At 62.3% G+C, this 56,002-nt stretch carries 54 protein-coding genes and 3 pseudogenes (1 of these 57 cut by a window edge); 36 read left to right on the top strand and 21 right to left on the bottom strand.

The features are described 5' to 3' along the window. Positions 1-119 precede the first annotated feature (119 nt). Positions 120-287 (top strand): annotated as a pseudogene (locus HU770_RS27170) (lysis protein); the annotation flags it as partial. Between the two features lie 51 nt (positions 288-338). Here HU770_RS27170 and HU770_RS23240 read toward each other — a convergent pair. From HU770_RS23240 to HU770_RS23250, 3 genes are all read right to left on the bottom strand, one after another. Continuing rightward, on the bottom strand, positions 339-1,169 hold the full coding sequence (locus tag HU770_RS23240; RefSeq protein WP_186665719.1) for a hypothetical protein: 831 nt from the start codon (positions 1,167-1,169) through the stop codon (positions 339-341). A 470-nt stretch (positions 1,170-1,639) separates the two neighbouring features. After that, complete coding sequence (locus HU770_RS23245) at positions 1,640-2,194, bottom strand: DUF4145 domain-containing protein (protein ID WP_346014126.1); 555 nt, start codon at positions 2,192-2,194, stop codon at positions 1,640-1,642. A gap of 574 nt (positions 2,195-2,768) precedes the next feature. Further along, a complete protein-coding gene (locus HU770_RS23250) occupies positions 2,769-3,245 on the bottom strand; it encodes a hypothetical protein (protein WP_186665723.1) in 477 nt (158 codons plus the stop codon). An 896-nt stretch (positions 3,246-4,141) separates the two neighbouring features. Between HU770_RS23250 and HU770_RS23255 the strand changes: the two genes are divergently transcribed. Both HU770_RS23255 and HU770_RS23260 read left to right on the top strand, forming a co-directional pair. Further along, positions 4,142-4,987 carry a hypothetical protein gene (locus tag HU770_RS23255; protein ID WP_186665725.1) on the top strand — a complete coding sequence of 282 codons (846 nt, stop codon included), beginning with the start codon at positions 4,142-4,144 and terminating at the stop codon, positions 4,985-4,987. Between the two features lie 279 nt (positions 4,988-5,266). Beyond that, on the top strand, positions 5,267-5,500 hold the full coding sequence (locus HU770_RS23260; RefSeq protein WP_238338560.1) for a hypothetical protein: 234 nt from the start codon (positions 5,267-5,269) through the stop codon (positions 5,498-5,500). A gap of 62 nt (positions 5,501-5,562) precedes the next feature. On the opposite strand, the gene HU770_RS23265 is transcribed toward HU770_RS23260, so the two are convergent. The 3 genes and pseudogenes from HU770_RS23265 to HU770_RS23275 form a co-directional block, all read right to left on the bottom strand. Then, on the bottom strand, positions 5,563-7,470 hold the full coding sequence (locus HU770_RS23265) for an acyltransferase family protein (RefSeq protein ID WP_186665727.1): 1,908 nt from the start codon (positions 7,468-7,470) through the stop codon (positions 5,563-5,565). Positions 7,471-7,643: 173 nt separating this feature from the next. Next, entirely contained in the window at positions 7,644-8,081 is a 438-nt protein-coding gene (locus tag HU770_RS23270; RefSeq protein WP_186665729.1) for an acetyltransferase, read from the bottom strand. A gap of 200 nt (positions 8,082-8,281) precedes the next feature. Next, positions 8,282-8,486, bottom strand: a pseudogene (locus tag HU770_RS23275) (arsenical resistance protein ArsH); the annotation flags it as partial. Between the two features lie 345 nt (positions 8,487-8,831). On the opposite strand from HU770_RS23275, the gene HU770_RS23280 reads away from it, so the two are divergent. From HU770_RS23280 to HU770_RS23325, 10 genes are all read left to right on the top strand, one after another. Next, positions 8,832-9,089, top strand: a complete 258-nt coding sequence (locus HU770_RS23280; RefSeq protein ID WP_033700369.1) for a hypothetical protein — start codon at positions 8,832-8,834, stop codon at positions 9,087-9,089. Further along, complete coding sequence (locus HU770_RS23285) at positions 9,086-9,490, top strand: DUF3077 domain-containing protein (protein WP_238347543.1); 405 nt, start codon at positions 9,086-9,088, stop codon at positions 9,488-9,490. Before HU770_RS23280 ends, HU770_RS23285 begins: the two co-directional genes overlap by 4 nt. A gap of 129 nt (positions 9,491-9,619) precedes the next feature. Beyond that, a complete protein-coding gene (locus HU770_RS23290) occupies positions 9,620-10,219 on the top strand; it encodes a DUF2491 family protein (protein WP_095065265.1) in 600 nt (199 codons plus the stop codon). Positions 10,220-10,231: 12 nt separating this feature from the next. Continuing rightward, positions 10,232-10,657, top strand: a complete 426-nt coding sequence (locus HU770_RS23295) for a DUF350 domain-containing protein (RefSeq protein ID WP_033700365.1) — start codon at positions 10,232-10,234, stop codon at positions 10,655-10,657. A 28-nt stretch (positions 10,658-10,685) separates the two neighbouring features. Beyond that, positions 10,686-11,405 carry a DUF1190 domain-containing protein gene (locus HU770_RS23300; protein WP_186665731.1) on the top strand — a complete coding sequence of 240 codons (720 nt, stop codon included), beginning with the start codon at positions 10,686-10,688 and terminating at the stop codon, positions 11,403-11,405. A gap of 2 nt (positions 11,406-11,407) precedes the next feature. Then, positions 11,408-12,565, top strand: coding sequence for a glutathionylspermidine synthase family protein (locus HU770_RS23305; RefSeq protein ID WP_186665734.1), 1,158 nt, complete (start codon positions 11,408-11,410; stop codon positions 12,563-12,565). A 262-nt stretch (positions 12,566-12,827) separates the two neighbouring features. Then, the gene (locus HU770_RS23310; RefSeq protein WP_033700360.1) at positions 12,828-13,310 is read left to right on the top strand and encodes a formate dehydrogenase subunit gamma; all 483 of its coding nucleotides are present in this window, start codon (positions 12,828-12,830) and stop codon (positions 13,308-13,310) included. After that, on the top strand, positions 13,304-14,863 hold the full coding sequence (locus HU770_RS23315) for a formate dehydrogenase beta subunit (protein WP_033700359.1): 1,560 nt from the start codon (positions 13,304-13,306) through the stop codon (positions 14,861-14,863). Before HU770_RS23310 ends, HU770_RS23315 begins: the two co-directional genes overlap by 7 nt. Next, positions 14,860-17,739, top strand: coding sequence for a formate dehydrogenase subunit alpha (fdhF, locus tag HU770_RS23320; RefSeq protein WP_033700357.1), 2,880 nt, complete (start codon positions 14,860-14,862; stop codon positions 17,737-17,739). Before HU770_RS23315 ends, fdhF begins: the two co-directional genes overlap by 4 nt. Further along, positions 17,736-17,939: a formate dehydrogenase subunit delta gene (locus tag HU770_RS23325; protein WP_033700355.1), complete on the top strand. Its 204-nt coding sequence runs from the start codon at positions 17,736-17,738 to the stop codon at positions 17,937-17,939. Before fdhF ends, HU770_RS23325 begins: the two co-directional genes overlap by 4 nt. 167 nt (positions 17,940-18,106) lie before the next feature. Here HU770_RS23325 and HU770_RS23330 read toward each other — a convergent pair whose 3' ends face one another. After that, positions 18,107-18,970 carry a universal stress protein gene (locus tag HU770_RS23330; RefSeq protein ID WP_033700353.1) on the bottom strand — a complete coding sequence of 288 codons (864 nt, stop codon included), beginning with the start codon at positions 18,968-18,970 and terminating at the stop codon, positions 18,107-18,109. Positions 18,971-19,124: 154 nt separating this feature from the next. On the opposite strand from HU770_RS23330, the gene miaE reads away from it, so the two are divergent. Beyond that, complete coding sequence (gene miaE, locus HU770_RS23335) at positions 19,125-19,742, top strand: tRNA isopentenyl-2-thiomethyl-A-37 hydroxylase MiaE (protein ID WP_047583899.1); 618 nt, start codon at positions 19,125-19,127, stop codon at positions 19,740-19,742. Positions 19,743-19,777: 35 nt separating this feature from the next. Here the strand turns inward: miaE and HU770_RS23340 are convergent, their stop codons facing one another. After that, positions 19,778-20,098: a DUF883 family protein gene (locus HU770_RS23340; RefSeq protein ID WP_033700349.1), complete on the bottom strand. Its 321-nt coding sequence runs from the start codon at positions 20,096-20,098 to the stop codon at positions 19,778-19,780. Positions 20,099-20,224: 126 nt separating this feature from the next. Between HU770_RS23340 and HU770_RS23345 the strand changes: the two genes are divergently transcribed. Then, positions 20,225-20,488 carry a hypothetical protein gene (locus tag HU770_RS23345; protein ID WP_186661176.1) on the top strand — a complete coding sequence of 88 codons (264 nt, stop codon included), beginning with the start codon at positions 20,225-20,227 and terminating at the stop codon, positions 20,486-20,488. Positions 20,489-20,494: 6 nt separating this feature from the next. Here HU770_RS23345 and HU770_RS23350 read toward each other — a convergent pair whose 3' ends face one another. Further along, positions 20,495-20,983: an LEA type 2 family protein gene (locus tag HU770_RS23350; protein WP_186661177.1), complete on the bottom strand. Its 489-nt coding sequence runs from the start codon at positions 20,981-20,983 to the stop codon at positions 20,495-20,497. Between the two features lie 136 nt (positions 20,984-21,119). Here HU770_RS23350 and HU770_RS23355 point away from each other — a divergent pair. From HU770_RS23355 to zapE, 7 genes and pseudogenes are all read left to right on the top strand, one after another. Beyond that, positions 21,120-21,623, top strand: a pseudogene (locus HU770_RS23355) (RNA polymerase sigma factor); the annotation flags it as partial. Between the two features lie 7 nt (positions 21,624-21,630). After that, complete coding sequence (locus HU770_RS23360; RefSeq protein WP_238347544.1) at positions 21,631-22,503, top strand: FecR domain-containing protein; 873 nt, start codon at positions 21,631-21,633, stop codon at positions 22,501-22,503. Positions 22,504-22,623: 120 nt separating this feature from the next. Then, positions 22,624-25,059: a TonB-dependent receptor gene (locus HU770_RS23365; RefSeq protein ID WP_186665738.1), complete on the top strand. Its 2,436-nt coding sequence runs from the start codon at positions 22,624-22,626 to the stop codon at positions 25,057-25,059. Between the two features lie 64 nt (positions 25,060-25,123). Next, positions 25,124-26,203 (top strand): extracellular solute-binding protein, encoded by a 1,080-nt coding sequence (locus tag HU770_RS23370; RefSeq protein ID WP_186665740.1) that lies wholly within the window; start codon positions 25,124-25,126, stop codon positions 26,201-26,203. Positions 26,204-26,334: 131 nt separating this feature from the next. Beyond that, positions 26,335-26,652 carry a hypothetical protein gene (locus HU770_RS23375; RefSeq protein WP_186661182.1) on the top strand — a complete coding sequence of 106 codons (318 nt, stop codon included), beginning with the start codon at positions 26,335-26,337 and terminating at the stop codon, positions 26,650-26,652. 22 nt (positions 26,653-26,674) lie between these two features. Further along, positions 26,675-27,823: a PQQ-dependent sugar dehydrogenase gene (locus HU770_RS23380; RefSeq protein ID WP_186665742.1), complete on the top strand. Its 1,149-nt coding sequence runs from the start codon at positions 26,675-26,677 to the stop codon at positions 27,821-27,823. 48 nt (positions 27,824-27,871) lie between these two features. Beyond that, a complete protein-coding gene (zapE, locus tag HU770_RS23385) occupies positions 27,872-28,981 on the top strand; it encodes a cell division protein ZapE (protein ID WP_186665744.1) in 1,110 nt (369 codons plus the stop codon). 2 nt (positions 28,982-28,983) lie between these two features. On the opposite strand, the gene HU770_RS23390 is transcribed toward zapE, so the two are convergent. From HU770_RS23390 to yegQ, 6 genes are all read right to left on the bottom strand, one after another. Then, positions 28,984-29,982, bottom strand: a complete 999-nt coding sequence (locus HU770_RS23390) for an alpha/beta hydrolase (RefSeq protein ID WP_186665746.1) — start codon at positions 29,980-29,982, stop codon at positions 28,984-28,986. A 75-nt stretch (positions 29,983-30,057) separates the two neighbouring features. Continuing rightward, positions 30,058-30,495 (bottom strand): YqaA family protein, encoded by a 438-nt coding sequence (locus HU770_RS23395; RefSeq protein ID WP_186661188.1) that lies wholly within the window; start codon positions 30,493-30,495, stop codon positions 30,058-30,060. Continuing rightward, positions 30,495-30,923, bottom strand: a complete 429-nt coding sequence (locus HU770_RS23400) for a DUF411 domain-containing protein (protein WP_186661190.1) — start codon at positions 30,921-30,923, stop codon at positions 30,495-30,497. The genes HU770_RS23395 and HU770_RS23400 overlap by 1 nt, the downstream gene beginning before the upstream one ends. Positions 30,924-30,937: 14 nt before the next feature. Continuing rightward, positions 30,938-31,807 carry a copper resistance protein B gene (locus HU770_RS23405; protein ID WP_156310689.1) on the bottom strand — a complete coding sequence of 290 codons (870 nt, stop codon included), beginning with the start codon at positions 31,805-31,807 and terminating at the stop codon, positions 30,938-30,940. Next, positions 31,800-33,491 carry a copper resistance system multicopper oxidase gene (locus HU770_RS23410; protein WP_186665755.1) on the bottom strand — a complete coding sequence of 564 codons (1,692 nt, stop codon included), beginning with the start codon at positions 33,489-33,491 and terminating at the stop codon, positions 31,800-31,802. Before HU770_RS23410 ends, HU770_RS23405 begins: the two co-directional genes overlap by 8 nt. A gap of 78 nt (positions 33,492-33,569) precedes the next feature. Continuing rightward, entirely contained in the window at positions 33,570-34,904 is a 1,335-nt protein-coding gene (yegQ, locus tag HU770_RS23415) for a tRNA 5-hydroxyuridine modification protein YegQ (RefSeq protein WP_033700329.1), read from the bottom strand. 131 nt (positions 34,905-35,035) lie between these two features. Between yegQ and HU770_RS23420 the strand changes: the two genes are divergently transcribed. Together HU770_RS23420 and HU770_RS23425 are read left to right on the top strand one after the other, a co-directional pair. Next, positions 35,036-36,100: an AI-2E family transporter gene (locus tag HU770_RS23420; protein ID WP_186661196.1), complete on the top strand. Its 1,065-nt coding sequence runs from the start codon at positions 35,036-35,038 to the stop codon at positions 36,098-36,100. Positions 36,101-36,179: 79 nt separating this feature from the next. Then, positions 36,180-37,589, top strand: coding sequence for a PLP-dependent aminotransferase family protein (locus HU770_RS23425; RefSeq protein WP_186665757.1), 1,410 nt, complete (start codon positions 36,180-36,182; stop codon positions 37,587-37,589). Here the strand turns inward: HU770_RS23425 and panB are convergent. The 3 genes from panB to HU770_RS23440 form a co-directional block, all read right to left on the bottom strand. Beyond that, positions 37,577-38,392, bottom strand: a complete 816-nt coding sequence (gene panB / locus HU770_RS23430; protein WP_186661200.1) for a 3-methyl-2-oxobutanoate hydroxymethyltransferase — start codon at positions 38,390-38,392, stop codon at positions 37,577-37,579. The genes HU770_RS23425 and panB overlap by 13 nt on opposite strands. Positions 38,393-38,541: 149 nt before the next feature. Further along, entirely contained in the window at positions 38,542-39,369 is an 828-nt protein-coding gene (gene phnX, locus HU770_RS23435; protein ID WP_033700321.1) for a phosphonoacetaldehyde hydrolase, read from the bottom strand. A gap of 34 nt (positions 39,370-39,403) precedes the next feature. Beyond that, positions 39,404-40,510 (bottom strand): 2-aminoethylphosphonate--pyruvate transaminase, encoded by a 1,107-nt coding sequence (locus HU770_RS23440; RefSeq protein ID WP_156310683.1) that lies wholly within the window; start codon positions 40,508-40,510, stop codon positions 39,404-39,406. A gap of 134 nt (positions 40,511-40,644) precedes the next feature. Between HU770_RS23440 and HU770_RS23445 the strand changes: the two genes are divergently transcribed. The 12 genes from HU770_RS23445 (at position 40,645) to HU770_RS23500 (ending at position 54,890) form a co-directional block, all read left to right on the top strand. Beyond that, complete coding sequence (locus HU770_RS23445) at positions 40,645-41,508, top strand: LysR substrate-binding domain-containing protein (RefSeq protein ID WP_033700317.1); 864 nt, start codon at positions 40,645-40,647, stop codon at positions 41,506-41,508. A 57-nt stretch (positions 41,509-41,565) separates the two neighbouring features. After that, positions 41,566-42,588 (top strand): AraC family transcriptional regulator, encoded by a 1,023-nt coding sequence (locus HU770_RS23450; RefSeq protein ID WP_186665759.1) that lies wholly within the window; start codon positions 41,566-41,568, stop codon positions 42,586-42,588. Positions 42,589-42,689: 101 nt separating this feature from the next. After that, positions 42,690-47,123, top strand: coding sequence for an NEL-type E3 ubiquitin ligase domain-containing protein (locus HU770_RS23455; protein WP_186665761.1), 4,434 nt, complete (start codon positions 42,690-42,692; stop codon positions 47,121-47,123). 121 nt (positions 47,124-47,244) lie between these two features. Continuing rightward, positions 47,245-48,891: an acyl-CoA synthetase gene (locus tag HU770_RS23460; RefSeq protein WP_186665763.1), complete on the top strand. Its 1,647-nt coding sequence runs from the start codon at positions 47,245-47,247 to the stop codon at positions 48,889-48,891. 11 nt (positions 48,892-48,902) lie between these two features. Beyond that, the gene (locus HU770_RS23465; protein WP_033700311.1) at positions 48,903-49,670 is read left to right on the top strand and encodes an SDR family NAD(P)-dependent oxidoreductase; all 768 of its coding nucleotides are present in this window, start codon (positions 48,903-48,905) and stop codon (positions 49,668-49,670) included. Positions 49,671-49,682: 12 nt separating this feature from the next. Further along, a complete protein-coding gene (locus HU770_RS23470; protein ID WP_186665765.1) occupies positions 49,683-50,876 on the top strand; it encodes an acetyl-CoA C-acyltransferase in 1,194 nt (397 codons plus the stop codon). A gap of 8 nt (positions 50,877-50,884) precedes the next feature. Continuing rightward, positions 50,885-52,012, top strand: coding sequence for an acyl-CoA dehydrogenase (locus HU770_RS23475; RefSeq protein ID WP_186665767.1), 1,128 nt, complete (start codon positions 50,885-50,887; stop codon positions 52,010-52,012). Between the two features lie 13 nt (positions 52,013-52,025). Continuing rightward, positions 52,026-52,799, top strand: coding sequence for an enoyl-CoA hydratase (locus tag HU770_RS23480; RefSeq protein WP_033700305.1), 774 nt, complete (start codon positions 52,026-52,028; stop codon positions 52,797-52,799). Between the two features lie 267 nt (positions 52,800-53,066). Continuing rightward, a complete protein-coding gene (locus HU770_RS23485; RefSeq protein WP_033700302.1) occupies positions 53,067-53,471 on the top strand; it encodes a TraR/DksA C4-type zinc finger protein in 405 nt (134 codons plus the stop codon). 182 nt (positions 53,472-53,653) lie between these two features. Then, positions 53,654-53,848, top strand: coding sequence for a hypothetical protein (locus tag HU770_RS23490; protein ID WP_033700301.1), 195 nt, complete (start codon positions 53,654-53,656; stop codon positions 53,846-53,848). A 362-nt stretch (positions 53,849-54,210) separates the two neighbouring features. Continuing rightward, positions 54,211-54,681, top strand: a complete 471-nt coding sequence (locus tag HU770_RS23495) for a hypothetical protein (protein ID WP_186661214.1) — start codon at positions 54,211-54,213, stop codon at positions 54,679-54,681. Further along, a complete protein-coding gene (locus tag HU770_RS23500) occupies positions 54,678-54,890 on the top strand; it encodes a hypothetical protein (protein ID WP_033700297.1) in 213 nt (70 codons plus the stop codon). The genes HU770_RS23495 and HU770_RS23500 overlap by 4 nt, the downstream gene beginning before the upstream one ends. A 12-nt stretch (positions 54,891-54,902) precedes the next feature. Here HU770_RS23500 and HU770_RS23505 read toward each other — a convergent pair whose 3' ends face one another. The 3 genes in view from HU770_RS23505 to HU770_RS23515 are tightly spaced (each overlapping or abutting the next) and all read right to left on the bottom strand, a layout consistent with a single transcriptional unit that may run on beyond the window. Further along, positions 54,903-55,268: a Na+/H+ antiporter subunit G gene (locus HU770_RS23505; protein WP_033700295.1), complete on the bottom strand. Its 366-nt coding sequence runs from the start codon at positions 55,266-55,268 to the stop codon at positions 54,903-54,905. After that, on the bottom strand, positions 55,265-55,543 hold the full coding sequence (locus tag HU770_RS23510; RefSeq protein ID WP_003259015.1) for a K+/H+ antiporter subunit F: 279 nt from the start codon (positions 55,541-55,543) through the stop codon (positions 55,265-55,267). The genes HU770_RS23505 and HU770_RS23510 overlap by 4 nt, the downstream gene beginning before the upstream one ends. After that, positions 55,540-56,002: the 3' portion of a Na+/H+ antiporter subunit E gene (locus HU770_RS23515; RefSeq protein ID WP_033700293.1), read on the bottom strand. Its footprint extends 26 nt past the window's final position; the window shows 463 of its 489 coding nt (coding positions 27-489); its start codon lies beyond the right edge, outside the window; the stop codon is at positions 55,540-55,542. The genes HU770_RS23510 and HU770_RS23515 overlap by 4 nt, the downstream gene beginning before the upstream one ends.

Raw genomic sequence — 56,002 nt, forward strand, 5'->3', positions numbered from 1 at the left:
GCCTCGTCGGTAGAGGACTACGAAGCGCTGCTGCCGTGGAACTGCTCACCGGAGATGCAACGGTAAATCGAAGCTCCATCTGGCGGTAGGTGGGGTTCATGGATCGCACTCGTTGTGACAGCGGGGTGCGAGAAGCCGCCGGCACCGGAAGCCTGGTTCATGCAACCGTACGAGCCCAACTTGACCCAGCGCATGCTCAACGAATTATCGCCATCACCGACGAAGGTGACCGGGGGCTGATCGCATTGCAGGCCTGCCAGGCCTACGTACAGGAGGTGATTAGATAGTCAAACCGGCGAACCGGGTAGGTTTGGTCATCTGCCCGGGTCTCTAAGTGGCTATGAACGACTTGGTTTTCCCTTGCTGGGCTTAGGAGTTGTTCTGATATTAACGCCACCTGCGTATCGCTGATTAGTGTGTAACTCGATCCTGCTGTATACCCTCGCAGTTACTGGCTCTATGGAGGTGTCGCCAAAGTCAGGCTGCAAATCGGTATAAATGCGTGCTATGCCGAGGAATGAATTTGAAATCATTCCTTTCCTTATAAGGTTTTTAATTGCTTGGTCTAATGCGTGCATCTGTTTGCGACCAAAGGCTGATGCGCCAATGACAATGATTCCTCCAAGCTTGGAGTTAATTTGTTTTTTTGCTTTTTTTATTAGTTTGTTAAGGAAGTCTTCAAGTTTGTCGGGGTGTGGTGTTTTGTGCGGCCATTGAAGCTCTTTAGGTGTTTTTATCTCGAGCTGAATTCGTTCGGTTGCATTTATATTTATGTATAAATCAGCAGATGCTGAATTTTCTTTCGGAGTATTTGTGAATCCGATGGCATTGCCAGCATCCGTTAAATAGCTAGCTGTGACGAGTAAAGCGATAGTGTGATGGAATTCGACGATACTGGCTTTTGATAGAAGACTGATCAAAGGATGATGTTGCCAGCGGCGTAGTAAATCTCCCAGTAAATGAAGGTATGAAAAACCTGCCATGTCTGTTTGGTGGTCATGATGAAGGGTTTTTTCCATGATTACCCTTCTAATTTGTAAAATTCCCCACGCGGGTGGGTAGTTTAAATACATGGGGTTTTTGCACTCGAAGGCTCTTTGTGTTCTGGAGAGTGCTTTGTTTAGTTCTCCTTGGCTAAAGGTATTAAGTTCATCGGTAAACTGATGCATGACTTCCTCAGAGAATCCGATGCTGGTGCTGAAGGCAATCGTGTTGTTTGAGGGTTCAGACTGGATTGCTTCTTGGTCGCAAGTGAAGGAAACGCTTTCGGGTAATTTGAAGCACCCCCGGAGCGGGAAGTCGCCAGATGTCCCTATGGTAATTATACCATTGCTAGGAAAAGGCTCGTCACTAGGCCAGCTTGGAGTTCTGGTGATTCGCTGGCAAGAAAAGCATTTTATATCTAGACCAATTACCTGTCGCAAGCTTATATTTTTTAGTAACGGCTGTCCGCATTCGCAATTCAGCGTGTGATCGAACGAGCTTTCGAAAAGTGGCTCTTTCGAATCTTGGATTAGGATGGGCCTTATGTTGTCTAATGACATGTTCGAAGTGTCCACTTATTATTCTGCTTAATCAGGCTGCTTATTGGGTGGCAACATCGCTCTGGGCGCGATTCTTTCGTCAAAGACGGTCGGTTTCACTCTTTAGGCTTGTCGCGCTGCTCGATACCTTTGCGTTTTGGTTCAGGTAAGGCGCTATAGATTTCATCAGCTTCACGAGGGTCCGTAATGCAAGACTGGACGATCAAGTTCACTAGGCGAAACAACGCAAGCGCAAGTTCCGGGGTGTCGTTGAGGTCCATCGTGCCAGGATGAACCGCCTCGTTCCCGATCACTCTGATGCTATCAAGTGCTTTCTGGACCTTGGGGGATAGTCCTGTCTTAACGAGAGTGCCAATTTGGTTATTGATGTCACCTTTCTTACCGACTAAATGGTTGCAGAGCTTTTCGACCACGAGCCGGAGCAGTGCTGCAGATCCTCTGGGAGACGTTTCCCAAATTAGACGAGCTTCTTCGTAGTCGCTTCGGATATCTTCAGGCATGTCAGGGTGGTGAGCTGGAGCGCTAGTGGCAGTGGGGAACAGCATCGTTCCTTTAAGCTGCGTGCCCAAGCCGACCTGTACAAAATATCGCCGCCAGATTGAAACCTCATCGCAACTAGAGCAAGCCGCTAAGCTGACGTCATCAGCCACTTTGCTCCAAACCATGTGAGCAAATGCGCCACATGTTGGGTGCGGACAATGAAAGCGCTCACTGTGAAAGGTTGGTGGGGTATGTTCCCTCGACATACACTGTTCTCCTGAAGCTAGCTTCTGTATTTGGATGGAAAGGGTTTATGGTTATGAATGTACGACATGTTCAAATTTGTTCAGGTTAGCTATGTGGATGTCTTTGATAGGCTGGAAAGCCAGGTGCCAATTTGATCTTTGGCTAGGATAAATATTATTATAAGAAGCAATGAGTAAAGTACGTTTCCTACTATGCCTGAAAGAATTGACCAACCGAACGATTTTGTTGCAAGCTCTTTTTTCAAGCTTTTCAGCTCGTTTTCTACATGCTCCGAAATGGTGTCTTCCGCAGCCCGGACGTGTGCGTTAACGCTAGCGTCAGATAGTAGGATGGTATTGATTAGGGCGGGTGTTAATGTTGGATCTTTTGCCAGAGTTTCATACTGCTGGCAATATACGCTAAACGCTAAGTCACGAGTGCACGAGTTTATTTTGTTTTTGGAGCAGTGTTGTTCAATGATCTCGTATGGCGTCGGCATCATGCGATCTCCGACTGCGTAGGCGAGGATCGTTGCCAGTCTCGTGCAAGTCTGTCTAATTGGATGTATAGAGCGGGTGCGGTGCCCTGACTTCGTGATACATAGACTAGCTTGACCACGGTGAAATAAAATTTAGGAAGTGCCTCGCCCAACCGTTCATAGGCTAGCCGCTCATCGTAAACACCTGCTCTAATACCAATGGCCAAGTTTTCAAAATAGTCTAGAGCCCCAAAAATCTTGCCGACGTTTCGCTGCTCCATGTTATCGGTACCACTAAAGTCACTCCATAAGACTTTTGTCAGGATTGGAGATACGTGCTCAGGGATTTGAACCGCCGCCAGGGTTCGCTGAACTCTCAGCGCCCTGTTTTCGAGTTCATAGGAGCGCCATAACCGTCCCAGAACGATTGCAATAACAAAGGTACCTACAGCAGCCATAGCGCTAAGGGCAAAGCTCGCTGCCTCTAAATAGTACATCGGTATTCCTGCTGGGTTGAGAAGGATCATGATGATAGCAAAGCGCCGGCAAGCGAGGAGAAATTCATCGTAACCGCGATTGAGTAGGTGCTATCGAAAGCGTGGCTGGTGGTACAAAATTTGTACTAGAGTCAATTCTGTCGCTCAGATCCCTTGTAGAGTAAGGGGTCTAGGAAGATGGTCCCAATCCATCGTCGGCGCGGATCATGGAGCCCAACGGCCCAGTGATCGCGGGATCGCTCACGACCGCAAGCGTGCTACCCCGGACGAGATAGCCTCAGCGTGGATATTGAGGGTGGCTAAAGCGGCCATGACGCTTTCATGTATGTGAACTGAGCCGCGATGGCTCGCCCATAGCGAGAGCTCCTCCAGGGCTGCTCTGATGGCGACCTGATTCAGGTGCCACAGCTAAAGAGTGCCAGCTTGTAGTCGAGGCTTGGTCATCCATGCGCATGCTACAGGTACGAGAATTCTTAGGGCAAATTTAGGGCAGATTCTAGGGCCTGCTAGGCCTAAGCAGGCCATCCGCTGAAGCAATAATAACCGTGTATGCTGGCCTCCTGAGGCCTATTGAGATCCTCGGGCGGGTTCAAATCCCTATCCCAGGTCAAAGTAGGAACATGGGGGGCGCGGCTCGGCCTTCGTGAACAGGGGCGGGCTCTCCTAGGGACAAAATGCGGCAAATCATGCACCATTCAACTCCAATCTTTGCCCGTGCACACGCTGATACCAGATGCAAGAAGGCGCCGAAGCCCCGATAGTGCGGGCCTCGGCGCCTTTTTCTGTTCCTGCTGCAGCGCAATTGGGATGTGTTTTGGGCTTGGCTAAACTAGCATGATTTGTATAGGTTGAAATTGTGGTTGGCTTGATGGCCTATTTAACGAACGAGGGATGACATGACTTGGGAACTTTCCAATCCAGCAAAGCAACGTGAGCTCGAGGTGAAATTCAAATCCCATGGAATTTCATTTGAGAATGTTGGGTTTTGCGATGATCCAAACTTTATCAAGCAGGAACGAAAAGATTCGCGCTATCTGGAGTTGTACGCACAGTATGTGGAAGTAAAAAGCTACACCCCTGAGTACTTAGAAGAAGCCCGTAGAAGAATCGACATAGCAGCAGAGGTGCTGAGGGCGGAGGTCGAGCGTGATGGACGTATGGGGGCATGTGTCGATACATCTGGCATGCTTGGGCGGATGTTAGATCGCTTGGGTGTCTGGAATTATGTGGCAAAATCATGCCTTACTATTAATTTTCCTAGTGGTTCTGGAGAGACTGCTCGTTATTTCTGGACTTTTGATGTGGGTGAGTTTGCTGCGCCACATGCCATTGTTATCGCGCCCCCATATTGCATTGTTGATTTGACAGTTAAGCAGCAACCATATAATCCCAGGCAAAGCTCCATGCTGCCGTCGATAGTTCTGGAGGATAGTTTTACAAGAGACACCTGGTTGCCAGAAGATTTGGCAAACCATGGACTACTCAGCGAATTGCGTCGCCGGCAAATACCGTTTGATAAATTCCTCAAACAGCAGAACCCTGGGATGGCATCGGTGATTCAACACCTTCCTCCGCGCATTTCAGAATTCAAAGGTGCTCATCTGAAGTACGTCATCGTAGCGGTCGGCGGTTTCATTGAGCCGCTGGAGGGGATCGAGGGTTACAAACCCAATGGACGGTTAGCCCATTCGATTTTTGAAAGTGACGTTCTGCCTCTCATTGGCAAGGAAGGCTTTGCGTGAAGCGAGAACCGTAGAATGAGTAGAATGGTACAAAAATGGTACGCGCTTAGAGGAAGCAGCCTGAAGGGTGCGAAAATACTGGCCTTCAGGAAACGCCTGCCCAATCCATCATCGGCGCGACAGAAAACCTCCTAACGACCAAATCGCCTGAGGTTGCTGGGGTTTCTGCTTGTTTCAGTGGCATTTTGGGGTCTCTGTTTGTCGTCGCTTTTTCCGGTTCTTGCTGGTTTTGCTACAGGCGTTGCTTCTGTTTAGCAAATCAGCCATGGAGCAAATCCGATGGGAGCCATCACGCAGCGCAAGCGCAAGGACGGGTCATCTGGCTTCACAGCCCAGATCCAAATCATGAAGGAAGTGGCGGCAGTTTATCAGGAAACCCAGACCTTCGATCGCAAGCGCAGAGCCCACTTCTGGATCCGGAATCGAGAGGCCAAGCTCTACGAGCCGGGCGCGATAGCGGAGGCGAAACGCCAAGGCATCACTGTTAAGCCGATGATCGAGCGGGCAAGCTGAAATGACCGCGGCGCCGGTCGATCAGAACAGGCGCCGCATGCAATCCAACTGACCTGCTGCCGTTAGCTATTGCTGTTGATGCCGGCCAGGATGTTAGGCATTTTCTGGTACAGCTTCACAGAACCGGTATTGCTCAGGTGGCCTGGATCTCGGTAGATCGGGACGCCATCGATGATGGTTTTGCACGACTTGGCATCACAGAGTGCGTCGGACAGGTAGATCACCTTGGCACCGAGGCTAGTCTCGGCGTACTTCATCAGGTTGAGCACATTTTTGTGGGAGCGCTCGAACAGCTTCCTGTCGAGCAGGCATTTGCTGGATTGATTGGTGAGCGATGGACTGGCCATTTCGGCCTGAATGCAGCTCACGATGGTGGTGTTGATGGGGGGCGGCGGAGAAATGATGACTACCTGCTTACCCAGTGCCTTCAGCTTCTCGACGACCACCTGCATATCCTTCATGGCGCGCTCTGGGGTCGACTTTTCAATCTGCATTACCCCGCTGGTGTCGAAGGAAATCGACTCGAAGGTGTCTTGCATGTACTGGCCATAGGAGCCGGCCAGGATAACGGTCTTGATCGACGGGGTGTCGCTGATGAACTTGAAGGTGCTGTCGTTGAAGCCAACGCACTGACGCGCTTGCGCTTCGAAGTCGCTGCGCTTGGTATTGGGCGCTGTGTTCAGGAAGGGCGCACAGGCACTGCGGGTGGCTTGGCGGATATCAATCTTCTGCGCTTGCGACAGTCCAGGGATGTTGTGCATTGCATAGGAATCGCCCCACACGATGATCTTCGGATCTTGCGAGGTCCGGCACTTCTCGGTGTCTTTATAGATATTGGTGCCGCAGGACCGGTCGAGGCCGTAGTTAGGTGCGAACAGCTTCTCGATCTTCTCCGCCGACTGGACCTTGAGGAAGGAATGCGAAAGGCCGAACAGTGCCAGGGTAAGGGCAGGGAAGACGACCAGCGATGGCTTGAAGCCGTACTGCATAACCCGGAAAGGCTTTTCCACCAGGTTGTACAGTGCGATGGCCGTGACCAACGAAGCGGCTAGCAGGGTCGCTTTCACCGTCATGCTCTCGGTGCCGATTGAGGCGTTCGCGATCGCGATGATTGGCCAGTGGACCAGGTACAGGGAGTAGGAGATGTCGCCCGCTTTCTCGATGGGTGTCCAAACCTTGCTGTTGATCAGTCGGTGATTCGCCAGAAGTACGATGGCAGTGGCGAAGCAAACCACCACTGCGTCAAGGCCAGGGTGCGACAGGCCAGAGTTGACGAAGGGCGATGCCAGCAGCACGGCGAACGCAGGCACAGCCAGCTTCGACGTGACGTTCTTGACGGCGGCACTGTGCACGAGCATGGACGCAATGCTGCCGATCAGCAGTTCCCACGCCCGGGTCGGAAGCAGATAGAACGCTGCCGACTGGTTACTCAAGGACAGGTACAGGCAGCCAACGAAGCTGGCGATGGCCAGCACCACCAGGATCTTCCGCCAGTGCCTGGCCGGGGTGAAGGCCAGCAGCGCTGGGACAAAGAAGTAGAACTGTTCTTCAACCGCGAGCGACCACATGTGCAGTAAAGGCTTGGTCGCAGACTCAAGGTCGAAGTAACCCGCCTGGCTCAACAATACAAAGTTTGTGGAGAAGGTCAGCGCACCGATGATCTGTTGCTTCAGCGATTCAATCTGCATGGGTGGCAGGAAGAGTTTCGCCGCAATGATAGTTGCAAGGATCGTTACGAACGAAGCAGGCAGCAGGCGTTTGGCGCGGCGAAGATAGAATTCTTTGAAGGAGAACTTATCGCGCGCTAGTCCTCTTGAAACAATTGATGTAATCAAGAAGCCAGAGATGACAAAGAATATGTCTACGCCCAGATATCCATAGTGGAATCCCGGGATAGCCAAGTGTTCTAGAACGACGAATAAGACGGCAAGCCCGCGTAAGACTTGTATATCAACCCTGATAGTAGACATCGAGATCCCGGTTTGTTTTTCTGCGACAGCCGGAAATTGTATCCACAAATCCACCCGGAACCAATGACTATCGGAGTTGTCAGCGCACCCTTTCGGTGGCTCGGACCGCGATGCTGTCGCGCTGCATGGAAATCGTCCCTGCGCCCTGGCGCAGGAACGATTTTGCTAGGTGCCTAGCCAGGCAAGCTCATATGCAACAACGGAAACGGCCGCCCCTCGCCATCCAGCGCAGAGCGCCCCGTTTGCACAAACCCGTAATGCAGATAAAACCCCACGGCCTCGGGGTTCTGCTCGTTCACATCAACGCTCAATGCGCTGCGCGAACCGCGGGCGTAATCCAGCAGCGCGCGGCCAATGCCTTGCCCACGCAAATCGGGATCGATAAAGAGCATTTCCACATGGTGCTGATTCAGCCCGATAAAGCCCTGCGGGCAGTCGTCAGCATCGACTGCGACCCACAGCTCGACTGCGGGTAGGTAAACGTCGCGCAGCTGAGGTAGCAGCGCGTCTATGTCGGATGCCTGCAAAAAATGGTGAGTGGCGCGCACGGCGCGCAGCCAGATGTCGAGCAGCAGCGGGTGGTCGGCGGCGTTGGCCTGACGAATGATCATGAAAGCAACCTTTTGCACTTGATGACGGATAGCGGCACGCCATTGAGTGGCGACCGTATAAGTGTCGGCATCATGAATGCCCGCTTCGCGATTTAACGCCTGGGCGGTGCACAGCAGAGGTAGCCGAAAAGGAAGGGGCCGAAAAAATACTGGGCGCCGCAGGGGGCGTCAAGGCCAGAGCCCCTGCAAACACCACGTGCTCAGATCGAACACTGGTTCACCCGCGCGGTAAGCTGTTCGGCGCTATACGGCGATGGCTTCATGCGGCCGCTGTCGTTTGAACGACTGCGAGCCGCCGCATACTTGCCTCACGGCTAGGGTTTTGCCTTGGGTGGGGCGCACGGCGCCAAGGGCCAGGGGTATCCAATCGATCGGTGCCTTGAACACGGCCGATAGGGAACCATGTGCGCATGAACAGGACTTGCACATATGAATAATCAGATTTTGGCTCTTCCTTGTAGGACGCTTCTGAATAACCCTTTGCAGGCCATTGCGTCATTGCGATGGAAAGCTGAGCCCCCTAGTCTCGCTGGGTCGTTGCATATTCAACGACCGGGTCTGCAAGCCCGTAGCTTGGATTGGTCTCAGTGGCTGTTGGCTTTGCTCAATGGTGGCTGCGTGTGGGTGGCCCTCGGGCCAGCCGGGCAATTGACCTCCAAGTCCGGTCTTGCAGGCCCGCACGTAGCCGCCACCCATTCATCTGCAAGTGATTTGGCGACGGTCCGACTTTAATGTTGTCTGGAGGTTGTCATGCTCAAGATCGTCCCTGACCCACCTTGCTCCCCCGATGCCACTCATTACCTCGAAGACACCCTGATCCAGGCCACGGAGTACGTACTCTGCGCCTTGGCAGTCGCCCATCACGCCGTCTCCACGCTGCCCAAGTCGCCCGCCTCGATCATGACCCTGGCAGTCATGCACGAGATGGAGGCCGTGCGCTCATTGCTGGAATCGGCGGTTGCGCAGGTGCAACTGACGCAACGGCCGCAGATGCATACGTTGCATTGACGTTCACCCGTGCCGGGGCTGCCTTGCAGCCCTTCGCGGGTAACCCGCGCCCACTGGGTCGTCAACTCGAATGCAAAGGTTGTTTTCTGCGCGACAGCGCAAGGGGATTTGAAATGGACAAGACAATACCAGAAGGCACCGGCACGCTCGTTTTGACCGTAGGTTCAGCGTCGTGCATGGACGGCGTGATAAAGGGAAAGCGCCTGTTTCGCGTTGAAGCCGGCAACTGCTGCAACCATGCCATCGAGCAGGCCTCGCTGCTGCTGGATTGCTCACGACGGGCATCGTTCATCGGTGTGATGGACGACGAACCTGTGCTGGTCTGGGCTTCGCACTTTCTTTGCGAAATGGCCAAGGCGCTGATGGATGATGCGCACATGGGTATGCGTAAACAACGCTGATGCGTCTCGGGGCTGTTGGCTGTTGCCCCCGCAACAGTGTTTCGCAAACAGTGCTTGAATTGGCTCGGGCGGCCAAACCCGTTAAGGTGTCGCCCCTCGCAAGGACTGCCCCGCTTCAGGACGTTTACGATGCCACTTTCGCCTAGTGCCACGCCGCCATTTGGCTTGCTCAGCGGTCGCCGGTTCACACCCGCTGCGTCACTCAAACCATTGCTTGAGGGGCATTCGCAACTGCTGGTTCCCGGCCCGGAAACGGTCTGGGCCATCGGCGAGGTCGACCTCGGTGCTTCGATGCACCTGCTGCGTTTCTATCTGGACGACGAAGACTATTGGCTGCAAGTGCTGATGAACGGTAGCGAAGTGGGTGATACCGTATTGTTCGGTTATCACAGCGCTGTACCGATCCGCGACGCGTCGCACCTTCAGCGCCTTGTCGGCAGCCAGTCCAAGGTCGGCCTGCCGATCTACGAACACGACGGCTACCTGTATTCCCGCCAGTGGGGCCAGGAGGCAGGCCAGGCCAAACTGGTTCCGTTGCACGAGCGCGTGACCAGCCCTGATGCGCGCTATGGCATCCAGCACCTGTCGATGCTCTACGCCCGCGATACCGGCCTGCCAGAGCGTCGCGAATTCCTGCTGCTGTCAGCGGAGGAGGACGAGCAGGGCAACGCCACTTTCACCACTTCGTTGGGCGTCACCCTACACCCCACGGACTTTCACGTAACCTGACAAGGACTCACCATGCTCGACGCTCTGCGCCTGTCGCTCAATGCCACTGCAGTGACTGGCTTCATCCTTTATATCAGCGTGGCACTGTTGCTGTTCTGGCTGTTCCAGTTCATCTATACCCGCCTTACTCCGCACCGCGAGTTCGCGCTCATTCGTGAGAACAACCCGGCCGCGGCCATTGCCCTGGGCGGCTCGCTGATCGGCTTTTCGCTGCCGGCCAGCAATATCATTGCCTACAGCGTCGGCATCCTGGACGTCGTGGCTTGGGTAGTGATTGCGGCAGTGGTGCAGTTGCTTGCCTTCGGCCTTACCAGCCTGGTGCTGCGCGGCCTGTCCAGGCGTATCGCCGCAGGCGAACTGGCCGCTGCCATCTACGCTGCCAGCGTGGCGATCAGCGTCGGCTTACTCAATTCGGCTTGCATGACCCCGTCGGCCTGACGCACTAGGAGCCCCCATGAAACCCCCAATGAGACGAAGCTCCGTCAAGCTGGTGCTGGCCAGCTCGCTGCCCTTGGCGTTGACCGCGTGCAGCCCGCAAGAGGAAACCTACACCGTCAGCCAGCAGGTGAACTACGGCAGTGTCGAAGCCTGCGTCAACGACAAGGTGCCGGAGAAGGCGTGCAACGATGCCTACAAGCAGGCGCTGGCCGAGTACCGGCGCACCGCCCCGACCTATGTATCGAAGCCCGACTGCGAAGCCGAATTCGCCCCTGACGGTTGCCAGATAGGCGCCGGTGGCCGTTTCATGCCCCGCATGAGCGGGTTCGAGCTGGACACCGCAGGCGAAGTCACCCAGTCCCAGGTCGATGCGGCCCACGCTCAGGGCGGCGGCTATGGCCACGTCGCCACCGCCGTGGTCGCTGGCATGCTGCTGGGGCAGATGACCAACAGCGCCGACCGCCGTTATCGCGCGCAGCCGCTGTATACCTATCGCGACGGCGCCGGGCAGCGCAGTGGCCTGCTTGGGCAGCGTTATGGTGTGGCCGGGGGCATTCAGCGCACCAACAAGGACGAGCAGAGCAGCAGTGGCGGTTCGTCCGGCGGGGGCGGTGCTGGCTATGGCGCGTCAGGCCGCACGGCGTCGCGCTCGGCCGTCTCTGCGTCCATCTCGCGGGGTGGCTTTGGCAGCCAGGCCACGGCCCGCAGTGGCTGGGGCGGCAAGTCCGGCAGCTTCTTCGGGGGGTAGGCATGCGCAAGGTCGAGCTCGCAGAGCGCCCAGGCTGGCGCGCCACTGCCCAACAAGAGGGCTTTGCCTTCCACACCCTCGATGGCGAGCGCTACTGGGACGAGCGGGGCTACTACCAATTCAGCCAGGCCCAGGTCGAGCGCGACTTGCAGGCCCCGACCGAAGCACTGCACGCGATGTGCCTGGACGCCGTTGATCGTATCGTCGACAGCGAGGCGCTGATGACGCGCCTGGCCATTCCTGCGGCATTCTTCGACCTGGTGCGGCACTCGTGGCTAGCGCGGCAGCCGCATCTGTATGGGCGCTTTGACTTCAGCTATGACGGCCATGGCCCGGTGAAACTGATCGAGGCCAACTACGACACGCCTACCTCGCTGTACGAGGCGGCGGCGTTCCAGTTGATCTGGCTTGAAGAGCAGATCCAGCGGGGCGTTCTGCCCGCGCATGCCAGCCAGTTCAATACCCTGGCCGCAGACCTCATTCAGGCGTTTGCCGCGCAGCAGGGGCAGGGCACGTTCTACTTCTCGACCATCTCGGGCTCGGTAGAGGACCGTGGCACAACGGACTTTTTGCGCAAGATGGCCGCGCACGCCGGTATTCCCACCCGGCATATCGACCTGGAGGACATCGGCCTGAATGGCGAGGGGCGTTTCGTTGACCTGGAGGGGCAGCCGATTCAGCGCTTGTTCAAGCTGCACGCCTGGGAGCACATTTTCCACGAAGCCTTCGGCAAGGCCATCCCAGGTTGTGACACGCAGTTCATCGAGCCGCCGTGGAAGGCGCTGATCTCCAACAAGGGCATCTTGCCGTTGCTGTGGGAATGGCACCCAGGCCACCCCAACCTGTTGCCGGCCTTCATCGACGATAACCCTTCGCGGCCTGTGCCCAAGGGCTGGGTACGCAAGCCGTATTTCTCGCGGGAAGGGGCCAATGTGGACATCCGCACCGGCGAGGGGCAGCGGGTGTTCGAAGACGGGCCCTACAACGATGCGCCGTACATCCTGCAAGGGTTTGCGCCGTTGCCCAGGTTTGCTGACAGCTACACGCTGATCGGTTCGTGGGTAGTCGGTGACACAGCGGCGGGTATCGGCATCCGTGAGGATGACTCACTGATTACCAAGGACAGCTCGCGGTTTTTGCCGCATGTCGTGCTGGACTGACGGGCCGCGAAGCGGGGCAGCTGAAACCCCCTGAACCTCACGTCGGTTTCAGGATGCGCCTGGTCGTTCGCATGCAACCCTGCGCCGCCACAAGTGCCATGCTTGCAGGATGCCCTCGGGCCAGTGCGCGCAGACGCACGGCCATGGGCAAGGAGGCTGCCGACACCACGCAACCGTGACGTGGCCGGTACGCCGCAGCAGAACACGCCGGCCCCTGCCTCTACAACGCCAAGGCAGGGTCCGTGATGCCGAGGTCCGCTGTATGCCTGATGAACTGCTCCACCTGCCTTTGATCCACAGCATCCTGGCCCGTGAAAAGGAGACCCCCGGCGCCCTGTTGCCGATCCTTCACGCCATTCAGCAAGGCATCGGCTTCGTCCCCGATGCCGCTGTCGCCGAAATTGCCCATGCCCTGAACCTTAGCCTGGCCGAGGTGCGTGGGGTGATCAGCTTCTACCACGACTTCCGTACCACGCCGCCTGCACGCCATACCTTGCGCCTGTGCCGGGCCGAGTCATGCCAGAGCCGTGGCGCCGAGGCCTTGGCCGCGCAACTGCGCGACCAATTGGCGCTGGACGACCATGGCACCAGCGCCGACGGCGCCATCAGCCTGCGCCCGGTGTACTGCCTGGGCGCCTGCGCCTGCTCGCCAGCACTGGAGCTGGACGGCCAATTGCACGCACGCCTCACGCCTGAGCGCCTGCGTGCCCTGGTAAACGGTTGCCTGGAGGGCGAAACATGTTGAAGGTGTTCATCCCCTGTGATTCGGTAGCCCGCGCCGTGGGTGCCGACCAGGTTGCCGAGGCCGTGCAGCGCGAAGCCGAACGTCGGCAGTTGGCGGTCGATATCCAGCGCACCAGTTCGCGTGGCCTGTACTGGCTGGAGCCGCTGCTTGAATGCGAAACCGCACAAGGGCGCCAGGGTTTCGGCCCGGTCACGGTGCACGATGTGCCGGCGCTACTCGATGGCTTGGCAGGCGAGGCCCACGAGCATGCCCTGGCCTTGGGGCCGGTTGAGCAAATCCCTTATCTGAAAAGCCAGCAACGCCTGCTGTTCGCCCGGGCCGGGGTAACCCGGCCGCTGTCGCTGGACGACTACCGTGCCCACGGCGGCTTTGCCGGCCTGGAACACGCGGTGGCGCTGGACGGCGCCGAGGTGGTTGCCGCAGTGCTTGATTCCGGCCTGCGTGGCCGTGGCGGTGCGGCGTTCCCGGCTGGCATCAAATGGCGCACCGTGCGCGATGCCGGGGCTGGGCAGAAGTACGTGGTCTGCAACGCCGACGAAGGCGACTCCGGTACCTTCGCCGACCGTATGCTGATGGAAGGCGACCCGTTTCTGCTGATCGAAGGCATGATCATCGCCGGCCTGGCCGTGGGGGCCGACAAAGGCTACATCTACGTGCGCTCGGAATACCCCGACGCCATTCGCGTGCTCGACCAGGCCTTTGCCATCGCCCGTGACGCCGGCTACCTCGGTGTGAACGTGGCCGGCAGCGGCAAGGCCTTCGACCTGGAAGTCCGGGTTGGCGCTGGCGCTTATATCTGCGGCGAAGAAACCGCGCTGCTGGAGTCCCTTGAAGGCAAGCGCGGCATCGTCCGCGCCAAGCCGCCCTTGCCGGCCCTGCAGGGCCTGTTCGGCTTGCCGACCCTGGTGCACAACGTACTTACCCTGGCCTCGGTGCCGATCATCCTGGCCAAGGGCGCGGCGTTCTACCGCGACTTCGGCATGGGCCGTTCGCTGGGCACCATGCCGTTTCAGCTGGCCGGCAATATCCGCCACGGCGGCCTGGTGGAGCGGGCGTTCGGCCTGACCCTGCGCGAGCTGGTGGAAGGCTATGGCGGCGGTACCGCCAGCGGCCGGCCACTGAAGGCCGCGCAGGTCGGTGGGCCGCTCGGTGCCTGGGTGCCGCCCAGCCACTTCGACACGCCGCTGGACTATGAAGCCTTCGCCGCCATGGGCGCGATGCTCGGCCACGGCGGTGTGGTGGTGGCCGATGACACCCTCAACATGGCCAGCATGGCGCGCTTCGCCCTGCAGTTCTGCGCCGAGGAATCCTGCGGCAAGTGCACGCCCTGCCGCATCGGCTCGACCCGTGGCATGGAGGTGGTGGATCGGCTGATCGCCAGCACCGATTTCACCGAACGCCACGACCACGCCCTGCTGCTGCGCGACCTCTGCGACACGATGCAGTACGGCTCGCTGTGCGCCATGGGCGGGATGACGGCCTACCCCGTGGCCAGCGCGCTCAAGTACTTCCCCGCCGATTTCGGTCTGACTCAGACGGAGGCCGCACAGTGATCAATTTTTTCGACCCCGAGACCGATCTTGGCACCCCGGCCCGCGACAGCCAGGTGCAGGTCAGCCTGAACATCGACGGCCGCGCCATCAGCGTGCCTGCCGGTACCTCGGTGATGCGCGCCGCCGCCATGCTCGGCACCAGCATTCCCAAACTGTGCGCCACCGACAGCCTTGAAGCGTTCGGCTCGTGCCGCATGTGCATGGTGGAAATCGACGGCATGCGCGGGTATCCCGCCTCCTGTACCACCCCTGTCAGCGAAGGCATGGTGGTGCGCACCGAAACCCCGCGCCTGGCCGGGCTACGGCGCAATGTGATGGAGCTGTACATCTCCGATCACCCGCTGGACTGCCTGACCTGCTCGGCCAACGGTAACTGCGAACTGCAGACCGTCGCCGGCCAGGTGGGGCTGCGTGAGGTCCGCTACGGCTACGACGGCGCCAATCACCTGGCTGAGAAGAAGGACGTCTCCAACCCGTACTTCGACTACGAACCCAGCAAATGCATCGTCTGCAGCCGCTGCGTGCGCGCCTGCGAAGACATCCAGGGCACCTTTGCCCTGACCATCACCGGGCGTGGTTTCGACTCGCGGGTGGCGGCGGCTGGGGGCGATAACTTCCTGGCCTCCGAGTGCGTGTCGTGCGGTGCTTGCGTGCAGGCGTGCCCGACCGCCACCTTGACCGAAAAGAGCCTGGTGCAGCTCGGCCAGCCCGAACGTGCGGTGATCACCACCTGCGCCTACTGCGGTGTCGGCTGCTCGTTCCGTGCCGAGATGAAGGGCGACCAGTTGGTGCGCATGGTCCCGGACAAGAACGGCGGCGCCAACCATGGCCACGCCTGCGTCAAGGGCCGCTTCGCCTGGGGCTATGCCACCCACCCGGACCGCATCACCAAGCCGATGATCCGCAAGCGCCTCGAAGACCCGTGGCAGGAAGTCAGCTGGGAAGAGGCGGTAAACTACGCAGCCAGCGAGTTCCGGCGCATTCAGCTCAAGTACGGGCGTGATTCGATTGGCGGCATCACCTCCAGCCGCTGCACCAACGAAGAGGCTTACCTGGTGCAGAAACTGGTGCGCGTGGCGTTTGGCAACAACAACGTCGACACCTGCGCCCGGGTGTGCCATTCGCCCACCGGCTACGGCCTCAAGCAGACCCTCGGTGAGTCGGCCGGTACCCAGAGCTTCGATTCGGTGATGCAGGCCGACGTGGTGCTGGTGATTGGCGCCAACCCCACCGACGCCCACCCGGTGTTCGGCTCGCAGCTCAAGCGCCGCCTGCGCCAGGGCGCGCGGCTGATCGTCATCGACCCACGGCGCATCGACCTGGTCGACTCGCCCCACGCCCGCGCCGAGCTGCACCTGCAACTGCGCCCTGGCACCAACGTGGCCATGCTCAACGCCCTGGCCCATGTGATCGTCAGTGAAGGCTTGCTGGCCCAGCGCTTTATCGACGCGCGCTGCGAGACCGAGGACTTCGCCCGCTGGCGCGACTTCGTCAGCCTGCCAGAGAACGCGCCGGAAGTACTCGGCCCGGTCTGCGGCGTGCCTGCCGAGCAGATCCGCGCCGCAGCCCGGCTGTACGCCACCGGCGGCAATGCGGCCATCTACTACGGCCTGGGTGTCACCGAGCACAGCCAGGGCAGCACTGCGGTGATGGGCATCGCCAACCTGGCCATGGCCACCGGCAACATTGGCCGCGAAGGGGTAGGGGTGAACCCACTGCGTGGGCAGAACAACGTGCAGGGTTCGTGCGACATGGGCTCGTTCCCGCACGAACTGCCCGGCTACCGGCATATCTCCAACGAAGGGGTACGTGCCGAATTCGAGCGGGCCTGGGGCGTGACCTTGCAACCCGACCCGGGCCTGCGCATTCCCAACATGTTCGAAGCGGCCCTGGATGGCAGCTTCAAGGCGCTGTACTGCCAGGGTGAGGACATTGCCCAGAGCGACCCCAACACCCAGCACGTCACTGCGGCCCTGCATGCCATGGAGTGTGTGGTGGTGCAGGACATCTTCCTCAACGAAACGGCCAAGTTCGCCCACGTGTTCCTGCCGGGCAGTTCGTTCCTTGAAAAGGACGGCACCTTCACCAACGCCGAGCGGCGTATCTCGCGGGTGCGCAAGGTCATGGAGCCGCTGGCCGGCAAGGCCGACTGGGAGGCCACGGTGGCCTTGGCCAACGCCTTGGGCTACCCGATGCAGTACCGCCACCCGTCCCAGATCATGGACGAGATCGCCCGCCTGACGCCGACCTTCCACCGCGTCAGCTACGCCGAACTCGACCGCCATGGCAGCCTGCAGTGGCCGTGCAACGATGCCGCGCCCGATGGCACGCCGACCATGCACATCGACCAGTTCGTGCGCGGCAAGGGGCGCTTCATGCTCACGGGTTACGTGCCCACCGACGAGAAGGTCAACAGCCGCTACCCGCTGTTGCTGACCACCGGGCGTATCCTCAGCCAGTACAACGTTGGCGCCCAGACCCGGCGCACCGGCAACGTTGCCTGGCATGATGCCGACCGCCTGGAGCTGCACCCGACCGATGCCGAGAGCCGTGGCATTCGCGACGGTGACTGGGTGGGTATCGGCAGCCGTGCCGGGCAGACGGTGCTGCGCGCCAAGGTCAGTGCGCGGGTGGCGCCGGGGGTGGTGTACACCACGTTCCACTTCCCTGAGTCTGGCGCCAACGTGATCACCACCGACAACTCCGACTGGGCCACCAACTGCCCTGAATACAAGGTGACGGCGGTGGAGGTGGTGAAGGTGTTCCACCCGTCTGAATGGCAGAAGCGCTACCAGGACTTCAGCGACGAACAGCGCCGCCTGCTCAAGGAGCGCCGCACCGCCGAGCAACCGGAGAACGCCGAGGTGCGCCGATGAGCAGCGACAACCTGGTCAAGATGGCCAACCAGATTGCCCATTATTTTGACAGCGAACCGAACCGGGTGCTGGCGGTGCAGGGGGTGAGGCAGCACTTGCAGAGCTTCTGGACGCCGGCGATGCGCCGGCAGTTGCTGGCGTGGAGCGAGGCCAATGGCGGGGAAGGCCTGGACCCAAAAGTGCGTGAGGCGCTGACCTAGCCCTTCGCGCGAGGCAACGCCTTGCCTGTGTAGGAGCGGCCTTGCGTCGCGAAAGGGCCGCATAGCGGCCCCGGCGATTTTTGCTGCGACACAGAACCTGGGGCCGCTACGCAGCCCTTTCGCGACGCAAGGCCGCTCCTACAAAAGCATGTTGATGCTGTGCTGGGCTACTCGCGGGCCAGTTCTGTCAGGTGGGCAATCGCTTCTTCGCTCTTGAGCACCAGCACATCCCCTTCGAGCGAGTCGAGCACCACCTCCGACGTATTGCCGATCAAGGCACCGGAAATCCCCGTGCGGGCCACCGTGCCGATCACCGTGACCACGGCGCCGAACCTCTTCTCGGTATGGGGTATCAGCACATCGGCCGGGCCTTCGGCGACATGCAGGCGTTCATCGCTGATGTCGAACTCGGCCTGAAACGCGCGGCAGGCTTCGCGGTAGCGCTCTGCAATGGTCTCGCTGAGCTGGTAGACCGGGTCCGCAGCCGACAGCATGGGGGAGGGGTGTGCACTGATGACGTGCAACTGCCCTTTAGCCAGGCCGGCAATGGCATAGCCATGGTCGATGATGCTTGCGTGCAACCGGCGGTGATCCTCATCCTGGTTGCCGACATCCACGGCCGCCAGAATTACCCCGCCCGTCCATGGCCGCTCGGTTTTCACCATCAGCACCGGGCTGGGGCACAGGCGCAGCAGCTTCCAGTCGCTGGGCGTCAGCAGTGCTTTTTTCAGGGGGTTGTCCGGCCGGTGCTCCTTGATGACCAACTCGCAGCCTTCAGCTTGCTGCACCGCGATGATCGACTCGTGAAGGGTGTCGTGCCAGGCCTGCTCAAAGGTCACGTTGTCATACCCGTCATCGTGCAACTGGCTGCACAGCAGGCTGAGCAGTGCGCTGTGGTCCTGCTTCTTGTCACACATCAACAGGTGCAGGCGCGCGCCGGTCACCCCTGCGATTAGCTTGGCGCGGGTCAAGGCCCGGCTATGGGCATGCGCGGGGTCGAGGACGACGAGGATGCTGCGGACGGCTTGCATGGGCTTGAGCTCCGTTCAAAGATGGCGGCCAATGCCTGACTATAGTCGGCGCCCCACCCGCCGCCGCTTGATGTACATCAAGCATAGTCACTGGCGCTGCCGCTTGCCGCCGGTATAATCGCCGGCCCTGCCTGTTCTGTCTGGTTGCACGTTTATGTCCTTGATCCCCGAAATCGACGCCTTTCTTGGCTGCCCGACCCCAGATGCCTGGATCGAAGCGGCGCTTGCCGACCAGGAAACCCTGCTGATCGACCACAAGAACTGCGAGTTCAAGGCCGCCAGCACCGCCTTGAGCCTGATCGCCAAGTACAACACGCACCTGGACCTGATCAACATGATGTCGCGCCTGGCCCGCGAGGAGCTGGTGCACCATGAGCAGGTGTTGCGCCTGATGAAGCGTCGGGGTGTGCCTTTGCGCCCGGTGTCGGCCGGGCGTTATGCCTCGGGCCTGCGCCGCCTGGTGCGTGCCCATGAACCGGTCAAACTGGTGGATACCCTGGTGGTGGGGGCTTTCATCGAAGCACGCAGCTGCGAGCGCTTTGCCGCACTGGTGCCGCACCTGGATGAAGAGCTGGGTACCTTCTACCACGGCTTGCTGAAAAGTGAAGCGCGCCATTACCAGGGCTACCTGAAGCTGGCCCATCAGTATGGTGAGGCAGCGGACATCGCCCGCCGGGTGGAGCTGGTACGTGAGGCCGAGGCCGAACTGATCCAGTCACCGGACCAGGAGCTGCGCTTCCATAGCGGTATCCCGCTGGCGCAGGCCGCCTGAAACCGGTCAGGCGGCGCTGCGGCCGTTAGCGCTGCTTAGTAACGGCGGCCCAGCAACAGGCCGACCACCAGGCCGAAGCCTGCGGAAACGGCAACGGTCTGCCAGGGGTGGCCGCCGATGTAGTCCTGGGTGGCATCCACCACCGGCTGGGCCTTGTCACGCACATTGCTCGCCGCCTGGCGGGCCTGGCGCAGTTTCAGGCTGACTTGGGCGCGCAGGGTTTCTGCCTCCTCGCCAACCAGGGCTGCGCTGTCGTTGAGCAGCTTTTCGGATTCTTCGATCAATGCCTGCAGTTCGCTGAAGACCTGATCCTTGATCTGATCGCTGGCGGCTTGTGCGGCGTTTTTTCGGGCCATGAACTCATCCTCGTCAATGGGGGGGTGAACAATGGATGCCGGCGCGTCGGGAAAGTTGCGCCGGCTTTCCGGTGACGCATCGCTACGGTGTAAGATAGCGGCCATTTTCAACAGGCAGGTACCTTCATGAGTTTCAATCTGGCCAACAAGAGCTTCGAGGAACGGGCGCAGATCGAGGCAGAGAAGGCGCGGTTGTTCGAAATGTGGCAGAGCAACCTGGGCAAGGCCAAGGGCGAAGCGGCCCGGCTGATTTCCGAAAAGCCACGGCGCAAGGGTAAATGGGCCGAGTGGGTGCGTGCCGAGCTTGAAGGCATGTCGCCGCCCGAATACGCCAGCATGGTGCGCAGTGAGGTCAACAAGATGATGGCCGCCGCCAACAACAGCCGCTGAGGCTGTCTACCTGCCAGCGCCCGCAGCCGTCGGCAAATCCAGCGTGCCTTCGTCGGTGAAGCGGACGGTGCCCAGCCACCCGCCTGCCAGTTTGCCGCGCAGTACATAGGGTAGCCCTTGCAGCGAATTGCGCTGGCCCAGGCCATAGGCCTGGCGCAGGAAGGAAAACGCGGTGACGCTGACCGGCACTACGATCACTGCCTCGTCGAAACGGCCTATATGCCCCTGCTGGTCACTCACACCGGCGGCCAGCGGCTGGCCGTTGACCTGCAGGTCGAGCGCGATGCCGTTGTAGTCGATCGGGGTTTCGTTAGGGTTCTGTACGCGTATTTTCACCGCCATGCGCAGTTCCAGCTCCTGGCCGGGCAGCGGCTCGATGCCAATCACGCTGATGTTGAGCGGGTCGCGCGCCTGGAACAACGCACAGGCGCTGAGGCCGAACGCCAACAGCAGTACCAGGCAGCCGCGGGCACAGCGGTGCAAATGGGCAGTCATGGGTTGCAACCTTGCCAGAAGAATTCAAGCGTCAGTGTGGCAAATGCTCTCTGACGTTGAAAGTGGCGTGCACAATGAAAGATACTGTTTCTCATTAACGCCCGACAATTCCTCTTACTGGCCTTTCTCCTACCTCATGCTGACGTCTCCCGTGTCTGGTCTGCTGGCGAGTTTCCAGGAGCACTACGACGACCTCCTGCAGTTCCTGACCCGGCGCATGAGCGATCGCCAGCGCGCCGCCGACGTCGCGCAGGAGACGTACCTGAAGCTGGTGAAGATCGACCAGCAAGCGGTCCCGGTGCTGCATGCGCGCAGTTTCATCTTTCGGGTCGCGGGCAACCTGGCGATCGATGCCTTGCGCCGTGAGCAACGCAACGCTGCCCGTCACGATGACAGCGATGGCACAGGGGAGGTGGCCTGCCCGGCGCCGGCGCCCGAGGCGGCGTTGCTTGCCCGCGAGCGCCTGCAGATACTCGACGAGGCGCTGTTGCAGCTGCCCAGCAACGCCCGCCAGGCGCTGTTGCTCAACCGCATCGAAGGCCTGACCCAGGCACAGATTGCACAACGGCTGGGCGTTTCCGAAAGCATGGTGGCAAAATACATCGGCCAGGCACTGCGCCATTGCCGTGACTGGCTCAAACACAACCATGACTGAGCCTTACGCCATGCCTGCAGCCCAACCGCTCAGCGACCTCAGCGACGATGCTATCGATTGGCAGGTGCTGTTGCACGCGGGCAATGCCACGGCGGCGGACGACGCCCGCTATCAGCGGTGGTGCGCATTGAGCCCGGCGCATGCCGAGGCGGCGCGCGAGGCGCAAGCGCTGTGGCAAGACATTGGCCACACCCCGACCGCCCAGGTTGTCGCGCCACCACCCGTTCGGCGCCGACGGCACTGGGCGGCCGGCTTGGCGGCCTCGGTGGTGGTGTTGGCCGCAGGCTTTACCGGCTGGCAGCAGGCCCCAATCTGGCTGGCGGACTACCACACCGGGCTGGGGCAGCGGCAGGCTATTACCCTGGCCGATGGCTCGCGGGTACTGCTGAACAGCGGCAGTGCCTTGACGGTGGCATTTACCGAGCGTGAGCGCCGAGTGGTACTCAATGCTGGCGAGGCCTTGTTCGAAACGGCCAACGACGCACGGCCCTTTGTGGTCGATACCGCAGGCGAGGCGGTGCGGGGCACGGCGGCGACGTTCAGCGTGCGCCGCGATGGCCGCGTGGTGCTGGCCCAGGGCGAGGCCACGGTGGGTGAGCGCAGGGTGCCGGTGTCGCCCGATGCCAGCGCACAGACCGCCTGGCAGCGCGGCAAGCTGATCTTCAACGGCAAGCCGCTGGGGCAGGTGCTGGCAGAGCTTGAGCGTTACCAGCAGGGGCGCATTTTGCTGTCCGATACCACGCTGGCCGCCCTGGAAGTGAGCGGGGTGTTCGACCTCGATGAGCCCCAGGCACTGCTGCGTACCTTGGAGCAGCGTTATGGCCTGAAGGTCACCTACCTGCCCTGGTTGGCCGTGGTGCACTGAGCCTGCAAAAAATAATCGAAATATTTTTCATCTGCCGCTGCAAGTTCATGCAGGCCAGATCGTCGTAGTGGGACTGATCAGCAACCCATTCTCATTTACGACTTGTCTGGAAGCTCATTCGTGGCCCTTACGCTCAAGCCCTTGCACCGCCGCAGCGGTTCTCTCCATCACGCCTTGCTGTCTTGCAGTGCCCTGGCCATGCTGGCTGGCCCGCTGCAGGCGTTGGCCTCGACCGCTGCGCAAGCGGCCCAGGTCGAAGCCCGCCAGGTGCAGTTGGACGTGCCGGCCCAGCCACTGGACCAGGCCCTGACGGCGTTCGCCGACCAGGCCGGTTTGCACTTGCTGTACACCACCGGTGATGTGTCGGGCCTGAATAGCCAGGCTTTGCAGGGCAGCTACAGCATCGAGCAGGCGTTGCAGCAGTTGCTGGCCGGCAGCGGCATGGGCTGGCAGTTCAGCGATGCCCGCACCGTCACGCTGCGCAAGGCGGACACTGCGCCGCAGGCTGTCAACTTGAAGCCCATCGAAGTCAGCGTCGCCTCGCGCACGAGCACCGCCATCAGTGAAATCCCCGGCACCGTCTGGGTGGTCGATCAGCAGCAACTGCGCGAGCAGATCGACAGCGGTGTGAGCCTGAAGGAAGCCATCGGCAAGCTGGTGCCGGGCCTGGACCTGGCCCCAGAGGGGCGCACCAACTACGGCCAGAACATGCGTGGGCGCAATGTGCTGGTGATGATCGACGGGGTCAGCCAGAACAGCTCGCGCGGCCTGTCGCGCCAGTTCGACAGTATTTCGCCGTTCAACGTCGAGCGTGTCGAAGTGCTGTCGGGTGCCAGTGCCCTCTACGGGGGTGGCGCCACCGGCGGCATCATCAACATCGTGACCAAGAAGGGCGAGCCCGGCCCGGCACGCTTCGAGACCCAATTAGGTGCCAGCAGCGGTTTCAACAACAGTGACGACCTGGCCACCCGCATCGCCCAGTCGATCAGCGGCGGCAACGAGCGGGTCAGCGCCCGCCTGGGCATCTCCGGCGAGCAGAATGAAGCCTTTTACGACGGCGCTGGCGACCAGATATTCATCGACAATACCCAGACCGACCTGCAGTACAACCGCACAATCGACGTGCTCGGCACCTTGGGCCTGACCCTGACCGACGAGCAGAGCCTGGACCTGCTGGCCCAGTACTACGACTCGGGCAACCACGGCAGCACGGGTATCTACTTCCCCAACCTCAACCACAACGCCCCCTCGGACCTGGAAGACGCCGAACTGCGCAGCGGCTATTCCTCCGACCTAGAGCCACGCACCCGGCGCCTGTTGCTCAACGCCAACTACCATCACACCGATGTGCTGGGCCAGGACTTCTACCTGCAGGCCTCGTACCGCAAGGAAGACGACAACTTCTACCCGTTTCCGTACTACAACCGCGCCACCCCCACCGGGGCGCGCGGGGTGTACTTCGCCGCATCACAACAGAACTTCGAAGTCACCAGCCTCAAAGGCCTGTTCGCCAAACAATGGGATGCGCTCAAGCTGACCTACGGCGTCGACCTGGACCGCGAGCGCTTCAACGCCGAACAGACCACCTTCGATGCCCTGACGTCATCCGAAAGCGGTGGCCTGGAAATGGACAAGGCCAGCAAGGCCGCGCGCTACCCCAGTTACCGGGTTGACGGTGTGTCGGTGTACGCCCAGCTCGACTGGCATGCCACCGACAACCTGACCTTGTCCGGTGGCGCGCGGCGCCAGCAGATGGACGTGGATGTCAGCGATTTCAAAGGCGTACCCGGCGGCAGCAACGATTATCAGGTCAGCCTGTACAACGTCGGCGCCATTTACGATTTCAAGAATGGCCATCAGCTGTGGACCAACTACGGTGAAGGTTTCGACCTGCCAGACCCGGCCAAGTACTACGGCAAGCCAGGCCTGAGCGTCGCCGACAACCCGCTGGCCGGTATCAAGAGCCGCCAGGTCGAACTCGGCTGGCGCTTTGCCGACCTGGACTGGGACGCCCAGGCGGCGCTGTACTACATCTGGTCGGACAAGATCATCAACGTCGACTCGCAAACGCTGACCATCAACGTCGAAGAGCAGAAAAGCCGCGACTTTGGTTTCGAAGGTGCGTTGACCCGTCACTTCCAGAGCGGTTGGGAGGCCGGTGGTACCTTGCACCTGACCCGTTCCGAAGAAGAGGCCGCCAACGGTGGCTGGAACAAGCGCGATGCCCGCTATGCGTCGCTGTCCAAGTCCACCGCGTTCGTCGGCTGGAAGGGCGATGGCCGCAGTGCGCGGCTGCAGGCCAACCACGCATTCAGCCTCAAGGACGATGCCGATCACGAAATCGACGGCTACACCACTTTCGACCTGCTGGGCAGCCAGGACACTGGCTTCGGCACCTTCAGTGCAGGCATCCAGAACTTGCTGGACAAACAGTACAGCACGGTCTGGGGGCAGCGTGCGACGTTGTTCTATGCACCGACCTATGGGCCAGCGTACCTGTATGACTACCAAGGGCGTGGGCGCACCTACACCCTGACCTGGAGCATGGCCTACTGATTGGCGCAGCCTGAAAACCCTTGGGCTACAGTGACGGGCAGCCCCCTTTGCCGAGGTGTCCGTCATGCGTCGATCGCTGTGCCTGTTGTCCGTGTGCCTGGCCCTGCCGCTGCAGGCCCAGGAAAAGGTCGTCAACCTCTACAGCTGGGCCGACTATGTCGCCCCGCAAACCCTTCAGCGCTTCGAGCGCGAAACCGGCTACAAGGTGCGCTACGACACCTTCGACACCACCGAGGTGCTGGAGACCAAGCTGCTGACCGGGGGCAGCGGCTACGATGTGGTGGTGCCGTCATCCACCGTGCTGGCCCGTGCCCTCAAGGCCAATGCCCTGCAGCCGCTCGAAGCCCAGGCCATGCCGGGTTATGCCAACCTCGACCAGGACCTGCTGGCCAAGCTGGCCGAGGCCGACCCCGGCAACCGCTATGCGGTGCCCTACACCTGGGGCACTTTGGGCCTGGGGGTGAACGTCGAGGCCGTACGCCAGCGCCTGGGCGATGTGCCGCTGGACAGCCTCGACCTGTTGTTCAAGCCCGAGTACGCCAGCCGCCTGAAGGACTGCGGTATCGCCATGCCCGACTCGCCGCAGGAAGTGATCGGCCTGACCTTGAACTACCTGGGCAAGGACCCCTACAGCCAGGACAAAACCGACCTTGCAGCGGCGCAGAAACTGCTGAACCAGCTGCAGCCTTCGATCCGCTATGTCGCCAACGGCCGGCAGATCAGCGACCTGGCCAACGGCAGTGTGTGCCTGGCACTGACCTACAACGGCGATGCGGCGATGGCCGCCGACCAGGCCCGCCGTGCGGGCAAGCCGTTCGAGCTGATCTACCGCATCCCCCAGGAAGGCACCGTGGTCTGGCAAGACAACCTGGTCATCCCCAAGGATGCGCCGCACCCTGAAGCGGCCCGGGCGTTCATCGCCTTCATGCTCAAGCCGGAGTCGGTTGCGGCACTGACCAACACGCTGTTCTTCGCCAATGCCAATCGCGCAGCCACGCCCTTGGTGGACGAAGCCGTGCGCAACGACCCGGACATCTACCCGCCTACCCAGGTACGTAAGCGGCTGTATGCCGACCGCAGCATGGCGCTTTCCGACCTGCGCCAACGCAACCGCCTGTGGATGGCCTTTCGCAGCGGCCAGTAAACCCGCCCGTGCGGGTCCATACTGAAACATCAGGAATTATCTCCAGCTGCATTCACACTTTTGCCGCGAACCCCTCGCGCCTTAGGCTATCAAACGCACAAGGCGCGGCATTTTCGTACAGGAGGTGAAGCATGAACCTGACCCTGCCAATCCTGGCCATCGGCCTGGCGTTGTGTATGCCCGCGCGCGCCGCGCCGGTTGCGCCCTTGCAGCTCGCTGCCAGCAACAACAACCCGTACAACAGCCCGATCCAGCGTGCCAACCCTAACAGTCGGCAAGGCAGCATGCCTGCCACACCGCCGGTGCGCGGCCCTTCGACCGACCCCTATCAGCGCACGCCGTCACTGGACAACCGCGGCATTGGCAACGGCGACAACCTGCGTCGTCAACAGCAGACCCCCAGTCTGGAACCCACCCGGCCACCGCGCGATAACCCACGCGCGCCGTGAGCCCCGTTGCAAGGAACCCTGCATGACCAGAGCTACCTGGCTGACCACCGTGACCGCTGCCGCGCTGCTGCCTTTGCTGGCGCAAGCGGCCTCCGAACAGCAGTTCCCCAGCGAGCAAGGGCAGTTGACCGTCAATACTGTGGCCGACGGCCTGCGCAACCCTTGGGCACTGGCCTTCCTGCCCGGTGGCAAAGACATGCTGGTCACCGAACGCCCCGGCAACTTGCGGCTGGTGAACGCCGAAGGCAAGGTCGGCCCGCCCATCAGCGGTGTGCCCAAGGTCTGGGCCGAGGGCCAGGGCGGCTTGCTGGATGTGGTGTTGTCGCCGGCATTCGGCAAGGACCGTACCGTTTACCTGTCCTATGCCGAAGCGGGCGATGACGGCAAGGCTGGTACGGCGGTTGGCCGGGGCCAGTTGTCTGAAGACCGCGCGCGGTTGGAGAACTTCACCGTGATCTTCCGCCAGCAGCCCAAACTGTCGGTGGGCAACCACTTCGGCTCGCGGCTGGTGTTCGACCGTGAGGGTTATCTGTTCATCGCCTTGGGCGAGAACAACCAACGGCCGACCGCCCAGGACCTTGACAAGCTGCAAGGCAAGATCGTGCGCATTCTGCCCGACGGCGAAGTGCCCAAGGACAACCCCTTCGTCGGCCAGGACAACGTGCGGCCCGAGATCTGGTCGTTCGGCCACCGTAACCAGCAGGGGGCGGCGCTCAACCCTTGGACAGACACGCTCTGGACCCACGAGCACGGCCCGCGTGGCGGTGACGAAATCAATATTCCGCAGCCCGGCAAAAACTACGGTTGGCCGATTGCTACCCACGGCATCAACTACTCGCTGCTGCCGATCCCGGAGGCCAAGGGCAAGCATGTACAGGGCATGGTCGACCCGCACCATGTCTGGGAGAAGTCCCCGGGCATCAGCGGCATGGCGTTCTACGACAGCCCGACATTCAAGGGCTGGGACCATAATCTGTTCATTGGCGCCCTGGCCAGCCAGGAGCTGATTCGTCTGCAGCTCAAGGGCGACAAGGTCGTGCACGAGGAGCGCTTGCTGGGGGACCTCAAGGCACGTATCCGTGATGTGCGGGTAGGGCCGGATGGCTACTTGTATGTACTGACCGACGACAAGGACGGCCAATTGTTGAAAGTGGGCCTCCACGAAGGCTGAGGGGCAGGGCCGGCTTGCCGGCGAGGGGGGCGGTACTGATAATGCCGCATGACCTCAGACCCGCAGACCCTCTACCAACAAGCCCTGGCCGACCACGGCTATGTCCACGACCCTGCACAGGCCGATGCGGTCAACGCGCTGCAGGCCTGTTTCGAGGCAGTGGCACACGGTCGCCCGACCCAGGGCATCTACCTCTGGGGCCCGGTCGGCCGTGGCAAGACCTGGCTGATGGACCAGTTCCACCGCTGCCTGCAGCTGCCCAGCCGACGCCAGCACTTTCACCATTTCATGGCCTGGGTGCACCAGCGCCTGTTCCAGCTCAACGGCACCGCTGACCCGCTGCTGGCCCTGGCCCGTGAATTGGCCAGGCAGATTCGTGTGCTGTGTTTCGACGAGTTGTTCGTCAACGACATCGGCGACGCGATCATCCTCGGGCGGCTGTTCCAGGTACTGTTCGATCAGGGCGTGGTGATCGTCGCCACCTCCAACCAGCCACCAGACCAGCTCTACCGCGACGGCTTCAACCGTGAGCGTTTCGTGCCGGCAATTGCGGCCATCGAGCGGCACATGCGGGTGCTGTCGGTGGCCGGTGATCAGGACCATCGCCTGCACCCCGGCGCGCAGCACCAGCGTTACTGGGTGGTTGAACCCGGCGCGCGTGGGGTGCTCGCCGAGGTGTTTCGCCAGCTCAGCCCGGCAGACCCGGGGAGCGACCAGCCGTTGGCCATAGGCTCCAGGCAGATCACGGTCATCCGGCGCAGCGAGCAGGCCATCTGGTGCCGCTTTAGCGACCTCTGCGAGCAACCCTTGGCGGCTACCGAGTTCATGGCGTTGTGTGACCGCTTCCCCTCGATTCTGCTGGAAGGGGTACCGCCGTTGGGCGGCGAACAACGGGCCGGCCGCATCGCCCGGGGTACAGAAGATGGCGCGGCGCGGGTCGCGGCAGGGGACCGTGAGCTGCCGGCGCTGTCGCCCAAGGACGATGCGGTGCGCCGGTTCATTGCGCTGGTCGACGAATGCTACGACCGCCGTGTGGCGTTGTATGTAGAGGCGCAGGTACCGCTCGATGCGCTGTACACGCAAGGGTACCTGGCGTTCCCGTACCAACGCACCCTGAGCCGCTTGCGCGAGATGCAACTGCAGCGCTTCGGCTCGTAGGCTTAGCGCTCCAGCCACTCGATCAGGGTCCGGTTGAACCGCACCGGCTCTTCGATCTGCGGCGCGTGGCCCATGCCTTCGAATGTCACCAGTTCACCCTGGGGGATCTGCTTGGCCACCTGCGGCCCCAGCACCTGGTACTTGCCCAGCTGTGCCTTGACTTCTGGCGGTGCGATATCGCTGCCAATGGCCGTGGTGTCCTGATCGCCGATCAGCAGCAGGGTCGGCATCTTCAGGTCCTTGAACTCGTGGTACACCGGCTGGGTGAAGATCATGTCGTAGATCAGCGCCGAGTTCCACGCCACTGCTTCGTGGCCCGGGCCTTGGTTCAGGCCTACCAGCATCTGCACCCAGCGCTCGTACTCTGGCTTCCAGCGCCCGGCGTAGTACGTCTTGCGCTCATACTCACGTACCCCTGCGGCATCGAGCTTGAGCTCCCGTGCATACCACTGGTCCACCGTACGATACGGCACGCCCAGGGCTTTCCAGTCCTCAAGGCCGATCGGGTTGACCATCGCCAGGCGCTCGACCTGCTGCGGGTACATCAGTGCATAGCGGGTGGCGAGCATGCCGCCTGTGGAGTGGCCCAGCACAATGGCCTGCTTCACACCCAACTGGTCGAGCAGGGCATGGGTGTTGTCTGCCAGTTGCTGGAAGCTGTATTGGTAATACGCGGGTTTGCTGGAGGTGCAGAAGCCGACCTGGTCCGGGGCGATGACCCGGTAGCCGGCCTTGCTCAGGGCATTGATGGTGGTTTCCCAGGTGGCGGCGCAGAAGTTCTTGCCATGCATCAGCAGCACGCTGCGGCCGTTGGCCTGACCTTGGGCAGGCACGTCCATGTAGCCCATCTGCAGGGGTTGGCCCTGGGATTTGAAATCGAAATGCTTGAGCGGGTGAGGGTAGCTGAACCCTTCGAGCTGTTTACCGTAGGTGGGCGACTCGGCGGCGATGGCCGGGCCGCCGACAAGGCAGGCCAGAGCCAGGGCGGTTGCGCGCAGCATGGGGGCACTCCGTGTAGGGCCATGTAGGAATTGGCGACTGTAACAGTGAGTTGACCCCCGCAAGCGGCAAAGGTGTTACCAGGCGTGAAACCAGCCCAGGGTGAGCATGGCCACCACCGCGTAACGGCCGGCCTTGGCCAGGGTTACCAGCAGCATGAAGCGCCAGAACGGCTCGCGCATGATCCCGGCGATCAGGGTGAGCGGGTCGCCGATCACTGGCATCCAGCTCAGCAGCAGCGACCACTGCCCCCACCGCTGGTAGCGCTGCTGGGCACGCTCCAGCTGGACGGCGCTGAACGGGAACCAACGCTTGTCACGCCAGTGTTCGATGGCCCGCCCCAGTAGCCAGTTGACCACCGAGCCGAGCACATTGCCCAGGGTAGCCACCAGCAGCAAGGTTACCCAGGCATCGGGCTGGCGCAGCAGCAAGCCCACCAGCACCGCCTCCGATTGCAGCGGCAGCAGGGTGGCGGCGCCGAAGGCGCTGAAAAACAGCGCCCATAGGCTGAGCATCAGTAGTTGGCGACCACGGTGTCCTTGCCATCCTGGGTCACGCCGATGACCTGGTAGGCGTCTTTGTGGTCACCCATTTCCATGCCCGGCGAGCCCATGGGCATGCCCGGCACGGCCAGGCCCTTGAGGTCGTTTCGCTTGGCCAGCAGGCGAACCTGTTCGGCCGGTACATGGCCTTCGACGAACTTGCCGTCGATCACCCCGGTATGGCACGAGGCCAGGCGCGGCGCCACGCCCAGGCGTTGCTTGACCGCGCTCATATTGGGTTCGACGTGGTCATTGACGGTGAAGCCGTTGTCGCGCAGGTGGCTGATCCAGGCCTTGCAGCAGCCGCAGTTGGGGTCGCGGTACACATCGATGGTTTCGGCGGCCTGGGCCAGGCCGGTGATGGCCAGCAGGCCGACGGTGAGCAGGTGTTTGCGCAGCATGGTGAAGCACTCCTTTAGAAACGCAGGCGGATACCGGCCACCAGGCGGGTCTGGCCTGTGTCTTCGCCGTCTTCGCGGGCCTGATCGGCGCGGTTGCCGTGCAGGCGATTGAAACTGACCCCGAGGTAGGGCGCAAAGCCACGGCTGATCTCGTAGCGCAGGCGCAGGCCGACCTCGCTGTCAGCCAGCCCTGTGCCTTGCTCACGGCCGCCATCGTTGCGGCCGAAGAAGTTGGCTTCCAGGGTGGGTTCGAGTATCCAGCGGTTGGTCAGCAGCATAGCGTAAGCGGCTTCCAGGCGCAGCGCGGTCTGTTGCCGCTCGCCGGCATAGGCGGTGGCCTCCAGCTCTACGCCATACAGCGGTGTGCCCTGGATGCCGAAGGCTGCCCAGGCCTGGCCGCTGGCGGGCTTGAAGTCTTGGCGCAGGCCGCCGACCAGTTCCCACCAGGGGCTGATGGCGTGGCCCCACAGCGCCTGCAGTTCGGCCTTGTGGGTCTGGCCTTGCTCGCGCTCGCCTTCGCTGCGCAGCCACAGCCGGTCGATATCGCCGCCGACCCAGGCGCTGGCGTTCCAGTTCAAGGCACTGCCGTTGTCCACATGCTGGTATTCGAGCTGGTCGACGATCACTGCCCAGTTGAGCGCGCGGTCATGCACCTGGTGCCCTGGCAGCGGCGCGAAGGCGGCGTGGCGGTCGGCGTCGCTGAGCATCGGCAATGGCGTGCGCGGTTGCTGCGCAGGCGGCGTTGCATGGTTCATCTGGCGGTGGTCCATGGGCATGGCGCCGTGGTCCATGTGCTGCATGCCGGCGGCCAGGACGCGCTCACTGGCGAGCAATGCCAGCAGGGCTACGCCGGTGATGATGCGGCGGTTGTTGGGCTCATTCATCGACCCGTACCTCGCGGAACATGCCGGTCTCCATGTGGTAGAGCAGGTGGCAGTGGTAGGCCCAGCGGCCCAGGGCGTCGGCAGTGACGCGGTACGAGCGGCGGCTGCCGGGCGGGATGTCGACGGTATGCTTGCGCACCTGAAAGCGCCCGTGCTCGTCCTCCAGGTCGCTCCACATGCCGTGCAGGTGGATGGGGTGGGTCATCATGGTGTCGTTGACCAGGGTGATGCGCACGCGCTCGCCGTAGGTCAGGCGCAACGGTGCGGCATCGCTGAACTTGACCCCGTCGAACGACCAGGCGAAGCGCTCCATGTGGCCGGTCAGGTGCAGCTCGATGTCGCGTGACGGTTCGCGGCCGTCGGGGTCGGGGTAGGGGCTGCGCAGGTCGGCATACGTCAGCACCCGCCTGCCATTGCCGCGCAGGCCGATGCCTGGGTCGGCAAGGTTGGGCTGTGGGGCCATGGTTTGCATGTCCACCAGTGGGTTGTCGGTTTCGCTGGCCGGGTGCTGCTGCATGGCGGGCATGGCCGAATGGTCCATGCCGGCCATATTGCTGTGGTCCATGCCGGCCATGGCGCCGTGGCCCATGTCGGCCATTCTCAGCACTGGCCGAGGGTCGGGCTGCGGCACCGGTGCCTGCAAGCCGCTGGCACGGGCCAGGGTGCCGCGGGCGTAGCCGCTGCGGTCCATGCTCTGGGCGTACAGGGTGTAGGCGGGCAGGTTGCCGACGGTTACCAGCACGTCGTAGGTTTCGGCCACGGCGATGCGCAGTTCGTCCACGCTGACCGGCGTCACCGGCAGGCCGTCGGCGGCGATCACCGTCAGCTTCAGGCCGGGGATGCGAAAGTCGAAATAGGTCATGGCCGAGGCATTGATCAGCCGCAGGCGCACGGTTTCACCCGGTTGGAACAGGCAGGTGAAGTTGCCGTCCGGCGGCTGGCCATTGAGCAGGTAGGTGTAGGTGGCTGCGCTGATATCGGCAAGGTCGGTGGGGCTCATGCGCATGCTTGCCCAGCCCATGCGTTCGGCGACCGTAGCGCCCCAGCCATTGTCAGCCACGTCATCGATGAAGTCACCGAGCGTGCGCTTGTGGTAGTTGAAGGCGTCGGACTGCTTCTTCAGGGTCGCCAGCAGCTGCTCGGGAGGTTGGTCCGACCAGTCGCTGAACAGCAGCACATGGTCACGCTGGTAGCGGTGCGCCTCGGCTTCGCGGGGTTCGATGACGATCGCCCCATACACCCCCGCCTGCTCCTGCAGCCCGGAATGGCTGTGGTACCAGTAGGTGCCGCTTTGGCGCAGGGTGAACTGGTAGAGGTAGCTGCCCCCAGGCTCGATACCGGCAAAGCTCAGGCCAGGGACGCCGTCCATGTTGGCCGGCAGAAGGATGCCATGCCAGTGGATCGAGGTGGCCTGATCGAGGTGGTTGCGCACGCGCAGGCTGACCGTATCACCTTCGCGCCAGCGCAGCACCGGGCCGGGCAGGCTGTTATTGACGGTTAGGGCTGTGCGCGGGCGGCCGGTGATATTGACGGCGCTCTGGCCGACCGACAGCTCGAAGTGCTGCCCGGCCAGGTCGCGGCCATCGGCTGCCTGGGCCAACGGCCGCCACAGGCCCAGGCCCGCCAGTGTGGTGGCGGCGCCCAGGCCTTTGACGAAGGTACGACGGGAGGGGGTGCGCAACATGGCGAGGCCTCATGCGAGAGAGCCCCGATGTTCGCCTGTGCCGGCTGTCAGCCAGCTGAGCTGCACATTACAGCGTTGTCAGGCGGCGGCTTCTTCGTGGCGCAGGTCGCGCATCAGCAGGCCGTACTCCAGGGAGACCTGTTCAGGGATCGGCAGGTACACCACATGGCCGTCCCCTGGGGCCACTTCGAGGGCTTGCTGCTGGCGGCCGCACAGGCGGTGCAGGTCGAAATGGTAGTTGCCACGCGGTGTCATCAGCTCCAGGTGGTCGCCCACGGCGAAGCGGTTCTTGACCTTGACCTCGGCCAGGCCGTCCACGCGCGCGCCGGTCAGCTCGCCGACGAACTGCTGGCGTTCGGACAGTGAGTTGCCACGCTGGTAGTTCTGGTACTCGTCGTGCACATGCCGGCGCAGAAAACCTTCGGTGTAACCGCGCTGGGCCAGGGATTCAAGGTTGTCCATCAGGGCGCGATCGAAAGGCCGGCCGGCCACGGCGTCATCGATCGCCTGGCGGTACGACTGCACCGCGCGGGCGCAGTAAAAGTGCGACTTGGTCCGGCCCTCGATCTTCAGCGAGTGCACGCCCATGCCGGCCAGGCGCCCGACGTGCTGGATGGCGCGCAGGTCCTTGGCGTTCATGATGTAGGTGCCGTGCTCGTCCTCGAACGCCGGCATCGCGTCGTCTGGGCGGTTGCTTTCGTGCAGCAGGAAGACGTGCTCGGTGGGCGCACCGAGGCCCAGGGTCGGCTCGACCTGGCGCACGATGTCGCCCGTGGCGTCTTCGCCGGCGGGCGTGGCCTGGTACTTCCAGCGGCAGGCATTGGTGCAGCTGCCCTGGTTGGCGTCGCGCTTGTTGAGGTAGCCCGACAGCAGGCAGCGGCCGGAATAGGCCATGCACAGCGCGCCGTGGACGAAAACCTCCAGCTCCATGCCCGGCACCTGCTGGCGGATTTCTTCGATCTCCTCCAGCGACAGCTCCCGCGACAAAATCACTCGGCTTATTCCCTGCTGTTGCCAGAACTGCACGCTGGCCCAGTTGACCGTGTTGGCCTGCACCGACAGGTGTACTGGCATCTCTGGGTAGTGCTGGCGCACCAGCATGATCAGGCCGGGGTCGGACATGATCAGCGCATCCGGTGCCATCGCGATCACCGGTGCGAGGTCTTTGAGGAAAGTCTTGAGCTTGGCATTGTGCGGGGCGATGTTGACCACCACGTAGAAGTGCTTGCCCAGGGCATGCGCTTCCTGGATGCCCAGCGCCAGGTTGGCGTGGTCGAATTCGTTGTTGCGCACCCGCAAACTGTAGCGCGGCTGGCCGGCATAGACCGCGTCGGCGCCATAGGCGAAGGCATAACGCATGCTCTTGAGGGAGCCGGCGGGGGCCAGCAGTTCGGGCTTGGCGGGAGGGTTCATGGACGCACCGGGGCAAAAGGTGCGGATGCTAAGCACCTGCCGGCCACAGCGTATTGACCTGAATCAACGGAGCAGCGGCACTTTTGCGGCAGCGGCGGGCACTAATGTCCAAGAACCCGCGAGGAAGTGCCATGAACCCAACCGCTCTACAGAACAAAGCCCTGGCAGTCCTCCTGACGCTGGTGACCATTGCCTTCGTCTGGATCCTGCTGCCGTACTACGGTGCGATCTTCTGGGCGGTGATACTGGGCATCCTGTTTGCCCCCTTGCAGCGGAACCTGCTGATCCGCTTTGGGCGGCGGCGCAACCTGGCAGCGTTCACCACCTTGATGGTGTGCCTGCTGGTGGCGGTGCTGCCGGTCATCATCACCAGTGCCCTGCTGGTGCAGGAGGGCGCCACGCTGTACCAGCGCATCGAGAGTGGGCAACTGGATATCGCCGGCTACGTCGAGCGCGGCAAGGACATGCTGCCGGCCTTCGCGCAAAACAGCCTGGACAGCATGGGCATGGGTAACTTGGATGGGCTGCGCGACAAGATCACCAAGTGGGCCACGCAGGGTAGCCAGGTGCTGGCCAGCCAGGCATTCAACTTTGGCCAGGGCACGTTCGAGTTTCTGATCAGCTTCGGCATCATGATGTACCTGCTGTTCTTTTTTCTGCGTGAGGGGCCGGAAGTCGCCAGGCGAGTGCGGTTGGCGGTGCCACTGCCCGAGCACCAGAAGCGCCGGTTGCAGTTGAAGTTCAACCGTGTGGTGCGGGCGACGGTCAAGGGCAACGTGCTGGTTGCCATTACCCAGGGCGCGCTGGGCGGTCTGATCTTCTGGGTGCTGGATATTCCGAGTGCGCTGGTGTGGGCGGTACTGATGGCGTTTCTGTCGCTGTTGCCAGCGGTGGGGGCGGGCATCGTGTGGGCGCCGGTGGCGGCGTACTTCCTGCTGACCGGGGCGATTTTGCCGGGGGTGATCCTGAGCGCGTTCGGCGTGCTGGTGATCGGCCTGGTGGACAACGTGCTGCGGCCGATTCTGGTGGGCAAGGATACGCGCATGCCAGACTACCTGATCCTGGTTTCCACCTTGGGCGGGCTGGCGGTGTTCGGGCTCAACGGGTTCGTGATCGGGCCGTTGATCGCGGCGTTGTTCGTGTCGAGCTGGGCGATTTTTGCCGCGACCAAGCCGCAGGTGCAGTTGCCGGAATAAAGGTTGCGCCGCTGATGCTGGACGCTGGGCAGGGGCTTTCGTTTACCCTGTAGCCGTTATCTGCCTACGATGCCCGAGTATGGATACCCGCCACAGCGACAAACCCGGCTTCACCTACCAGGCGGTCTACCGCTACCTGCTCGACTGGATCGAGGCGGCGCCCTGCGACGTGGAGCAGCGCATGCCGTCGCTGCGTGATCTGGCCCAACGGCTGAGTGTTTCGGTCTCCAGCACCAAGTACGCCTATGCGCTGCTTGAGGACCAGGGGCGGGTGATTGCGCGGCCCAAGCGGGGCTACTTCACCGTCACCCGCAGCGCGCCCTTGCGCAGGGAGCCCTCCGCGAGCTTGCTCGACACCGTGTTTGCCAGCGCACGCCAGCCTGGCATGCTGGCCCTTGGCAGTGATGCGCCGGCCATGCTGCTGTCGCTGGATACACCGCTGCTGATGATCGAACGGGAGTTGGCGCGCCAATACCCGCGTGCCCAAGTGCCGCTGTATCAACCGTTCGGTGAACCTGAATTGCGCAGCGTGCTGGCGGGCATTTATACCCGCTCGGCGCAGCGTTGCTGGCAAGCCGAGCACGTGTTCATCGGTGCCGACCTGCGCAGCATGCTGGAGCTGGCGGTGCGTGCCCTGAACCTCGAGGGCGAGGTGGCGCTGGTCGAGTCGCCCTGCAGCTGGGCGGTACTGAGGCAGTTGCAGGCCGCGCGCATGACCATCATCGAAGTGCCCTTGGGCGACGACGGTCGGTTCGACCTGCAGCAGTTGCATCAACTGCTGAGCACCGTACCGGTGCGCCTGGCAGTGCTGTCGTCAACCACCAATGCGCCTCAGGGTGGCCTGATGCCGGCCGAGGACAAACTGCAGATCTGCCGCTGGCTGGCCGAGCGCGAGGTGTGGCTGTTCGAGAACGACGGGTATGGCGAACTGTGTTTCCACGAGGCGGCGCCGCGCTATCGTGATTTCGCCGACCCCGACCGGCTGTTGGTGTTCGCTGCCTTCGACAAGGTGATCGGTGCCGAGGCGCCTTATGGCTATCTGCTGTGCAAGCGCCATGCCGAGCGCTTGCAGCACGTGTTTCTGGAGCGCGGTTTTCGGTTGTCACCGATTCGCCAGAAGGCGATCGCCAAGTTGTTCACCTCGCGTCGGGTAGAGCAGCATCTGCAACGCCTGCGGCCTTTGCTGCGCGCTCGCATGCTGCACATGAAGGCGTTGCTGGAGGCCCACGGCCAAGGCTGCCTGCGTATCGTCGAGCCGCAGGGTGGGGCGAGCCTGTGGCTGGCGGCGACCCGGCCAGTGGACATGCGCCGGGTCTTCGAGCGGCTGTTGGCCCAGCGCATCGTCATCGCGCCGGGGGAAATCTTCAGCCAATGTGGCCTTTGGCAGGGCCACCTGCGGCTGTGCTACACGCTGGACTGGGACAAGGACATTGGCCAGGCGCTGCAACGCCTGGTCAAGGCGATTCAGGACGAGGCTCAGACCCCGTAGCAGTGATGCATTTCGGGGAAGGCGCCGTCGCGCACTTCGTCAGCGTAGCGGGCGCAGGCCTCGCGGATCACCTGGCCGACGTCGGCATACTGCTTGACGAAGCGTGGCACGTGTTCGCCGCCCAGCCCCAGCAGGTCTTCGGTGACCAGCACCTGGCCATCGCAAGCGGGTGAGGCGCCAATGCCGATGGTCGGTTTGTCGGTGGCCTCGGTGATGGCGCGGGCAATGGGTTCGGCCACGCCTTCGAGCACCAGGCTGAAGGCACCAGCCTCAAGGTTGGCCTGCGCATCGGCACGCAGTGCAGCGCCACTGTCGGGGCTCATGCCTTGGGCCTTGTAGCCGCCCATCACATTGATGAATTGCGGCATCAGGCCGATGTGCGCCATGACCGGTATGCCGCGCGCGACCAGAAACGCCACGGTGCTTGCCAAGGCCTGGTTGGCCTCCAGCTTTACCGCGTCGCAACCGGTGCTGGCGAGTACCTGGGCGCAGTTGCGAAACGCCTGCTCATGGGATTCCTGGTAGCTGCCGAATGGCATGTCGGCGATCACGCAGGCCAGGCGCGTGCTGTCTACGACCGCCCGGGTATGGCCAATGATTTCGTCCAGGCGCATGCCCAGGGTGGACGGGCGGCCGTAGCCGACCATCGCGGTGGAGTCACCCACCAGAATGAAATCGACCAGGGGGTCGATGACCTTGGCAATAGCGCTGGAGTAGGCCGTCAGCGAAACGATTTTCTGCCGGCCTTTCATGGCCACCAGCTGCGGTACCGTCAGCCGTCTGTTGCGGGTATGCGTGCTCATCGGTGTTCCCTTTGCGGTGTAATCGTCAGGAAAGAGGTGGCCCGATTATTGAGTTTCGCAGTCACGGCGCAATGTACAGAATGGCCCTGGAAAACAACCCAGATGTGCACCTGGGGCTGCAAGGCAACCCCAGGCGCCAAGCGCGACGGTCAGCAGGCCTGCGGCATCTCGCCCTTGGCCAGGCGCTGGTTGATATCGGCAATCACCTCGGGCAGCTCGTTGATGGTGTCGATCAGGTAGTGCGGGCGGGAACTGGCGAACAGCGCATGAATGCGCTTGCGCTCGCTTTCCAGCGCCTCGGCACTCAGCGCCTGGTAGCCTTCCCAGGTCAGGCCCAGGGCATTGCCGGAGCACACCAGGGCCACGGTCCACATGCCCGCACGACGGCCTTCGAGGATACCCGGCACGGTGTCATCGACCTTCACACAGGCCGCCACGTCATCGATCCCCAGGGCAATCACGTTGGCCAGGGCCTGGGCCGGCCATGGGCGGCCATTCGGGGTTTCGTCGGTGGCCACCACATGGTCGGCCACGTAGCCGTTCTGCGCGGCCAGCGCCACCACCTTGTCCATGACCACCTTCGGGTAACCCGAGCACGAGCCGATCTTCAGGCCGCCCTGGCGCAGGCCGGTGAGGGTGTCCAGCGCGCCGGGGATCAGCGCCGAGTGCACGGCGATTTTTTCGATCTGCAGCGGCATGAAGCGGTTGTAGAGGGCGGTGACGTCATCGTCGGTCGGGGTGCGGCCGAACACCTTGCGGTAGCGCTCGGCGATGTCTGGCACGTTGCACAGGGTGCGGATGTGGTCCCACTTGCCCATGCCCATCGGGCCACGGGCTTCTTCGATGGAGACCTGGACATCGAACTCGGCGAAGGCTTCGACGAAGATCTGCGTCGGGGCGAACGAGCCGAAATCGACCACGGTGCCGGCCCAGTCGAGGATGGCGGCTTGCAGCTGTGTTGGGTTGCTGTAGTTCATGTGCGCTAATTCCTGAAGTCGGGTGGGCAAAGGGTCAGATGGTCAGTACTTCCATTTCCCGCAGTACGTCGGCCACGGCATTTACGGCGGCCTGCATGCCGTCTGGCCCGACCACGCCGATGCAGCCGACGCGGAAGGTTTCGACCTGGGTCAGCTTGCCGGGGTAGAGGATGAAGCCCTTGGCCTTGACCCGCTCGTAGAAGTCCTTGAACTGGTAGCGGGCGTCGTTCGGGGCGTGGAAGGTAACGATGATCGGCGCCTGGATGTCGGCGGGCAGGAAACTGCGCAGGCCGATGGCGGCCATGCCGTCCAGCAGCGTCTTGCAGTTGTCGGCGTAGCGCTGGTGGCGGGCGGGCAGGCCGCCTTCCTCGTTGTACTGTTGCAGTGCTTCGTGCAGCGCCGCGACCACGTGGGTGGGTGGGGTGAAGCGCCACTGGCCGGTCTTGGCCATGTAGGTGTGCTGGTCGTACAGGTCCATGGCCAGGGAGTGGGCGTTGCCTTCGGCTGCGGCCAGTGCGGTTTTTTCGGCGAAGACGAAGCCCATGCCAGGTACGCCTTCCAGGCATTTGCCGGAGGCGGCGATCAATGCCTCGAAGGGGACTGCGCGGGCATCGATCGGCAGGGCGCCGAACGAGCTCATGGCATCGATGATCAGGCGCTTGCCGTGGCGTTTGATCACCTGGGCGATCTCTGGCAGCGGGTTGAGGATGCCGGTGCTGGTTTCGCAGTGGATCAGCGCCACGTGGGTGACACCCGGGTCGGCAGCCAGCAGGCGGTCGACGTCGGCGGCGGTGGTCGGCTGGTCTTCGGCGGTTTCGAAGGTGCTGTAGGTGCGCCCCAGCACCTTGCAGATCTTCGCAAGGCGTTGGCCGTAGGCCCCATTGATCAACACCAGCACCTTGCCGTCACGCGGAACCAGAGTGCCGATGGCGGCTTCCACGGCGAAGGTGCCGCTGCCTTGCAGGGGCACGCAGTGGTGGCTGGCGCTGCCGTCGATGATCGCCAGCAATTGCTCGCAGACGCTGGCCGTGAGTTGGTTGAAGTCGCGGTCCCAGGAGCCCCAGTCCACCAGCATGGCTTGGCGGGTACGGGCTGAAGTGGTCAGGGGGCCGGGGGTCAGCAGGATCGGGGCGTTGCTCATTCCGTGGTTCCTCACAAGCGGCGGGTGGTGAGCCGAAAAATCTGGCGCTGAAACTACGGAGCCAAGGTTGCAATTCACTGTGCTATCAATCAAATTGTTTGTTGTTATGCCAGCCATAAGTCGGGCCGATAGATATGAACCTGTTCCAGCTGCGTGCCTTCGATGCGGTGGCGCGTGAAGGTAGTTTCACCCGCGCTGCGGCGCGGTTGTTCATCAGCCAGCCGGCCGTCACCGGCCACGTCAAGGCGCTGGAAGAGCACTACCAGATCACCTTGTTGCGGCGTACCGCCCGGCGCGTGGAGCTGACCGAGGAGGGCACGCGGTTGGCAGCCATCACCCGCGCCATGTTCGGCCTGGCGGAGGAGGCCCAGGCCATGCTCGAAGCCAACCGGCAATTGCTGACCGGGCGTCTGGAAGTGGCCGCCGACGGCCCGCACCGGGTCATGCCGATGCTTGCCCTGCTGCGCGAGCGCTACCCGGGCATTACTGTCAACCTGCGCCTGGGCAATGCCCAGGAAACCCTGGCTGCGTTGCTCAGCGAGCATGCCGACGTGGCCGTGCTGACCGAGATTGAACCGCGCAAGGGCCTGCATTTGCAGAGCCTGTGTGAATCGCGCCTGTGCGCCTTGCTGCCGGCGGGGCATGCCTGGGCCAGTGGCGAGGGGGACTTGCCGCTGGCCGAGCTGCACCAGCAGATCATGGTGCTGCGTGAGCCGAGTTCCACCACCCGGCGTACCTTTGACAAGGCCTGCGCCAAGGCAGGCGTGCAGCCGCGGGTACTGTTGGAGCTGGACAGCCGCGAGGCAGTGACCGAAGCGGTGGCCTCGGAGCTGGGCATTGGCGTTGTGTCGTCCACTGAAGTGGCCCATGACCCCAGGGTGGTGGCTCGGCCGCTGGCCGGCGACGGCCTGCTCAACCAGCACATGATTGGCTGCCTGGAGCGCCGCCGCGAACTGCGCCTGATCCAGGCCTTCCTGAGCCTGGCGGCAGGGTTGTGATGGCTGTTTTCAACTGGGCGCCCTAACATGACCGGCACAGAACCGACAGGACTGTCGATGAGCGATAAAGACACTATCTCCATGCAACTGGTGCGCGAAGCGCTGTTGCAGACCTGCCCGAAGGGTGAACCCGATAGCGGCTTGCTGGCGCGGGCTGGCATTGCCGTCGAGCACTTGCACCTGCCCGCTGCACGGGTCAGTGCCGACGCCTATGCCCGCCTCTGGCGTTTGCTGGCGCGGCGCTGCAATGACGAGTTCTTCGCCATGGACCCGCGTGGCCTGCGCAGCGGCAGCCTGGCGTTCATGTGCCGGGCGAGCATGGGCCAGCCGAGCTTGGGCACGGCGCTGGAAACCGCGTTGGCGTTCCTGTCGCTGATGCTCGAAGACTTGCAGCCAAGCCTGGTTCGCCAGGAAGGCCTGGCCGAGATCGTCATCAACGAGCCGCGGGACGAACCCCGTCGCGCCTTCACGTATTTCACCTTCTGGATGATCGTGCATGGCGTGGCCTGCTGGCTGGCCGGGCGGCGCATCCCGATTCTGGCCATCGACCTGCGCTGCGCCGAGCCACCGTTCTGTGACGACTATCGGGTGATGTTTTCGGAGAACCTGCACTTCGAACGCCCGCGCACGCGCATGATCATCGCCGCCGAATGCCTCGAACTGCCACTGCGGCGCAGCGAGGAGGAATTGCAGCGCTTTCTTGCCGAAGCGCCGGGCAACATCCTGGTCAAATACCGTGACCCCGCAAGCCTTGGGCGGCGTATCCGCACCAACCTGCTGCGCCTGGCCCCGGAGCATTGGCCGGACGGTGACAGCCTGGCGCGCCAGTTGTGCCTGTCGCCCTCGACCCTGCGCCGGCGCCTGGCCGAGGAGGGGCAGAACTACCAAGGCTTGAAAGACAGCGTACGCCGTGAGCTGGCGATCGCCTGGTTGAGCGAGGAAGAGGCGGCCATGGGTGAGATCGCCGAGCGCCTTGGGTTTGCCGACAGCAGTTCGTTCTACAAAGCGTTTCGCAAGTGGTTTGGCTGTAACCCGGGGCACTACCGGGCATTGATTCAGGCACGCGATTCGGGGCGCTGAGGGCGCTGCCGTGGCAAGGCCTCGCGGGCCGCTTCCCTCTGCGTCTTGAGCTGACGCTTATGCAGCATGGTTGACTCCGCCCACTACCCAGGGAGCCCACCATGCCCAACCCCACCACTGGCCACGACACGTTCATTGGCGCCACGTTACCCGAGTGGCTCAAGCGCGCTTCAAAAGGCCAGATCAACACCCTGCGTACCAGCCTGAACGCGCACCATGCGAGCCAGGCACGCTTGCGTGAGCTCACGGTTGAGCTACTGCCACTCCAGCAGTTTGCCGAGCAGCACCTGGCGACGCTGCTGGATGCACCGTTGCCAGACGGGCAGGCATTTGCCCAGCTCGAATGGCTGCGGATTGCGCCGCGCTTCGGCACTCTGCCCGGCACCTTGCAGCCCACCTACGAGTACAGCCAGACGCGTGAAAACGGGCTGCTGCGGCTGATGCGCAATTTTGCAGCTGGCACGGGTTACTACCAGGGTACGGGGCTGGTTTTGCCTGGCCGCGAGCAACCTTTGAATGCGTCACTGGAGGCCTTGATCGAGGCCTGCCGCACACTGAACGTCGGCCAGCGCTATCAAGATGAGCTGGAAAGGATCTTTCACCCGTCCACCTTGGCAACGTTGGCTGAAGACAAGCGCTCAGGCCTGAAGCTTGCGACCGAAGTGGCCGCCTTGCAGGGCAGCATCAGCAGCGATGTGCAGATTGCCCTGCGTGAAGTGGCGGACCACGGTCAAGCGCATCGACAGCAAGGGCTGAAAGGTACGCCCATGCTGCTGACGGCCCTTGAGCAACCGGTGGCTGATGGCTTGCTGATCCCGTTGCATGACACTGCGGGGGATGACTGGGGCATCGTCCTGTACCTCCCCAGTGATCCCCATCAGGCGCTGCGCTTCTTTACCACTGCGCAGGCCATGAACAGCGCCCTGGCGCTGCTGCTGCAGAGCGCTGACTACCGGCAGTACTTCACTCAGATGATCAGCCTTGAGCACCGTGCAGGTTTCGTCACTACCCTTGCCAAGCGCCTGAAGGACGACCAGCCGGACTTGCAGCTCGAAGGTGCCACCCAGGGTACGGGTATTTTCGCGCAACTGGCTTCCCAGCAAGTGCAACGGGTCAAAGGGGATGCCCGGTTGCTGCTGGTACCGACGACCGATGCCGATAGCCTGGCGGTGCGCGCCAGGCACGCTGAGTGGAAGGCCGTAGGCCTGGACCTGGTGAACCTGGCGGGGTTTTTCAGTCCGGTCGTGGGGGCCTTGTTGTTGGGGCAGCTAGTGGTCCAGACCTGCTCGGAAGTGTTCGAGGGTGTAAGGGACTGGTCCAGGGGCCATCAGCACGAAGCACTGGAGCATCTGCTGGGCCTCGCCGAAACCCTGGCTGCCACCGCTGCCACCGTGGCGGGGGTCAGTTACCTGCGCAGCGCGTTTGTCGCAAGTCTTGAGCCTGTAACACTGGGCAATGGGCGTGCTCGCCTGTGGCACTTCGACGCCGCGAACTATCGATCCATGCCAGGCACCATCGACTTGCTCGAAGAAGGGCGCTACGGCGAGGGAGGGCGTCGCTGGGTCCGTCTCGACGGACGCTACCACGAGGTGCATCAGCCAATACCCGATGGCCCCTATCGGCTGCGCCACGCCGCGGGGGAGGGGGGGTATGGGCCGATTGTGCTGCACAACGGTGAGCGAGGCTGGCGACTGATGCGCGCGCAACCGCTGACATGGCAGGAGCCTGCACGCATGCTCGATGTGCTTTGGCCGCAACATCCGCCTATCGAACCTCGACAGGCCGAGCGGATATTGCAGGTGGCGGGTGTCAATGAGGACGAGTTGCGGGGTGTGCTGGTGGAGAACCGACCTGCCCCGGTGAACCTCGGGCAAACCCTACGTGCTTTTCAGGCGCATGCACGCATTGAAACGTTCTTTGCGCGTGTTCGCCTGCAGACCCTGATGCCATCGGACAGTGCATTGCTGGCCTGGAGCGAGGGCCAGCCAGGGGTGGGCAAGGGGCTGGAGCAGACGCTGGCGCATGAGGCGCAATTGCGCCCGCAGTTGTTTGACCATCTGACAGCGCAGTCGTTTGCCGAAGACCCTTTGAGCCTGTTGGTCAAACGGGACTTCCCTACCTTGCCTGCGGCCTACGTCAACGAAGTGGCTGGCCAGGCGGGCGAAGTTGAACGTGCAATGGCGCGGGTCGAGCAACGCCTGCCGTTGTCGTGCGCAAGTGACGCGCACGCCTTGCTGCGCCTGGCACGCTTGAACCAAGCATTGGCTGGGCTTTACCTGAGCACGGCTTACAGCGACCTGACAGGCGAGTTGGTGCTCACGTTGCTGGACAGCTTCGAACTTGAAAACCTCGACATCGACTTGCGCGATGGTGCGGTGGATGGGCGTTCGATCAAACACCTGGGTAGCGGTGGGCACAGTGAGGCGGAACGCATACTGGTCCGCCATGAAGGCACGTTTGAGCTGTACAACGGCCTGGGTGAGCAGCAGGTGATTACGCTTGCCGTGCCTGGCTGCATTTTCGAGGCAATCGTTGCCGCGCTTACCCCAGCGCAGCGGGCGGCTATGCAGCTGACAGCCAAGGATTCGGCAAACCAGTTGCGCGAGCAACTGCTGAGCCGGTTACCCGCTTCGCATTCGGGGGTTGTCCGTATGCTCCGTTGGCCAGAGCAGGGCGCCTGGTTCAATCCAGGTCGTCGTCTGGACGATGGGCGCGTCGGGTACCCACTCAGCGGCCGCCCTTCGGCTGGCCCCAAGGATGAGCAGGCGATCATCCGCGACCAATTGCGCTCACTCTATCCAGGCCTGGATGAGCAAGCGCTGGATGCAGAGCAGGCGCGCTTGCAGCAAGGCCCACGTCCAGTGTTCGAGGCCCTGGTGGCGTTGCAGGACGATCATGATCAACTGGTGCAGCACCTCAACCGCTGGGTCGGTGCCGAGTTGCAGGCCGGTCGGCAAGCCGCGCGCAGGTTGACGGCAGACAGCATTCTGCGGGCATGGCGGCTGCAAGGCGAAATCGTGCCGGCAGGCGAAGGGCAGCGCTTGTCGCTGAGCGGCGCGCACCTGGGCACGCTGCCGCTGTTACCCGCGCAAATCGAGTTTCATCGCATCACGGTGCTGAGCCTGAACGACTCGCAGGTCACCGATATCCCGGTCGATTTTCTTCGCCCGTTCACTGCCCTGACGCACCTGAACCTCAGTCAGAACCAGTTGTTACGCCTGCCGAGGGGTATTGCGTATCTACCGGACATTCGCGTGCTGCGTCTGGCGCATAACCAGATTCGGCTCGATGCCCAGGCAATCGAGATTTTGCACGACCTGCCCAATCTTGCTCACCTTGACCTTAGCTATAACCGGCTGGAGGTGCTTGACCTGAGGCTCCATCAACTTTCCCGGTTGAGCAGCCTGAACCTTCGTCATTGCCGCTTGGGCGCCTGGCCGCAACGCCTGGAACTGTGCGGTTTGCTCGAGCGTGCTGACCTGCGCGACAACCAACTGCGCAGTGTACCGAACGAGATCCAGGAAATGCCCTATGCATTTCGGCGTGCCCTTTTGGTCGAGCGCAACCCACTGCCGGCCATGCAGCTACGTAGGCTGTATGCACTCGATGTCATCGATGAGCACGGGCACCTGCCTGAGGCTTCAGCGCTCGTTGACCTGCCCAGGGCCCGTACGCTCATGGTTGGACATGCCGACGAGGCGGCCCAGGTGACCAGGGACGCGCTATGGCAGCGGTTACTGGAGCAACCTGACAGCAGTGGGCTATTCAGGTTGCTGGCGCGCTTGGAGTTCACGGCTGACTACAGTCAGGCAGGCGGAGGGCGTGCTGCGCTGGTGGAAGGCGTGTGGTCATTGCTCGAAGCGCTGGATGGGGACCCGGTGCTTTGTCGGGACGTCTTTGAACGTGCCGCTCGGCCACTCTCCTGTTCGGACGCAGTTGCCAACCGTTTCAGTGCACTTCAACTGGTGGTGAGGCAGGCGCAGGCCGAAACCCGCGCGCTGAACCCTGAAAGCAGGGGCGAGTTGCTGGAGCTGGGCCGCCAGTTGTTTCGCCTGGACCAGCTGGAATGGGTGGCCTACCGGGACAGCCGACAGCGTCAGGCCACGGGGGAGCATTTCGACCAGTTGGCATTGGGGCTCGCCTACAAGGTGCAACTTCGCAGCCGTTTGACGCTGCCCGACCAGCCCTCTGCCATGCGCTACCCCGACGCTGCCGAGCTGACCCAGGCCCAGGTAGAGGCTGCATTCCTGCATGTTACCCGCGCACAGACCCTCGAAGCCCTTACCGATAGCCTGAGCCAGCGCGAGTTCTGGCGCCGTTACCTGCGTCAGCAACATGTCAGGATGTTCGATGCCATCAGTGCGGACTACACCCAGCGTATCATTCGGCTACAGGCTCAGCAGCCAGCCTTGTCGCCAACAGCGCTCGAGGAGCAGTTAAGCCGCCTGCGGGAACAGCAGAGCGTGGATACCGAGCGCCTGATCAGCGGGCTTACCCAGTCCTACCTGCGTGCAGCCAAGCGCGCAGCGGGGTGAACGAGGGCGGCCAAACCGGTCATCCAGATTGACAGCTTTGGCCATTGCCGCCGCGATTGAGCGGCGCGAACATCGTCGGACTGATGGTTAAACTCCAAAAACAAGAACCAGGAGTCAGACGATGCGTGATTACGCCGAGGCCGTTCGAGCGTTCGACCTTGCCCAGGCCGCCAGCACGGCGCTGCATGGCAACCTAGCTGCCCTCAATGCCTGTGTCGAATGCTGTGATCGGCATGCCGGTGACGGCAAGCTGGCGCTGATCCACGAGGACCGCGAGGGCAACAGCACGCGCCACAGCTTCGATCAGCTGAAGGCGCAAGCTGCCCGTTTTGCCAATGTGCTCAAGGCGCAGGGCGTGGGTGCCGGCGACCGGGTTGCCGGCCTGATGCCGCGTACCCCCGAGCTGCTGGTCACCATTCTCGCCACCTGGCGCCTGGGGGCGGTGTACCAGCCGCTGTTCACCGCGTTCGGGCCTAAGGCCATCGAACACCGCCTGGAGCAGTCCCACGCCCGGGTCGTCGTCACCGACAGCCACAATCGCGCCAAGCTGGACGATGTGCAGGCTTGCCCGACGATCATCACGGTCAACGCCCGCAGTGGCGAGCTGGATTTCCAACAATGCCTGGCGACGGCCTCAGCCGTCTGTGAGCCCGTCATGCGCTCGGGCGATGACCCGTTCCTGCTGATGTTCACCTCCGGCACCACCGGCCCTGCCAAACCCTTGGAGGTGCCGCTGCGCGCGATTGTGGCCTTCCAGGGCTACATGCGCGATGCCATCGGCCTGCGCCCCGAGGACAACTTCTGGAACCTGGCCGACCCAGGCTGGGCGTATGGCCTGTATTACGCGGTGACCGGCCCGCTGTCGCTGGGCCACGCCACCACCTTCTACGATGGCCCGTTCAGCGTCGAGAGCTGTGCGCGGGTCATCAACAAGCTGGGCATCACCAACCTGGCGGGCTCACCCACGGCCTATCGGCTGCTGATTGCCGCGGGTAGCGAGTTCTCCGCGCCGATCAAGGGGCGCCTGCGGGTCGTCAGCAGCGCGGGCGAACCGCTCAACCCGGAGGTGATTCGCTGGTTCGCCGACGAGCTGGGTGTGACCATCCACGATCATTACGGCCAGACCGAACTGGGCATGGTGCTGTGCAACCACCATGCTCTCAAACACCCGGTACACCTGGGGTCAGCCGGGTTCGCCATTCCCGGTCACCGCATCGTCGTGCTGGATGAACAGGGCGCAGAATTACCGGTCGGCCAGCCAGGCATCCTGGCGGTTGACCGCGAGCAATCGCCGCTTTGCTGGTTCGGTGGGTACCACGGTGTGCCTACCCGATCTTTCGTGGGCAAGTACTACCTCAGCGGCGACACTGTCGAGCTCAACGCTGACGGCAGCATCAGTTTTGTCGGCCGCAGCGACGACGTGATCACCACCTCCGGCTACCGGGTTGGCCCGTTCGATGTGGAAAGCGCGCTGATCGAACACCCGGCAGTCATCGAGGCGGCGGTGATCGGCAAGCCCGACCCCGAGCGCACCGAACTGATCAAGGCCTTCGTGGTATTGGCCAACGGTGTGCCAGGCACCGCTGAGCTGGAAGAGACCTTGCGCCAACACGTGCGCCAGCGCCTGTATGCCCACGCCTACCCGCGTGAAATCGAATTCGTCAGCGAGCTGCCCAAGACCCCGAGCGGCAAGCTGCAACGCTTCATCCTGCGCAACCAGGAAATCGCCAAACAACAAGCGCTACTGGCCGCCAGCAACAGCGCCTGAGGGAACCTACCATGCAGATCATCAACAAACATTTCATCGTCAGCGGCGCGGCTTCCGGGCTAGGTGCCGCCACCGCGCAAATGCTGATCGAGGCGGGTGCCAAGGTCATGCTGGTCGACCTCAATGCCCAGGCCGTCGAAGCCAAGGCGCGTGAACTGGGCGACAACGCCCGTTTCGCAGTTGCTGACATCAGCGACGAGCAGGCCGCCAAGGCTGCGGTCGACGCCGCCGTCAGCGCGTTTGGCAGCATTCATGGCCTGGTCAACTGCGCCGGTATCGTCGGCGCCGAGAAGGTCCTGGGCAAGCAAGGGCCGCATGGGCTGGCGAGCTTCGCCAAGGTCATCAACGTCAACCTGATTGGCAGCTTCAACCTGCTGCGCCTGACGGCGGCGGCGATGGCCGAGGGCCCGGCTGACGAAGGCGCTGAACGGGGTGTGATCATCAACACCGCGTCCATCGCCGCCTATGACGGGCAGATCGGCCAGGCCGCCTACGCCGCGTCCAAGGGCGCCATCGCCAGCCTCACGCTGCCAGCGGCCCGTGAGCTGGCGCGTTTCGGTATCCGCGTGATGACCATCGCCCCAGGCATTTTCGAGACGCCCATGATGGCCGGCATGACCCAGGAAGTGCGCGACTCGCTTGCCGCTGGCGTACCGTTCCCGCCACGCCTGGGCCGCCCGCAGGAATACGCCGCACTGGCCCGCCACATCATCGAGAACAGCATGCTCAACGGCGAGGTGATCCGCCTCGACGGCGCACTGCGCATGGCTGCCAAGTAAGGAGAAATGAACATGACCCTCGCCAACGACCCGATTGTCATCGTCAGCGCCGTGCGCACGCCCATGGGCGGCCTGCAGGGCGACCTCAAGAGCCTGACCGCGCCGCAACTGGGCGCCGCCGCAATCCGCGCCGCCGTCGAGCGCGCCGGCATCCAGGCCACCAGCGTCGAGCAGGTGCTGTTCGGTTGCGTGCTGCCGGCAGGCCTGGGGCAGGCGCCTGCACGTCAGGCGGCGCTGGGCGCCGGCCTGGATAAACACACCACCTGCACCACCCTGAACAAGATGTGCGGTTCGGGCATGCAGGCGGCGATCATGGCCCATGACCTGCTGCTGGCCGGCAGCGCCGATGTGGTGGTGGCCGGTGGCATGGAGAGCATGACCAACGCGCCCTACCTGCTAGACAAGGCCCGCAGCGGCTATCGCATGGGGCATGGCAAGATCATTGACCATATGTTCATGGACGGCCTGGAAGACGCTTACGACAAAGGGCGCCTGATGGGCACCTTCGCCGAGGATTGCGCGCAGGCTGGCGGCTTCAGCCGCGAAGCCCAGGATGCCTTCGCCATCAGCTCGCTGACCCGCGCCCAGGACGCCATCAAAAACGGCCGCTTCAGCGCCGAGATCGTCCCGGTAGAGGTCACCGAAGGCAAGGAAAAGCGCGTGATCAAGGATGACGAACAACCGCCCAAGGCGCGTCTGGACAAGATCCCGCAGCTCAAGCCGGCCTTCCGTGAGGGCGGGACGGTGACAGCGGCCAACGCCAGTTCGATTTCCGACGGCGCCGCGGCGCTGGTGCTGATGCGCCGTAGCGAAGCTGAAAAGCGCGGTTTGAAACCCCTGGCCGTCATTCATGGCCATGCCGCGTTCGCCGATGCCCCGGCGCTGTTCCCCACCGCGCCGATCGGCGCCATCGACAAACTGATGAAGCGCACCGGCTGGAGCCTGGCCGAGGTGGACCTGTTCGAGATCAACGAAGCCTTTGCCGTCGTCACCCTCGCGGCCATGAAGCACCTCGATCTGCCGCATGACAAGGTCAACATCCACGGCGGTGCCTGCGCGCTGGGCCACCCGATCGGTGCCTCGGGTGCGCGGATTTTGGTGAGCTTGCTGTCGGCCCTGCGCCAGAACAACCTGCGCCGGGGCGTGGCCGCCATCTGCATCGGCGGTGGCGAGGCCACGGCCATGGCCGTCGAATGCCTGTATTGAGGTGAACCATGCTGGTAACTGACGAGCAACAACAAATCGCCGACGCTGTCCGTGACTTTGCCCAGGAACGCCTGCGGCCGTTCGCCGAACAGTGGGACAAGGCGCACCGCTTCCCCCGTGAAGCCATCGACGAGATGGCCGCGCTGGGCCTGTTCGGCATGCTGGTGCCGGAGCAGTACGGGGGCAGTGACACCGGCTATGTAGCCTACGCCATGGCCCTTGAAGAAATCGCCGCAGGCGACGGTGCCTGCTCGACCATCATGAGCGTGCACAACTCGGTGGGTTGTGTGCCGATCCTGAAGTTTGGCACCGAGCAGCAAAAGCAGCAGTTTCTGACGCCGCTGGCCAGCGGTGCGATGATCGGCTCCTTCGCCCTGACCGAGCCCCAGGCGGGCTCCGATGCCAGCAGCCTGAAGACCCGCGCGCGTCTGGAGGGCGATCACTATGTGCTCAACGGCAGCAAACAGTTCATCACCTCCGGGCAGAACGCCGGTGTGGTCATCGTGTTTGCGGTGACCGACCCGCAAGCGGGCAAGCGCGGCATCACCGCTTTCATCGTGCCCACCGATGCGCCGGGCTACCAGGTGGCGAGGGTCGAGGACAAGCTAGGGCAGCATGCCTCGGACACCTGTCAGATCGTTTTCGACAATGTGCGCGTGCCCGTTGCCAATCGCCTGGGCGAAGAAGGGCAGGGCTACAAGATCGCCCTGGCCAACCTTGAGGGTGGGCGTATCGGCATTGCGTCCCAGTCGGTCGGCATGGCACGTGCCGCGTTCGAGGTGGCGCGCGACTATGCCAAGGAGCGCCAGAGCTTTGGCAAGCCGTTGATCGAGCACCAGGCCGTGGCGTTCCGCCTGGCTGACATGGCCACGCGCATTGCCGTGGCCCGGCAGATGGTGTTGCATGCCGCCGCGCTGCGTGACGCCGGGCGCCCGGCGCTGGTGGAGGCGTCGATGGCCAAGCTGTTCGCCTCGGAAATGGCCGAAAAGGTCTGTTCGGATGCCTTGCAGACCCTGGGCGGATATGGCTATCTGAGTGACTTCCCGCTGGAGCGGATCTACCGCGACGTTCGGGTTTGCCAGATCTACGAAGGCACCAGCGACATTCAGCGCATGGTCATTGCGCGCAATCTTTGAAGGAGCAGTCTGCATGGCATTCGAAACCATCCTGTTGGACATCCACGGCAAGGTCGGCCTGATTACCCTCAACCGGCCCCAGGCGCTCAATGCGCTCAACGCGCAGATCGTCGGTGAGATCAACCAGGCCCTGGACCAGCTGGAAAAGGACCCGAACATCGGCTGCGTAGTGCTGACAGGCTCGGCCAAGGCGTTTGCCGCCGGTGCCGACATCAAGGAAATGGCCGACCTTAAATACCCGCAGATCTACGTCGATGACCTGTTCAGCGATGCTGATCGTATCGCCAACCGGCGCAAACCGATCATTGCTGCGGTGTCGGGTTTTGCCTTGGGTGGCGGCTGTGAACTGGCGATGATGTGCGACTTCATTCTGGCCGCTGACAATGCCAAATTCGGTCAGCCTGAGGTCAATTTGGGCGTATTGCCCGGCATGGGCGGCACCCAGCGGCTGACCCGCGCAGTCGGCAAGGCCAAGGCCATGGAACTGTGCCTGACCGGCCGCCTGATGGGCGCCGAAGAGGCAGAGCGCGCCGGCCTTGTGGCGCGCATCGTGCCCCAGGTCGAGCTGCTTGAGGAAGCGCTGAAAGTGGCTGCGACCATTGCCAGCAAGTCGATCCCGGTGAGCATGATGGTCAAGGAGAGTGTCAATCGGGCCTTTGAAGTTACCCTCAGTGAGGGCGTGCGGTTTGAGCGTCGAGTGTTCCATGCGGCCTTCGCCACTGAAGACCAGAAGGAAGGCATGAGTGCCTTCATTGGCAAGCGTGAGGCGCAGTTCAAGGATCGCTGAGTGCGTTGTACTTGCCTTGAGAGGTGGCGCGCTTCTTCTTGAATGCACCCGCCCTCTCAAGGCATGCCCGCCCAGGGCGCCGACCAGCGGATTCTGGTCAATGGGCGTAAATTCCCCCCCAATTGCAGTTGCTCCACGCGACGTGGCGCCTTAGACTGCCGCCCCCTGTAAAAGAGTGCCGGTTGGCGCTTGAAGAATTCCGCTGCCGACGCGCTGGCGTCGGCGGCACCCGAATCGCCCAATGCACATTTTTTCATAGAGAAATCGATGACCAAGGAACAGTTGCTGGCCATGTCGGCCGATGACTACATGAGCGCTGAACAGCTGGCCTTTTTCACTGGCCTGCTGCAAGCGATGAAAGTCGAAACCCATGAACGCATCGATAAGAACCGCATCATCATCGAAAGCCTGGAAACCCCGTCGGATCCAGCTGATGTGGCCTCGGTCGAAGAAGAGCGCCACTGGTTGGTCAACGCCATCGAGCGTGACCAACGCCTGCTGCCGCAGCTGGAGATGGCCTTGGGCCGAATCGCTGACGAAAGCTTTGGCTGGTGCGATGACAGTGGTGAGCCCATCGGCCTGCAGCGTCTGCTGATCAGCCCGACCACCAAGTACTGCATCGAAGCCCAGGAGCGCCACGAGCAGCTCGACCGCCACCAGCGGCAGATCTGACCGAGCGCGGTGCGTGAGCCCCACGGAGAAATCCCTGGGGCTTTTTGCGTTGTTGCGGCAAACGCTGCTGAATTTGTTGCTTGTGGCGTAACACTGCTGTACCGAGATGCGCTGTTTCCTGCCTGCAGGCAGGCGTATCATGGCTTTATCGTTAGGGTGCTAATTAAATTCCGGAGGGGATGATGAATAGCCGAGTCGATGTAGCCGTGATGATTGGCTCCGGTGTGCCTGCCACCTTGCAGGCGCTGGGCAAGCGCATTTGCTGGGTGGTGCTGGTCAATGGGGAGCGCCGCGGTACTGCGTTCGCCACGCGTGATGAGGCTGTGGAATGCCAGGCGGCCTGGTTGCAGCAACTCAGGAAGGGCCTTGCCGCTTGAAGGCGGTCGCAAGAAATGTTGTTTGCCTCTCGACGGATTTCGGTGTTTTCGTGCATATTCCTTCCCCAGTCATGCGCTGATGGATTTCAGAGCCCGTTCTGTCGGGTGCTCTGCAACGCCCTATCGCATCTTTTCTGGCGGCTTTATTGTCAGGCATTACACTTCCCGCGTTGGGAATTTGCCGAAAGCCTGTACTGAGGCCAGATCTGGCAAGCCAGAGTAAAGAATCCTGCATGCTGCATCGCCAGCAGGCACAGACATCAGCGCATCGCTTTATTACTCTTTTCGCCTATCGCTATGTAATGGCCGTGCCTCACCGAGCGTGTGTGGGGGCGGGATGTAACCGGTTGAGGATCACTTCATTGGCAGTCAGCACTCTTGATACCCACGCCTTGTTCGCCCTGGGCGATTTGCGCGGTAAATTGGCCCAGCTGTTCCAAGGCCGCTTTATCTATGTCACCGAACAAAGTCCTGAAGGCCTGTATATGGCCGAGATCGACACCGAGAGTGCATTGGTGGTCGATGACAAGCAGCGCTTGGAGCTGAAAGTAGGCGATCACTTCCGTGCCGCCGTACTGCCCAGCCGCGAAGGCGGCAAGTTGGAAATGCGCTTTCGTGACATCAAGCTCAACGTCTACGGCGTGGGCGACTATGCCTTTGTTTCGGCGCCTGAAGGCAAGGGCATCGTGCTGCGCGAGGGCCATGGCGTGATGTTGGTCTTTGCTGCGCACCAGCAAGTGCAGGAAGGGCTGGGCAAGCTGCTCAAGGCCGTGACCGGCAAAGTCGCGAAATGGCGCAAGGGTGAGCTGACCACCTTCAAGGCCAGTGAATGACTGACGGCAACGGCTCGCCCGTTTCGCGTGCCGAGTTCCATCAGCAGCACCAGGCGGATGCGCTGGCGCAAGCCGAACGCCTGTTGGCTCGGCGTGAGGACTTGCAAGGGGCTTGGCTGAACTGGGTGGCCGGTGAACTGTATCGGCTCGGCCCGCCACCGTATGCCGCCATGGTCCGACGCGAGCTGCAGCGCCTCAGCCAGGGCTGAGGCTGCACGCTGTCAGTGGCCGCGGTCGCCGCCGCTGCTGACTTCCTCGGGCACCGCTTCTTTCGACATGCGCTTGCGAAACAGCGCAGCCCTGGCCAGCAAGAGCGTGGTGACCGGTACGGTGATCGACAGCAGTATCGGGATCAACCAGGCGTGCAGGATGGGCGCTTCCTTGAGCCACGAGAAGTAGATGATCGAGGCCAAGGCCACGCACCATGCGCCGAGTGTCGAGGCCAGCGCGGGTGGGTGCATGCGCTGGAAGTAATCCTTCAGGCGCAGCAGGCCCACGGCACCGATCAGGGCAAACAGGCTGCCGATCAGCAGCAGCGCGGCAGTGACCAACTCCAGCCAGAAGGGCAGTGCTAGCGTTTCGGTCATTCGATCACCTCACCACGAAGCAGGAACTTGGCCAGGGCGAACGAGCCGACAAAGCCGAACAACGCAATCAGCAGCGCACCTTCGAAGTAGGTGTCACTTGCATAGCGAATCCCCAGTACCAGCATGGTCAGCATGGCCAGGATGTACAGGTAGTCCAGCGCCAGGACTCGGTCCTGGGCGGACGGGCCGCGGAACAGCCGGATCAGCGCCAGGGCCATGGCCAGGGCGAAAATGAACAGGCTGGCGAGTACAGCGTTGGCGAGCAGGCCTGTCATTGGAAAATCTCCATCAGCGGGCGTTCATAGGTGGCCTTGAAGTGCTCGATGAAGGCGGCTTCATCCTCCAGGTCGAACACATGCAGCAGCAGCACGCTGCGGTCCAGTGCCAGCTCGGACCAGACCGTACCCGGTACCACCGTGGTGATCATCGAAAGCGCGGCCAGGCCATGGGCATCACGCAGGGCCAGCGGGATGTGCACGAATGCCGAGCGCGGCGGCTGTTTGCCGGCGCGCAGCACGCCACGGGCCACCAGCAGGTTGGACACAATCACATCAAGGCCTACCCGGCCAATCAGCTTGGCAATCACCAGTGGGCGCCGCACATGGGCATGCTGGGGGCGTAGGGGTGCCATCAACAGCGGTGCAAGGATGCCGAGCAGGGCAGCGAGCAGCAGGTTGCCGGCGCTGACCGACAGGTTCAGCAGCAACCACAGGCCAAACAGCGACACCGACAGC

Source organism: Pseudomonas sp. SWRI68 (assembly GCF_014269165.1).
GTDB lineage: Bacteria > Pseudomonadota > Gammaproteobacteria > Pseudomonadales > Pseudomonadaceae > Aquipseudomonas > Aquipseudomonas capeferrum.

Excerpts from the sequence above, each read along its gene's own strand:
- HU770_RS23380 (WP_186665742.1), top strand. The coding sequence starts at position 26,675 with ATGACCAGAGCTACCTGGCTGACCACCGTGACCGCTGCCGCGCTGCTG.
- HU770_RS23390 (WP_186665746.1), bottom strand. The coding sequence starts at position 29,982 with ATGCTGCGCGCAACCGCCCTGGCTCTGGCCTGCCTTGTCGGCGGCCCG.
- HU770_RS23270 (WP_186665729.1), bottom strand. The coding sequence starts at position 8,081 with ATGATCATTCGTCAGGCCAACGCCGCCGACCACCCGCTGCTGCTCGAC.
- HU770_RS23395 (WP_186661188.1), bottom strand. The coding sequence starts at position 30,495 with ATGCTCAGCCTATGGGCGCTGTTTTTCAGCGCCTTCGGCGCCGCCACC.
- HU770_RS23250 (WP_186665723.1), bottom strand. The coding sequence starts at position 3,245 with ATGTACTATTTAGAGGCAGCGAGCTTTGCCCTTAGCGCTATGGCTGCT.
- miaE (WP_047583899.1), top strand. The coding sequence starts at position 19,125 with ATGTCCTTGATCCCCGAAATCGACGCCTTTCTTGGCTGCCCGACCCCA.
- HU770_RS23305 (WP_186665734.1), top strand. The coding sequence starts at position 11,408 with ATGCGCAAGGTCGAGCTCGCAGAGCGCCCAGGCTGGCGCGCCACTGCC.
- panB (WP_186661200.1), bottom strand. The coding sequence starts at position 38,392 with ATGAGCACGCATACCCGCAACAGACGGCTGACGGTACCGCAGCTGGTG.
- HU770_RS23445 (WP_033700317.1), top strand. The coding sequence starts at position 40,645 with ATGAACCTGTTCCAGCTGCGTGCCTTCGATGCGGTGGCGCGTGAAGGT.
- HU770_RS23255 (WP_186665725.1), top strand. The coding sequence starts at position 4,142 with ATGACTTGGGAACTTTCCAATCCAGCAAAGCAACGTGAGCTCGAGGTG.
- HU770_RS23370 (WP_186665740.1), top strand. The coding sequence starts at position 25,124 with ATGCGTCGATCGCTGTGCCTGTTGTCCGTGTGCCTGGCCCTGCCGCTG.
- HU770_RS23480 (WP_033700305.1), top strand. The coding sequence starts at position 52,026 with ATGGCATTCGAAACCATCCTGTTGGACATCCACGGCAAGGTCGGCCTG.
- HU770_RS23290 (WP_095065265.1), top strand. The coding sequence starts at position 9,620 with ATGCCACTTTCGCCTAGTGCCACGCCGCCATTTGGCTTGCTCAGCGGT.
- HU770_RS23425 (WP_186665757.1), top strand. The coding sequence starts at position 36,180 with ATGGATACCCGCCACAGCGACAAACCCGGCTTCACCTACCAGGCGGTC.
- HU770_RS23360 (WP_238347544.1), top strand. The coding sequence starts at position 21,631 with ATGACTGAGCCTTACGCCATGCCTGCAGCCCAACCGCTCAGCGACCTC.
- HU770_RS23485 (WP_033700302.1), top strand. The coding sequence starts at position 53,067 with ATGACCAAGGAACAGTTGCTGGCCATGTCGGCCGATGACTACATGAGC.
- HU770_RS23350 (WP_186661177.1), bottom strand. The coding sequence starts at position 20,983 with ATGACTGCCCATTTGCACCGCTGTGCCCGCGGCTGCCTGGTACTGCTG.
- HU770_RS23490 (WP_033700301.1), top strand. The coding sequence starts at position 53,654 with ATGAATAGCCGAGTCGATGTAGCCGTGATGATTGGCTCCGGTGTGCCT.
- HU770_RS23505 (WP_033700295.1), bottom strand. The coding sequence starts at position 55,268 with ATGACCGAAACGCTAGCACTGCCCTTCTGGCTGGAGTTGGTCACTGCC.
- zapE (WP_186665744.1), top strand. The coding sequence starts at position 27,872 with ATGACCTCAGACCCGCAGACCCTCTACCAACAAGCCCTGGCCGACCAC.
- HU770_RS23440 (WP_156310683.1), bottom strand. The coding sequence starts at position 40,510 with ATGAGCAACGCCCCGATCCTGCTGACCCCCGGCCCCCTGACCACTTCA.
- HU770_RS23450 (WP_186665759.1), top strand. The coding sequence starts at position 41,566 with ATGAGCGATAAAGACACTATCTCCATGCAACTGGTGCGCGAAGCGCTG.
- HU770_RS23460 (WP_186665763.1), top strand. The coding sequence starts at position 47,245 with ATGCGTGATTACGCCGAGGCCGTTCGAGCGTTCGACCTTGCCCAGGCC.
- yegQ (WP_033700329.1), bottom strand. The coding sequence starts at position 34,904 with ATGAACCCTCCCGCCAAGCCCGAACTGCTGGCCCCCGCCGGCTCCCTC.
- phnX (WP_033700321.1), bottom strand. The coding sequence starts at position 39,369 with ATGAACTACAGCAACCCAACACAGCTGCAAGCCGCCATCCTCGACTGG.
- HU770_RS23475 (WP_186665767.1), top strand. The coding sequence starts at position 50,885 with ATGCTGGTAACTGACGAGCAACAACAAATCGCCGACGCTGTCCGTGAC.
- HU770_RS23375 (WP_186661182.1), top strand. The coding sequence starts at position 26,335 with ATGAACCTGACCCTGCCAATCCTGGCCATCGGCCTGGCGTTGTGTATG.
- HU770_RS23340 (WP_033700349.1), bottom strand. The coding sequence starts at position 20,098 with ATGGCCCGAAAAAACGCCGCACAAGCCGCCAGCGATCAGATCAAGGAT.
- HU770_RS23315 (WP_033700359.1), top strand. The coding sequence starts at position 13,304 with ATGTTGAAGGTGTTCATCCCCTGTGATTCGGTAGCCCGCGCCGTGGGT.
- HU770_RS23345 (WP_186661176.1), top strand. The coding sequence starts at position 20,225 with ATGAGTTTCAATCTGGCCAACAAGAGCTTCGAGGAACGGGCGCAGATC.
- HU770_RS23420 (WP_186661196.1), top strand. The coding sequence starts at position 35,036 with ATGAACCCAACCGCTCTACAGAACAAAGCCCTGGCAGTCCTCCTGACG.
- HU770_RS23400 (WP_186661190.1), bottom strand. The coding sequence starts at position 30,923 with ATGCTGCGCAAACACCTGCTCACCGTCGGCCTGCTGGCCATCACCGGC.
- HU770_RS23410 (WP_186665755.1), bottom strand. The coding sequence starts at position 33,491 with ATGTTGCGCACCCCCTCCCGTCGTACCTTCGTCAAAGGCCTGGGCGCC.
- HU770_RS23260 (WP_238338560.1), top strand. The coding sequence starts at position 5,267 with ATGGGAGCCATCACGCAGCGCAAGCGCAAGGACGGGTCATCTGGCTTC.
- HU770_RS23470 (WP_186665765.1), top strand. The coding sequence starts at position 49,683 with ATGACCCTCGCCAACGACCCGATTGTCATCGTCAGCGCCGTGCGCACG.
- HU770_RS23465 (WP_033700311.1), top strand. The coding sequence starts at position 48,903 with ATGCAGATCATCAACAAACATTTCATCGTCAGCGGCGCGGCTTCCGGG.
- HU770_RS23295 (WP_033700365.1), top strand. The coding sequence starts at position 10,232 with ATGCTCGACGCTCTGCGCCTGTCGCTCAATGCCACTGCAGTGACTGGC.
- HU770_RS23330 (WP_033700353.1), bottom strand. The coding sequence starts at position 18,970 with ATGCAAGCCGTCCGCAGCATCCTCGTCGTCCTCGACCCCGCGCATGCC.
- HU770_RS23500 (WP_033700297.1), top strand. The coding sequence starts at position 54,678 with ATGACTGACGGCAACGGCTCGCCCGTTTCGCGTGCCGAGTTCCATCAG.
- HU770_RS23325 (WP_033700355.1), top strand. The coding sequence starts at position 17,736 with ATGAGCAGCGACAACCTGGTCAAGATGGCCAACCAGATTGCCCATTAT.
- HU770_RS23300 (WP_186665731.1), top strand. The coding sequence starts at position 10,686 with ATGAGACGAAGCTCCGTCAAGCTGGTGCTGGCCAGCTCGCTGCCCTTG.
- HU770_RS23240 (WP_186665719.1), bottom strand. The coding sequence starts at position 1,169 with ATGCATCAGTTTACCGATGAACTTAATACCTTTAGCCAAGGAGAACTA.
- HU770_RS23455 (WP_186665761.1), top strand. The coding sequence starts at position 42,690 with ATGCCCAACCCCACCACTGGCCACGACACGTTCATTGGCGCCACGTTA.
- HU770_RS23280 (WP_033700369.1), top strand. The coding sequence starts at position 8,832 with ATGCTCAAGATCGTCCCTGACCCACCTTGCTCCCCCGATGCCACTCAT.
- HU770_RS23405 (WP_156310689.1), bottom strand. The coding sequence starts at position 31,807 with ATGAATGAGCCCAACAACCGCCGCATCATCACCGGCGTAGCCCTGCTG.
- HU770_RS23265 (WP_186665727.1), bottom strand. The coding sequence starts at position 7,470 with ATGTCTACTATCAGGGTTGATATACAAGTCTTACGCGGGCTTGCCGTC.
- HU770_RS23310 (WP_033700360.1), top strand. The coding sequence starts at position 12,828 with ATGCCTGATGAACTGCTCCACCTGCCTTTGATCCACAGCATCCTGGCC.
- HU770_RS23510 (WP_003259015.1), bottom strand. The coding sequence starts at position 55,543 with ATGACAGGCCTGCTCGCCAACGCTGTACTCGCCAGCCTGTTCATTTTC.